Here is a 40,669-nt window from a genome sequence, read left to right on the forward strand (position 1 = left end):
CGGAGCGAGCGGCGGCGGAGCTCGGATACGCCAAAAACCGCACCTTCGCGATCAAGAACGCGATGAGCGACAGCGGCGGCTACACGGCCGGGCAGCTCGGAAAGATGCTGACGCTGCTCGCCGACGCGGACATGCGCCTCAAGAGCACGGGCGGGGACGACCGGGTCGTGCTCGAGGAAACGATTACCAAACTTTTTTTACTGACGGGGAAGCGAGCGGGATGATCAAGCTGAAGCAGGCGGTTGTCGTCGAGGGAAAATATGATAAGGCGAAGCTCTCGTCGCTCGTCGACGCGACGATCGTGACGACCGACGGGTTCGACGTCTTCCGCGACAGGGAAAAGCTCGCCTACATCCGCGCGCTCGCGGAGAAAAACGGCGTGATCATCCTGACCGATTCCGACGCGGCGGGCTTCCGCATCCGCGCGCACATCGCCGGCGCGGTCGCCCCCGAAAAGATCACCCACGTCTATATCCCGGACATTTTCGGTAAGGAGCGGCGCAAGGCGCAGCCCTCCGCCGAGGGCAAGCTCGGGGTGGAGGGGATGCCCTCCCGGGTGCTGCTCGACGCGCTGCGGCGCGCGGGCGTGGCCGTGGAGGGGGAGGAGGTCCCCGCCCCGGCGGAGCGGGCCGCGCCCGTCACCAAGGCGGACCTCGTCGAATGGGGGCTGTCCGGCGGGCCGGACAGCGCCGGCAGGCGGCGCCGCGTGCTCGCCGCGCTCGGACTGCCCGCGCGCATGAACGCCAACGCGATGCTTTCGGCAATCAACGCCCTCTACACCCGCGGGGAGTTCCTCGCCTTCCTGGAGACCCACTGACACCGCCCAAACCATCGAAAGGGGGTGCGCGGACGTGCATCTCGACAGCCTCTCCTTCCTCTACCTCTTTCTGCCGCTGGCGATCGCCGTCTGCCTCATCAGCCCCATGCGCTGGCGCCCGGCGGTCCTGCTCGCCTTTTCCGTCCTCTTCTACTGGTGGCGCGAGGGGGAGAACCTCCTCCTGCTGGCGGGCATCGTCCTGTTCGACTACCTGATGGGCCGCCTGCTCGAGCACGCCTCCAGGCTGCCCCGCCTGCGCCGGGGAATCATGATCTGCTCGGCGGCCAAGAGCGTTGCGATCTTCCTGCTCTACGGGGCGCTCGGCCCGGTCTACGGCGTGCATTTCCCGCTCGGGCTCGGGGTGGTGGCGCTCACCTCCTGCGGCTATGTGATCGACTGCTATTTCGGCTACACCTACGCCGAGCACAACCTGCCCGCGTTCGCGCTGATGAACCTCTTTTTCCCCCGGCTCTACGCCGGGCCGCTCGTCTACCACAACAAGCTCATGCCCCAGATCAAGGGGATGCGCATGACCCTGGAGCGGGCGGGGGAGGGCGGCAGGCTCTTCCTTGTCGGCCTCGGCAAAAAGGTGATCATCGGGGACGCGGTCTATGAGCTCTACCGCTCGCTGCGCGGGATGCCCGCCCTCAATATGACCGCGCTTTCGGTGTGGACGATGGTCGTGACGCTCGCCTTCTCGGTCTATTTCACCCTCTCCGGCTACTGCGACATGGCCAGGGGGATCGGGCTGATCTTCGGCGTGGAGCTGCCCGACAACTTCCACTACCCCTACCAGGCGACGAGCGTCAACGACTTCTTCGCCCGCTTCAACATCACCGTCAACCGCTACATCCGCCGCTATGTCTACATCAACCTCGGCGGCGCGCAGGGCAGCGTGCTTTCCGGCGTGTTCAACATCCTGCTTGTCACCATCCTCATGGGGCTGTGGTTCGGCATCAGCCTGAACCTGCTGCTCTGGGGCGCCTATTTCGCGGCGTTCGTCATCTTCGAGCGGTATTTCCTCAGCCGCTACATGGACGGGATTCCCACCCTCTTCCGGTGGCTGTACACCACCTTTGTCGTGCTCGTCTCCTTCGCGCTCTTTTCGGGCGGCACGCCGGGGCAGTCGCTCGGGTTCCTCAGGATGATGTTCGGCGTGGGGGGCTTCGCCACCCTAGAGAGCAGCAAGAGTGTGCTCTACCTGCTCGCCTCCCACTACCTCGTGCTGATTTTGGCGGCGGTCTCCTCGACGGGGCTGGTCGGCTGGCTCGCGGGACTGTGGAAGAGGCACCTGCCGCGCACCTATGGCGTCGCCTCGGCGGCCTTTACCGCCGCGCTGCTGGTTGTGACGACCGCCTACCTGCTGTAGCGGGCGGTGAAATTCATTCTGCGAAAGGGGGAAACCCGCGTGAGCAAAAAACTTTCGGGCGTCGTCTTTTTGGCGGCGGTCTTCGCGGTGCCGCTCTTTCTGCTGTTACGCGGGGGCGGGCGGCCGCTGTGGGACGCGGCGGCCGGGGACGCGGGGACGTTTGCGAAGCTCGAGCAGACGCTCGCGGGGCAGTTTCCCTCCTCCGACGCGCTGCGCCGCCTGCAGGTTTCCCTCAACTATATGGGGGGCGGCAAGGAGCAGAACGGCGTCTTTATCTCGGGCGGTTCGCTGACCCTTGACGTGCAGCCCAAGAGCCTGTCGGTCATCAACGACAACACGCTCGCGATGATTGATTTCGCGGACGACTACCAGATCCCCAGTTATGTGATGCTCATCCCGACCGCCTGCGCGGTCCAGCAGGGCAAGGTCCCCTACGACAGCATCGCGCCCCTCTATAACCAGCCGCAGCTGATCGACGACGTCTACCGCCGCGTCTCGGGACATGTCACGGCGATCAACGTCTACCCGACCCTCTTCAACCACCAGGACGAATACATCTACTACAACACCGACAACACCACGACGGGGCTGGGCGGCTTCTACATCTATACGGCGGTGGCCAAAAAGCTCGGCCTGCGTCCCCGCGCGCTCGAGGATTTTTCCATCGAGCACATCGACTACGACTATTACGGCGACCTCTATGCGCTCTCCCCCTACCGGGAGGTGTCGCCCGACCGGGTGTCGGTCTACAACTATAACTCCCAGTACCAGCGTAGCTACACCGTCACCCATTACAGCGCCGACGGGACCTCCCGCCGCTACTACACCCTCTACCCGAAATTCAAGAAGGAGCTCGGCGGCACGATGGACGTCCCGCTCGGCGGGCTTTCCCCTGTGATCGACATCGATATCGGCAACCCCTCCTACATCAACCGCCTGCTGATCTTCGGCGACGGTTCGGTGCAGAGCTACCTGCCCTTCCTGCTGATCTACTACGAGCAGGTGACCTTTGTGGACACCGCCACCGTCACGCCCGAGCTGCTCCAAGGCCTCAGGCTGGGCCGCTACAACCAGGTGCTTTTCGCCTTTTCGGTGGACAGCTACGTCTCCGCCGACCAGCTCTCCCTGCTCTCCGGGCTGCCCGCCCCGCCTGGCCGCCAGTCTTGACGAATCGCCCCGCTTGGGGTATGATAGGAAGGCGGAATTTGCCGCAGTGGCGGAATCGGCAGACGCAAGGGACTTAAAATCCCTCGGGGGCAACCCCGTGACAGTTCAAGTCTGTTCTGCGGCACCAGATTTGAGAATGCCCCGCCCCTCTCTTTTGGAGAGGGGCGGGGCATTCTGGCGCATTTCGCGCAGTTCCGTATCCGTCTTCTGCGGAATCGGGACAAAAAGCGGGTTTGGGGGAATATCCGTCCGCCCGGTCAAATTGCGGCGAAAAAGATTGCGCAGGCCGCCTCCCCCGTGATAGAATGGAAGCATCATGTGAACAGAGCAAACGGAGAAGCCGCCGGCATTTGCCCGCGGCTCGCTCCGTTGTGGAGCGGGGGGCGAGGAGATGGCCGTGCAAAAAACGATTTTGGTTGTGGAGGACAGCGAGATCAACCGGGCGACGCTCAGCGGAATTCTGTCGGCGGAGTATCGGGTTCTCGAGGCGGGAAACGGGCGGGAGGCGCTCGACCTTTTAAAGCGGCATGGGGAGGAGATCGCTCTGATCCTGCTGGACATCGTCATGCCCGTCATGGACGGCTACGCCTTCCTTTCGATCGTCAAGGAGCATCCCGACTATTCGTCCATCCCGGTCATCGTCACCACGCAGAGCGACAGCGAGGCCGACGAGGTGGCGGCCCTCTCCCACGGCGCGACGGATTTTGTGGCCAAGCCCTATAAGCCGCAGATCATCCTGCACCGCGCGGCCAGCATCATCAGCCTGCGTGAAACCGCCGCCATGATCAACCAGTTCCAATATGACCGGCTGACCGGCCTGTGCAGCAAGGAATTTTTCTACCAGCGGGTCCGGGAGGTCCTCCGGCAGAACCCTGCGCTGGAGTACGATATCATCTGTTCCGACATCGAAAACTTCAAGCTGATCAACGACGTCTTCGGCATCCCGGCGGGGGACCGCCTGCTGTGCGATATCGCGGCGCTCTACCGCACGGCCGTCGGGGACGTGGGAATCTGCGGAAGGCTCAATGCGGACCAGTTCGCCTGCCTGCTGGAGCGCCGGACGGATTACAGCGATGAAATGTTTGTCCGGATGAGCGGGGAACTGAACGCCCTCGCAAACGCCCGGAGGATTGTGATGAAATGGGGGATCTACCCGGTCGAGGACCGCGGCGTCCCGGTCGAGCAGATGTGCGACCGGGCCCTGCTGGCCGCGCGCAGCATCAAGGGGCAGTACGGCAAGCATTTCGCCGCCTATGACGACCAGCTGCGGGGCAGGCTGCTGCGGGAGCAGGCCATCATCGACAACATGGAGTCCGCCCTGGCGCAGGGGCAGTTCCAGGTCTACCTCCAGCCCAAGTACCGGATCAGGGACAGCCGGCTGGCGGGCGCCGAGGCGCTGGTGCGCTGGGCGCATCCCGAGTGGGGCCTGCAGTCCCCCGCGGAGTTCATCCCCCTCTTCGAGCGGAATGGATTTATCTCGAAGCTGGACCGGTTCGTCTGGGAACAGAGCTGTTCCCTTCTGCGCGGATGGGACGCCGCCGGCCTGCCGCCCATCCCGATCTCCGTCAACGTCTCCCGGGCGGACATCTACCAGGCGGACATCGCGGACGTCCTGCTGGAAACGGTCCGGAGATACGGCCTCGCGCCCGGGCGGCTCCATCTGGAGATCACGGAGAGCGCCTATACGGAGGATCCCAGCCAGATCATTGAAACGGTGGCCCGCCTGCGGGCGCTGGGCTTCGTCATTGAAATGGACGACTTCGGGAGCGGGTACTCCTCCCTCAACATGCTCAACCGGTTGCCGATCGACGTGCTGAAGCTGGACATGCGCTTTATCCAGAGCGAGACGGCGAAGCCCGTCGACCAGGGAATCCTGCGCTTTATCATGGATTTGGCGCGCTGGATGGAGCTGCATGTGGTGGCCGAGGGCGTGGAGACGCGGGAGCAGCTCGAACGCCTCCGGGAGATCGACTGCGACTATGTGCAGGGCTACTATTTTGTACGCCCGGTGCCCAGGGAAGAATTTGAAACGCTGCTCCGGGAAGAGGGCGCCGTCGTGGAGCGGGAGCCGGGCGCCAAACGCCTGCGTCCGGTTTTCCTGATCGCCGACGAGGACGCGTCCTACCGGAGCCGGGTGCGGGAGACCTTTGAAGACCTCTTCCAGATCGCGGAGGCCGGGACCGTGCGGGCCGTGCTCGACTGCGTCGCGGCGAACCGGGACAGGCTCGCCGCCGTGCTCCTCAGCGCCACGCTGCCGGAACCGGACGGCTTTTCGGCGCTGGAGGCCGTCAAGCGCAGCCGGGCTGTGTGGAGCACGCACGTCGTCATCACCGGGCCGCCGGACGCGCTGCTGGAGGAAAAGGCGCTGGAGCTGGGCGCGGAGGAGTATGTGGACAAGCCCCACACCTGCAAGAGCTTACGCAGGCAGGTGCTCCGGGCCATGGGGACCACCGCCTTCCGGGAGTGGAAGGACTCCCTGCAGGAGGAGGCCTGCCGGGACTACCAGACGGGCCTTTTGAACCGCCGGGGCTTCACCGCCGCCGTGGGCGCGCTGCGGGCGGAGGACCTGCCGCTGGCGGTCTGCATCTTCGATCTGGACGACCTCAAAAAGGCCAACGACACCTTCGGGCATATGGAGGGTGACCGGCTCATTGAGGAATTCGGCGCGCTTCTGCGCGCGCACACCCGCGAAAGCGACATCCTTTCCCGTTACGGCGGGGACGAATTTGTGGTGGTCATGAAGAGGATGCGCTCGGGGGAGGCGGCGCTGAAGAAGGGCGGGGAGATCTGCCGGGCGGCCCGGGAGCTCCGCGCCTCAAGGGGGACCGCGGCCTCCTGCACCGCGGGGATCGTTTTCAGCGGTTCGGAGGAGCCGATGACGGAACTGATCGCCCGGGCGGACCGGGCGCTCTACCGCGCGAAGGCAGGGGACAAGGGAAAATGCTGTCTGTGGAAAGAATGAGGGATAGGGAAGACCGGCCGTCCGCCGCCTGTGTGTGCCTTGGCGGCGGCTTGATTTTCCGGAATCGGGAGGGATAGACGATGGAGAATTTACGCGCGGCCTTCGAGGCATACGGCGCGGATTACGACGATACGATGCGGCGCTTTATGGGGAACGAGGCCATGTACCTGCGCGTGCTCGGCATGCTGCCCCGGGACGGCAGCGCGGAGAGGCTGGGCGGCGCGCTGGATGCGGGCGATCTGGACGGCGCGTTTGAAGCCGCCCACACGCTGAAGGGGGTCTCCGGAAATCTGGGGCTCGCCCCGCTTTACAAGGCGGTGTGCGCGCTCGTGGAGCCGCTGCGCCTGCGGGAGGAGCGGGACGACTACCCCGAACTGTACCGGGCCGTGCGGGGGGAATTCGAGCGGGCGGTCCTGTTTTTGGAAGCCCTGAAAGGAGCGCTGTCATGACGCGGGAGAGCCCCCTCTGCACGCCGGAGGTCCGGCAGCTGCAGGCCATCCTGGACAACGACCCGGCCGCCATCTTTGTCAGCGACGTGGAGAGCCGCCGGGTGCTCTACGCCAACCGGCAGGCGCGGGAGACGCTCCCGGCGCCTGCCGCCGGCGAGGTCTGCTGCTACCACATCGCGGGTTACCAGTCCGCCTGCCCCTTCTGCCACGCGGGCGGGATGAGCCGGGACAGCCTCCTGGTGCGCGAGTACCGCCACCCCTTCAATGGGCGCGTCTACCAGCTCAGTGGAAAGATCGTCGACTGGGGGGACAGGCCCGCGCACATCGAATACGTCAGGGACGTCACCGAGCAGCGGGCGGAGGCGGAGCGCGCCGACCGGCTGCAGGAGGGGCTGAAGGAGACCTTTACCAGCGTTCCCTGCGGGCTGTGCGTCTACCGGATCGAGTGGCCCAGGATCGTGCCGCTCTTCCACAACCCCGCCTTCTATGAGATCGTGGGCTACTCCGACGAGCATATCCGGTCGAGCCGGGAGAAGACCGACTATCTCGGCGTGCATCCGGAGGACGTCGGACTCCTGCGGGAAAAAATCGCCGCGGCGTACCGGGGAGACGGCAGCCTGCGGCACACCTACCGGCTGTGGAACGACCGGCGGGGGGAATACGTCTGGATCAACCTCGACGGCACGATCAAGACCCATGAGGACGGCTCCAGAATCCTCTACGCCATCTACACCGACGTCAGCGCGCGCAAGCGCCTGGAGGAAGAGCTGACGGCGGCCAACGTGAAGATGCAGGACATCGTCAACGCCATCCCCGGCGGGGTCGCCATCTACCGGGTGGCGGACATCTTTGAGACGGTTTATTTTTCCGACGGCGTGCCGGAATTGACCGGATACACCGTGGAGGAGTACCGGGAGCTGTCCAAGGGGGACGCGGCCGGGATGATCTATCCGGAGGACACCGCGATGGTGGTCTCAAAGGTCAGGGAAGCCCTGCGGAACCGGACGGTGGCGGACTTTGAATTCCGGAAGCTGCACCGGGACGGGCACATCGTCTGGGTGCACGCCCAGGCGAAGCAGGTGGGGGAGGAGCGCGGCCGCCCCCTGCTTCAGTGCGTGTTCCACAACATCACCGCGCTCAAGGAGACCCAGCTGGAGCTCGGCCACCTGGTCAACTCGATCCCGGGCGGGATCGCCGGTTACCGGGTGGAGGAGGGCCGGTTCGTCCCCGCCTACTTCTCCGCGGGTGTCCCCGCCCTCACGGGCCACACGCGGGAGGAGTACGGGGCGCTCGTCCGGCGGGACGCCTTTGACGCCGTCTACGAGGCGGACAGGCCCCGGGTCCTCTCCGCGGCGAGGGTTGCTTTGGAGAGCGGCAAAGTGCTCGACATCTCCTACCGGATGCGCCATAAAAACGGGTCCCTCGTCTGGCTGCACCTCAACGGCCGCCGGATGGGGCCGCTGTCGGAATCCAGCTGGTTCTACGGGGTCTTCACCGGTATGTCGGCGGAGGCGCAGCTCTTCCAGAGCATCGCGAACGAGACGGCGGACGGCATCTACGTCATCGACCGGAAAAACTACGACCTGCTCTACATCAACGAATCGCGGGAGCTCTTTGCGAAGAGCGGCGGCTGCGTCGGGCAGAAATGCTACGCCGCCCTGCACGGGAAGGACGCGCCCTGCGCGTTCTGCACGCTGCACAGCCACGCCCCGGACGGGAAGGCGCACGAGATGGCGCTGGAGGGGAACGGACGGTTTTACACCACCCGCTTCATGGAGACCGACTGGAACGGCATCCCGGCGTATGTGAAATACGTCCACGACGTGACCGGCGAGGTCCGCGTCCAGCGGGAAAAGGCGCGCCTGGAGCAGTATTTCCAGACGGTGGTCAAATACCTCCCGGGCGGCGTCGCCGTAATCCGCTACAAGCCCGACGGAGGCATGATCCCCGAATTTTTGTCGGACGGGTTTGCCGCCATGACCGGCATGACGCAGGAGGCGGCATGGGAGCTCTACCAGCGGGACGCCATGGCCGGGGTCCATCCGGACGACCAGGAGATGGTCGTCCGGCAGATGGCGGAGTTTATCGCCAGCGGGAAGAGCAGCTGCGAACTGATCTACCGGCTCGAAAAGGGCGGCGGCGGTTACGTCTGGGTGAAAAACACCCTCTCGATGCTCCAGAGCGAGGACGGGGAGCTGCGGATTTACGCGGGATACCACGACATGACCCGGGAGCGGGAGGAGCGGGAGGAGCTCAGGAGGCAGTTCAACGACCGGATCCTGCAGCACTACCGCACGCCCGGCCCCGACGCGCTGATCGTGGGCCACTGCAACGTCACGCGAAACCAAATCCTCGAGATCATCGACCACACCGATTCCGGCCTGCTGCGCACCTTCGGCGGCGAGCGGGAGGCCTTTTTCATGGGGCTCTCGAATCTGGTCGCCGACGAGGACGGGCGGCGGATTTTCAGGGAAGCCTACCTGAACGCGCCTTCCCTGGCGGCCTTTGAGCGGGGCGATACCGAGATCGTCCGGGATTTCTTTGTCAAGCTGCCGAAGGAGCGGCGCGGGCGCTATGTGCGGTTCAAGGTGAACCTGGTGGAGACCCCCGACACGGGGGATGTCACCGGTATCCTGACCGTGACGGACATCACGGAGCAGACCATCTCCGAACGCATCCTGCGCCGGCTGTCGCTGGCGGGCAGCGACCTCGTGGTCGACGTAGACATCCCCGAGGACCGCTACCGGGTCCTCAACGGGGAGATGGACGCGGGCGACATCCCGGCGCGGGAGGGCCGGCATTCCGACCGGATCGCCTACATGCTCCAAAAGCAGGTGGTGCCCAGGGACCGCGAACAGGTGGAAACCCTGCTGGACCCGGCCTATATCATGAAGCGGCTGCGGGTGGAGGACTCCTATTCCTTCCACTACGCCATCCTCGGGGAGCGGGGGGAGGTCCTCACCAAAAAGCTTACCGTTTCCGCCATCGACCTGCGGCTGGGACGGGTCTGCTTTGCGCGGGCGGACATCACCGATTCGGTGCGGGAGCAGCAGGGGCTGCTGAACGTCGCGGCCTATACCTTTGAGCTGCTGGGGCTCATCCAGGTCGTCAGCGGGCGCATGACGATGCACACCCGCCGGACGGTGCTGGAAAACCTGCCCCCCTTCGTCGTGGAGGACTACAGCGCTTCCATCGGGCTGGTCGCGGAATACTATAACCCCGGCGGCGGGACGGAGGAGCTGGAAAGCCAGCTCCGGCTGGAGACAATGCTCCGGCATCTGGAGGAGCAGCCCGCGGGCTACGACTTCGTCTTCCCGCACCGTTCGGAGGAGGGCCTGCGCTACAAGCAGATCACCGTCCTGTGGGGGGACGGGGAGCATAAGACGGTGTGCATGGTGCGCGCCGACGTGACCGATATGCTGGCGGAGGAACGCCGGTCCAAAAAGGCACTGGAGCAGGCGCTGGAGCTCGCGGAGGAGGCCAGCCGCGCCAAGAGCGACTTCCTCTCCTCCATGAGCCACGACATCCGCACGCCGATGAACGCGATCATGGGGATGACCGCGCTTGCCAGCGCCTATATCGACGATCCCGTGCGGGTCGCGGACTGCCTGCAGAAGATTTCCATCTCCTCCCGGCACCTGCTCAGCCTGATCAACGACATTTTGGACATGAGCAAGATCGAGCGCGGGAAGATCACGCTCAACCGGATGGAGATGTCCGTCCCCGGCCTGCTGGAGCAGCTCTCGACCATCATCGAGCCGCAGGCCCGGGCGGCGGGGCTCTCCTTCCGCGCGCACGCCGGGCAGGTCCGCCGGGAGCGGTTCTTCGGGGACGCCCTGCGCGTCAGCCAGATCCTGCTCAACCTGCTGAGCAACGCGGTCAAGTTCACCCCGGAGGGGGGAAGGGTGGAGCTTTTGGCGGAGGAGCTGCCCGCGGCGGGCGCGGACCGCGTCCGCTACCGCTTCACCGTGCGCGACACGGGGGTCGGGATGTCGGAGGAGTTCCTCACGACGATATTCGACCCCTTCGCCCGCGGCAGGGAGGCGACGCGCGTCGAGGGGACCGGCCTGGGGTTGAGCATCGCCAAGGGGCTGGTCGACCTGATGGGCGGCTCGATCTCGGTGGAGAGCCGTCCCGGCGGGGGCTCCGTCTTTACGGTGGAGCTTGAATGCGAGGCCGGCGGGGCCTTTGGGCCCCCCGCCGGGGAGGCGGGCGGGCCGCAGTCCGCGGTTCCCGCGGAGGAGGCGCCGTTCGCCGGCCGCCGCATCCTGGTGGCGGAGGACAATGAGATCAACGCGGAAATCCTCTGCGGCCTGCTGGAAATCTACGGGGCGGAAACGGTGGTCCGGACCGACGGCGCCAAGGCGGTGCGGGAGTTCCGAAACCAGCCGCCGGGCACCTACGACGCCGTCCTGATGGACATCCAGATGCCCGAGATGAACGGCTACGAGGCCGCCCGGGCGATCCGGGGGCTGGACCGTCCCGACGCGCGGACGGTGCCCATCATCGCCATGACGGCGAACGCCTTTTCGGAGGATGTGCAGGCGGCGCTCGCGGCCGGGATGACCGCCCACGTGGCGAAACCGATCGACACCGCCATCCTGCAAAGCACGCTGCGCCGTGCGCTGGAGGAGGCGGACGGTCCGCCCCGTGAGTGAAAAATCCGTGGGTGAAAAAAGAGGGGGCGCCTCGTGAGGCGCCCCCTCTTTTCAGTTACAAAAGCCAGTCCGCGGCCGTGCCCAAGCCCCCCGGCGCGGGGCGGGCGCGCTCACGCGTTCAGCTTTGCCGCGAAATCCGCCATGGCCTCTGAAATTTTGATCTGCTGCGGGCAGACCGCCTCGCAGCCGCGGCAGCCGAGGCAGGCCGACGGCCGTTTGTCCCCGGGCAGCGCGGACAGGGCCATCGGCGCGAGGAACCCTCCCTCCGTGAAGCAGTGTTCGTTGTAGAGCGCCAGCAGCGACGGGATATCCAGTCCCTGCGGGCAGTGGGAGGTGCAGTAGCGGCAGGCGGTGCAGGGCAGCGCGATTTTCCGGACCATCCCGTCCGCGACGGTGAGCAGGGCCTCCTTCTCGCGGTCGTCTAGGGGCTTTTCCGTTTCGAAGGTGCCGAGGTTTTCCGCAAGCTGCTCGAAATTGGACATGCCGGAGAGCACCACCGTAACGTGCGGGAGCGACTGCAAAAACCGGAACGCCCAGGCCGGGACGCCCTCCCCGGGGCGGAGCGCCCTCAGCTTCGCGGCGTCTTCGGCGGAGAGGGAGGCGAGCCGTCCCCCGCGCAGGGGCTCCATCACCCAGACGGGGATGCCGTATTCGTCGAGCAGGCCGACCTTCGCCTTCGCGTCCTGGAAGGTCCAGTCGAGATAGTTGAGCTGGATTTGGCAGAACTCCATCCGGTCGCCGCAGGCCTCTAGAAACCGCTTCATCACGCCGCGGCTTCCGTGGGCGGAAAAGCCCAGGTGCCGGATGCGCCCGGCCTCCTTCTGCCTGACCAGGTAGTCGAGGATGCCGTATTGCCCGTCCAGGTAGGCGTCGATGTTCATCTCGCAGACGTTGTGGAAGAGGTAAAAGTCGAAATAGCCGACGCGGCATTTTTTCAGCTGCGCCTCAAAGATCTCCTCCACCTTGTCCATATTGGAGAGGTCGTAGCCGGGGAATTTGTCCGCGAGGAAAAAGCTGTCCCTCGGGTAGCGGGAGAGCAGCTTGCCCATGACGAGCTCGGACTGCCCGCTGTGGTAGCCCCACGCGGTGTCGAAGTAGTTGATACCCCGCTCCATCGCGTAATCGACCATTTTTTCCGCCGCGGCCTCGTCGATCCTTGCGTCGTCCCCGTCGACGACGGGCAGGCGCATGGCGCCCAGCCCGAGCGCGGAGAGCTTTAGATCCTGAAAGTCTTTGTAGATCATGCAGGTTTCCTCATTTCCTTCCTCATTGCCTGGTTTGTGGGTTTTCGGGTTTTCCATGCGGTCCTGGTCCCGTTTCCCGCAGGGGAAAGGCCCGGCCTTATTAAAGGCTACACCATGGAGTGTACTCCAAGTCAAGTGAACAAATTGTGAATGGATTTTGTGGAGAGAGATGCAAAATGGGGGGTTGACTTGGAGTGGACTCCAAGTGTTACAATGGGCTCACAAACGACTGGCAGAAATGGGGAAACCGTGATGAACTACCGTGAACTTGGAAAAACCGGCCTGCGGGTCAGCGAGATCGGCCTGGGCTGCGAGGGCTTCGTCCTCCGGGACGACGCCTTTGCCGAAGAGCTCTTCCGGCTGGCCTTTGAGGGCGGAATCAACTGTATGGACCTCTACACCCCCAACCCCGACGTCCAGCGGCGGACGGGCAGGGCGATCCGGGACCGCCGGGAGGCGTTCGTCCTCCAGGCGCACCTGTGCGCCATCTGGGAGAACGGGCAGTACCGCGCGACCCGCAAAATCGAGGAGGTCCGCGCCGCGTTTGAAACGATGCTCTCCAACCTCGGCACGGATTACGTGGATGTCGGCATGATCCACTATGTCGATTCCCCCGCGCTGTGGCGGGAGATCGCGGAGGGGCCGGTGATGGCCTATGCGCGGGAGCTCAAAAAGGCGGGAAGGATCCGGCACATCGGCGTCAGCAGCCACAACCCCGAGGCCGCGCTCGCGGCGGTGGAGAGCGGGCTTGTCGAGGTGCTGATGTTCAGCGTCAACCCCTGCTACGACCTCCAGCCGCCGAACGAGGATGTGGAACAGCTGTGGGCCCCGGACAGCTACAGCGGCGGGCTCACCAACATGGACCCCACGCGGGAGCGGCTCTACGAAACCTGCCAGCGCATGGGGGTGGGGATCACCGTCATGAAGGCGTTCGGCGGCGGCGACCTGCTCAGCGGGGAGCTCTCCCCGGCGGGGAAGGCGCTTACGGCCGTCCAGTGCCTGCACTACGCCGCCACGCGCCCGGCGGTGGCCTCGGTCATGGTCGGCGCGCGCAGCCTGGACGACCTGCGCGCCTCCCTCGCCTACGAGACCGCATCCGACCGGGAGCGGGACTACGCCGCGGCGTTCGCCTCCTTCCCGCGGATCCGCTGGGAGGGCCACTGTATGTACTGCGGACACTGCGCGCCCTGCCCGAAGGGGATCGATGTGGCGACGGCGACCAAATTCCTCAACCTCGCGAAGGCGCAGGGCGGGGTGCCCGAGACGGTGCGGGAGCACTATGCCGCGCTCGCCCACAAGGCGGGGGAGTGCATTGCGTGCGGGGCGTGTGAAAAGCGCTGCCCGTTCGGGGTCTCCGCCGTCGAAAACATGAAGCAGGCGGCCGCCGTGTTTGGATATTGATGGGGGGAGAAGAGCCATGACGATCACGGAGGTCAGCAGGAAATACGGGATCAGCCCGGACACCCTGCGCTATTACGAGCGCATCGGGCTGCTTCCGCCGGTGCCCCGAAACAGAAGCGGCATCCGGGATTACGACGAGGCGTCCTGCGGCTGGGTCGAGCTGATGAAGTGCATGCGGGCGGCGGGGGTCCAGATCGAGGCGCTGATCGAATACGTGAACCTCTTCCAGCAGGGGGACGAAACGGTCGACGCCCGCGAGGAGCTGCTCAGGGAGCAGCGCAGGCAGCTTGCGGACCGGATGGCCGAAATGCAGCGGTCGCTCGACCGGCTGGACGAAAAGATCGACCGGTACGAAAAGGGCCTGATGACGGGGGCGCATCTCAAAAAGCAGGGCTGAATGAAGGCTCCGGCTTCCTTTTTGGAAACCGGAGCCTTTGCCCGCCCGCCGTTTTTTGGGCCCGGGCCCGGGCGGGCTTCGGGAAGCGGGTCTCATTTTGGCCGCAGGCAAACATTTCTCGGAAGAAAAAGGGAATATCAGGCTGCGCGCCGTTGACAAAATCCGCGAAAATCGGTAAAATTAATATTTATGGCGACGAAGTGCGACAGGCCGCTGTTTATTGGCTGAGAACGCCTGTTTTTGCTCCAGAAACAGGCGGGGCGCCTTCTTGCGGCCCCGCGGCGGCGGGGCTGGGCCGCCGAAACGGCCCGGATGATGACGCAAACAAATGAAGGAAGTGATACTGTGGGAAAATACATCCTGAAGAGGGTGGCGATGGCGGTGCTGACCATCTATCTGGTATCGACCATCACCTTTTTCCTGATGAACCTGGTGCCCGGCGGGCCGTTCCTGGCGGAGAAGGCGGTCAGTCCGCAGGCGCAGGCCGCGATGGAGGAGAAATACGGTCTGGACAAGCCCCTCTCGGTTCAGTATAAGAACTATATGCTCGGCCTGGTCAAGGGCGACCTCGGGCTCAGCGTCAAGCAGCGCGGGCGCACGGTGGCGCAGATCATCGCCACTAAGTTCCCCGTGTCTGCGCGCCTGGGCGGGCTTTCGATCCTGACGGCCGTCTGCGTGGGCATCCCGCTGGGAAGCATCGCGGCGTTCAACCGCGGCAAATGGGCGGACAACGTGGTGATTTTCATCGCCACCTGCGGCATCGCGGTGCCGAGCTTCGTCATCTGCACCCTGCTGCTCATGCTGTTCGGGCTCAAGCTCGGATGGCTGCCGACGGTGGGGCTCAACAGCGTGCTCCACTATATCATGCCGGTGACGGCGCTCGCCTTCTACCCGACGGCGTATATCGCGCGGCTCATGCGTTCGTCGATGCTCGACGTGCTCGGGCAGGACTACATGCGCGCCGCCCGCGCCAAGGGCCTCGGGCGGTTCAAATGCATCTTCAAGCACGCGCTGCGCAACGCGGTCCTACCGGTGGTGACCTACCTCGGCCCGCTGCTCGCCTATACGCTGACGGGCAGCTTCGTGGTGGAAAAAATCTTCACCATCCCCGGGCTGGGCAGCGAGTTCGTCGGCTCGATCACGGGGCGCGACTACCCGCTGATCATGGGGACGACCATCTTCCTGGCCGTGCTCATCGTCTCGATGAACGTGATCGTCGACATCGCCTATAAACTGATTGATCCGCGGATCAAGCTGAAGTAAGGGGGAAGATTGATGTCTGAACAGAATAAAAAATTCCCCACCTTCCAGCTGAACGTGGACGACTTCCTCCCGGCCGACGAGGCGGAGAAGGAAAGCCTGGTCACGATGCGGGAGAGCGTCGGGTTCTGGAAGGACGGCTTCCAGCGCCTTCTCAAGAACCGGGTGGCGATCGTCAGCTTTGTGGTCATCCTGGTCGTCATGGTCTTCTCCTTCATCGTTCCGAGCTTCTACCCCTACAGCTATGAGCACCAGATCCGCGGCGCGGAGAACCTCGCGCCCATGCAGTATTCGGACGGCGAGCTCGAGCAGATCGCGGCCGGGGAGAGCGTCTTCCCGCACGTCCTCGGCACCGACCATCTCGGGCGCGACTTCGCCGTGCGCGTGATGATGGGCAGCCGCATCTCCCTGCTGGTCGGCCTGATCGCCTCCGGGCTCATCCTGCTGATCGGCTCGATCTACGGGTCGGTCGCCGGCTTCTTCGGCGGCTGGGTTGACATCATCATGATGCGCATCGTCGACATCATCTACACGGTGCCGGACATCCTGATCATCATCCTGCTGGCGGTCACGCTGAAATATCCGCTGCAAAACCTCGCCGAGCAGCCGGGGTTCGGCTGGATCGCGGCGGTGGGCGTCAACCTGACGAGCATCTTCATCGTCTTCGCGCTGCTCTACTGGGTCGGCATGGCGCGCATCGTGCGCAGCCAGATTTTGCAGCTCAAGGAGCAGGAATACGTCACCGCCGCCCGCGCGCTCGGCGCGAGCAGCGGCAGGATCATCCGCAAGCACCTGCTCACCAACTGCATCGGCACCCTCATCGTCACCACCACCCTGCAGATTCCGTCGGCGATCTTCACCGAGAGCTTTCTGAGCTTCCTCGGCATCGGCGTCGCGGTGCCGATGCCGTCGCTCGGCTCGCTGGCCAACGACGCGCTCAACGGGCTGCAGTCCTATCCCTACCGGCTGCTTGCGCCGGCGCTGCTCATCAGCGTCATCATCCTCAGCTTCAACCTCCTCGGGGACGGCCTGCGGGACGCCTTCGATCCCAAGATGAAAGAATAGAAAGGAGAGGATTTTTATGGGAAACCTGCTGGATATCAAAGATGAACGCCTCTCCTTTTTCACCCCCGCGGGCGAGGTCAAGGCCCTGGGCGGCGTCTCCTTCTCGATGAAGGAGGGGGACGTGCTGGGCATCGTGGGCGAGTCGGGCTCGGGCAAGTCGGTCACCGCCTATTCGGTGATGGGACTGACCGCGCATCCGGGCCGCCTCATCGGCGGCTCGGTCGAGTTCAACGGCCACCGCATCGACCAGATGTCGGAAAAGGAGATGCGCAGGATCCGGGGCAACGAGGTGTCGATCATCTTCCAGGACCCGATGACGAGCCTCAACCCGGTCTATACGATCGGCAACCAGATCTGCGAGGTCATCCGCCTGCACACCAATAAGAGCAAGGCCGAGGCGCATGCGCGCGCCAAGGAGCTGCTGACGCTGGTGGGCATCAACGAGCCGGAAAAGCGCCTCAAGCAGTATCCGCACGAGCTTTCGGGGGGGATGCGCCAGCGCGTCATGATCGCGATCGCGCTCGCCTGCGAGCCCAAGCTGCTCATCGCAGACGAGCCGACCACCGCGCTGGACGTGACGATCCAGGCGCAGATCCTTGAGCTGATGATCGAGCTCCGGGAGAAGCTCGGCATGAGCATCATCATGATCACGCACGACCTGGGCATCGTCTCGAGGATGTGCGAAAAGATCGCCGTCATGTACGCCGGAAAGATCGTCGAGTACGGCACGGTGGACGAAATTTTCTACGAGACGAGCCATGAATACACCAAGGGCCTTTTGCGCAGCATCCCCAAGCTGACGAGCGAGGCGCACGAAAAGCTGGTGCCCATCGAGGGCACGCCGGTGGACATGCTCAACCCGCCGAAGGGCTGCCCCTTCGCGCCCCGCTGCGGCGCCTGCATGAAGGTCTGCCTGCGGGAGATGCCCCCCTACACCGACCTGAGCGATACCCATTACAGCGCCTGCTGGCTGATCCAGAAGCGGGAGTTTGAGAAAGCGTCGGGAGGGAGCGGGCAATGAACAAGCTGATTGAAGTGGAGCACCTGAAGCAGTATTTCCCCGTCGCGGGCGGCAAGCTCTTTGAAAACCGCGTGGTCAAGGCGGTCGACGACGTCTCCTTCTACATCGAGAAGGGGGAGACGCTCGGGCTGGTGGGCGAGTCGGGCTGCGGCAAGACGACCACCGGGCGCACCCTGCTGCGGCTCTACGAGCCGACGGGCGGGCGCATCGTCTACGACGGCAAGCCGATCTTTGACAGCGGCAATGTCCCGCTGACCGGCGAAAACGGCGAACCCAAACGGGACGCCGCCGGCAGGGTGGTCTGCGGGCCGAAGACGGCCGTGAACATGATGCCCTACCGGCGCAGGATGCAGATCGTCTTCCAGGACCCCTACGCGAGCCTCGACCCGCGCATGACGGTCGGGGACATCGTCGGCGAGGCGGTCGACATCCACAAGCTCTGCAAGACCAGGCAGGAGCGCCGCGACCGGATCATCGAGATGCTCCGGCGGGTCGGGCTCAACTCGGAGCACGCCAACCGCTATCCGCATGAGTTTTCGGGCGGGCAGCGGCAGCGCGTCGGCATCGCCCGCGCGCTCGCGGTCGACCCCGAGTTCATCGTCTGCGACGAGCCGATCTCCGCGCTCGACGTTTCGATCCAGGCGCAGGTCGTCAACATGTTCGAGGAGCTTCAGGAGCAGATGGGGCTGACCTATCTGTTCATCGCGCACGACCTGTCGGTCGTCAAGCACATCTCCAACCGCATCGGCGTCATGTATCTGGGCAAGCTGGTCGAGCTGGCGGACAGCAACGAGCTGACCTTCCACAGCGCGCACCCCTACACCCGCTCGCTCATCTCGGCGATCCCCGTCGCCGACCCCAGGCTGAGCCGCACCCGCCAGCGCATCGTGCTCGAAGGGGACGTGCCCAGCCCGGTGAACCCGCCCAGCGGCTGCCGCTTCCGCACCCGCTGCCCCTACGCGACCGAACGGTGCGCCGCGGAAGAGCCCGCCTTCCGCGAGGTGTCCCCCGGCCACTACGCGGCCTGCCACAATCTGGAACAGGTAAGATAGAGGAAAAAAGGTAAAAATAGGTTACAAACCGGAGACATGCCTTGCATGAACGGCCGGATGCGTGTATAATAAAAAATGATCTCATGCCGGCCGAAGGGCCGCGCGCACTCCCGGCGGCAACAGAATCGTTGACAAAAGCAGCGGATATCCGCTGCTTTTGATCGCTCGCAAAACGAGCGATCAATCCCCTTGTTTTCGCCGCGCGTCCGGGAAGGACGCCGCGGGAAACCGTCCGGGGCTGCAGCGCCTCCGGTATGAGGGCTCCGTACGCATGCCCACGGCATGCAAAATGAAGAGGAGGAAAAAAGCATGAAGAAACTGGCACTAGCCTTGGCAGTCGTGATGATTTTTTCACTGGCGTTCAGCGGCTGCGGACCCAAGACGGAGACTCCGTCAGCCCCCGGTGCGGACACCACCGGCGGCACCGAACTGGCGGTCTGCATCGGACCCGACCCCGAGACGATCGACCCGGCGCTCAACAGCGCGGTTGACGGCGCTTCCCTCATCGTCCACGGCTTCGAGGGCCTCATGACGCTCGACCAGGGCGGCGCGGTCGTCCCCGGACAGGCCGACACCTACGAGGTCTCCGACGACGGCCTCAACTGGACCTTCCATCTGCGCGACGGCCTCAAATGGAGCGACGGCCAGCCGCTGACCGCGGCCGACTTCGAGTGGTCGTGGAAGCGCGCCGTCTCCCCCGACACCGCCGCCCCCTACGGTGAGTTCTTCAACGTCATCGCGGGCTACGACGCTGCCGCCGCCGGCGATTTCGACGCGCTGCAGGTCAAGGCGGAGGATGACCAGACCCTCACCGTCACGCTGGCCGCTCCCTGCGGCTACTTCACCCAGCTGCTCGCCTTCCCGACCTACGTCCCCGTCCGCAGGGACATGATCGAGGCCAACGGCGAGGCTTGGGCCACCCAGGTTTCCAGCTATATCGGCAACGGCCCGTACAAGGTGGTCGAATGGACCCCCGGCGAGTACATCAAGTACGCGAAGAACGAAAACTACTGGAACTATGACGCGCTCGGCAGCGACACGATCAAGTTCGTGCTGATCGAGGACCCGAACGCGGTGCTCACCGCCTACCAGAGCGGCGAGATCGTCTGCGCGAAGGACCTGCCCTCCCAGGAGATCCCCGCCCTGCGCGAGACCGAGGACTTCCACCTCGACGACCTCATGGGCACCTACTATATCAGCCTGAACCTCAACCGCGAGCCGTTTGACAACCTGAAGCTCCGTCAGGCGCTGAGCCTCGCGATCGACCGCAACTACATGGCCAACACCGTCATGCAGGGCACCTACACCCCGGCGACCGCGTTCGTCGGCCCCGGTCTGCTCGACGCGGACGGCAAGACCGCCTTCATCGACAACAGCCCGATGTTTATCGACCCCAACGACTATGAGGGCAACCTCGAGAAGGCCAAGCAGCTCATGGTCGAGGCCGGCTATCCGAACGGCGAGGGCCTGCGTGAGATCGAGTACTTCACCAACCAGCAGGGCTACCACAAGCCGGTCGCCGAGGCGCTCCAGCAGATGTGGGCCGAGCTTGGCGTCAAGCTGAACGTGCAGGTCGCCGACTGGGCGGTCGTCACCGCCGACCGCCGCCAGGGCAACTACGACATCGCCCGCAACGGCTGGGTCTTCGACTACAACGACCCGTCGAGCATGCTCGACCTGTTCGTCACCACCAACGGCAACAACGACGGCAAGTACAGCAATCCCGAGTACGACAAGCTGATGGAGACCGCCCGCACCTCCGCCGACGCGAACGTCCGGTTCGAGTCGATGCACCAGGCGGAGCAGCTCCTGATGGACGAGGCCGGCGCGATTCCGGTTGCGTTCTACAGCGAGTTCTACCTGCTCAACCCGAAGGTCAAGGGCTTCTGGCATTCCCCGCTCGGCTACTTCTACTTCATGTACGCCACTGTCGAGTAATCCAAAGCGATTTTCCGCCGCGCGGCGCCTTGGGCGCCGCGCGGTTTTTTTGCGCCCGGGAGTTGCCAAATGCGGAAAAAGGTGCTATGCTATACGCGTTAAAAAAATAACGATAGTAAGGGGTGCCGGCAAGATGTATTACAGCTTTATCATGCTCAAGCCAGACGCGCTGGAGCGCGGGCTTGTGGAGGAGATCATGGACTACCTGCGGCGCGGCGGGGTGGAGATCGAGCGGCTCGGCTGCACCAAGGCGGACGAGGAGCTGCTTTCCAGGCACTACGCGCAGGTTTTCGCCGAGCTGGGGCCCGATTTCAAGCGCAAGATGCTCGACTACTTTAGGGATAAGTTTGTGCTGCCGATGGTCGTGCGCGGCGAGAGCCCCGACCTTGTGGCGGATATTCGCAGGATCGTCGGCGCGACCAACCCCGCCAAGGCGGACAGGGGCACCATCCGGGGCGATCTGGGGTGCGACTCCTACGAGAAGTGCGGCCGCGAAAACCGCAGCTGCCAGAACCTCATCCACGCGAGCGACAGCGCGGAAAACGCGCGGATCGAAACCGCGCTCTGGTTCGGCGGCGAGGTCGCGGCGCGGTACTTCTGAGGCCGGGGCCCGTCTTGATTTCGGCGGGCAAATCGACTATACTATAGGCGGGGAAACCGACCAAATTTTGTGAGGGACGGAGGGAGAAGATGAAAAACTACGTCATCACGATCGCCAGGCAGTACGGCAGCGGAGGCAAGACGATCGGCAGGATGCTCGCCAAGGAGCTGGGCATCGGCTACCACGACAAGGAGCTGCTCGTCCGCGCGTCGGTCGAAAGCGGCATCAGCGCCGAGCTCTTTGCGCAGGTGGATGAGAAGATCAAGAAGAAGCCGCTGATCAAGCCCGGGAAGCCGCTCTATACCGGGGAGGTGCTCCCGCCCGAGAGCCCCGATTTCACCTCCGTGCAGAACCTCCTGAACTACCAGGCGAAGGTCATCCGCGACCTCGCGCAGAAGGAGAGCTGCGTGATCGTCGGGCGCTGCGCGGATTTCATCCTGCGTGACCTGGACAACGTCCTGCGCATCTATGTGCACGCGCCGATCGACTACTGCGTCGAAAAGACGATCGAGCTCCACCCCGACTTCGACGAGGAGGAGGCGCGGCGTTTCATCCAGCGCACCGACAAGGGCCGCAGCGACTATTACCGCTGCTTTACCGGGAACGATTGGAAGAACGCCGACAATTACGACCTGTGCATCAACAGCGCGGTGCTCGGCTGGGACAAGTGTGTCGCGCTCGTGAAATCCTATCTCGACATCAAGCTCTCCTGAACAGCAAAGGCGTATCCGGCAGGATGCGGCCATTCGGTCGCATCCTGTTTTTATTTACATTTCATTCACAAATTAGGAAAATATATCCTAAAAAATGGAAATATAATTGCGAATTGGTTACAGAATCCGCAAAAAAGATTACAATTTGGTTACAAAATCCGTTGACTTTTTCCATGCGTCCGGGATATAATAAGGAAAAGAAGCCTGAAAAAGCATTTTTCGGAAAGGAAGCCCATCATGAAACGTCTGCTCTGCCTGCTGCTGGCGCTGCTGACGGCGCTTGCCGCCGGGACCGCCGTCGCCGGCGCCGCGTCGTCCGGCAACGGTTCGGTCGCGGTACAATTGAATCGCGGCGGCGAGGCGGAGCTTGTCGACGGGGACGGAAACACGATCGCAACGAGTGGGCCCACCAGCTGTGACGCGGGCAATTACACCTTTGACGTGGCCCCCGGCCAGACGGTCTACCTCTGCCTGGGCGAGAGCGGCTCGGCGGATACGACCGCGCTGTGGGACGTCTCCGCGGAGGCGATGGGCGCGGCCGCAACGGCCGACGAGCTGGCGGACGGCGGGCTCTTCCGCCTGAAGGCGGACAAAAGCGGCCCGGGCGGAAGCCTGCTGAAAATCAAGCAGTACGGCGAGAAATCGCTTGGGGACAGCCCCCGCAGCTCCTGGCTGCGGATCGAGATCGCGGAGAGCGAGGCGGTCGAGGAGCAGAAGGCGGTGGCCGACCTCACTTTTTCCGCGCGCAAGGAGAGCTCCACCTTCGAGACAGGGGACTACGCGCTGCTGCGGCTCACCCTGTGGATCGCGAGCGAGGAGGCGTCGGGCGGCGACGCGGATTTGGAAGCGGGGGACGGCGTCGTCTATAAGCCGGTCGCGAACGACAAGAACACCGCCGAGTGGGAGGGAATCGCCTCGGTCAGCTTTTCCGCGAGCGACGACGCGGACAAGTTTTATGCGAAGCTCTCCACCAAGGCCGATCCCGAAATCTACAAGCTCTACGGCGACCCGGCCGACGCGGACCTCTATTTCCGCGACTTCACCGGCGCGCTCGCGGCTGACTCCACCTCCCGTGCCACGCTGGTCCTCTATAACCCGTGGGAGGACGAGGACTACCAGCCAGACCCCGACAGCTGCCATATCTATCAGGTGGCGGCGGACAGCTCCCTCAGCGACATCACCGGTATCTTCACCTATCTTGCGCACGACGAGGACGGCAACGAGGTCAACGGCTGGCGCACCCGTACCCGTACCCTCGGCAGATATGTCATCTCCGACGTCGAGCTGGATCTTTCGGCGGCTCCCGGCCCGGCGCCCGAAATACCCGAGATCAGCGTGAACGCAAACCGGAAGGCCATCCCGAACACAGGCCTAGGGGAACTTTCGAGAAAGTTCCCCCAGGAACCCCTCAAAGCGTTTGGTTCAGGCGGGGCGCGCCGTTTCGCCGCACGTGCTGTCCGTGCCGCGGCCTTTTTGGGCCCCTCCACGGCCCCGCCTCACGGGTCGCGGATGTGGGGCGGACGTGCGGCAGGTCTGATAAAAGTCTTTGGGCGCTTTCTTCAGAAAGCGCAAAACGACCGCCCGGCTTGACGCCGGGCGGTTCGCTTTCCCGTTCTTCCGCAAGAAATCTTGCAAAGACGGTTGTCATATGGTACACTGATGGCACGGAGGGGCGACAGAAAAACAGGCCCCGGAATCCGTGACAGCGAGGGAGGACTGGACGATGAAAAAGATGTTGGCAGTGCTGATGGCGGCGGTGCTCGCGGGGAGTTTCGCGGGCGTGTGCGCGCTGGCGTACAGCATCACGACGGACACCCATCTCACCGGGGAGGTCTGCGACGCGGACGGCGATTCGGTCGTGGGAGATTACAATTTCTCTTTTGGCGACAAGGTGTCGGCCGACTTTGTGCCCGCGGGCAAAAAGATCTACATTGAAATCGGCGACGACACGGAATTCCACGGCGGCGCGGGAATGGTTTCGGCGGACGAGCTGGCTGACAGCGGCGAGTTCAACTTCCGCCTCGACCGGGATAAAAACGGCAGCCTGCTCGACTCCGTCAAGCTGGTGACCAAGAACCTCGACGGCAGCGGGCGGAAAAATTATATCGAAATCAAGCTCAAGGAAACCACCAAGACGGAGGAGCGCAAGGTCACCTTCGACGTGTATTTCAAGGCGCGCCATTCAGACGACGGCGGCCGTTGGGAGAGCGGCGACATCGCGAACACGCGGTTTGAGCTGTGGGTGGACAATCCCGTGGAGGACGGCGACTACGCCGATATCGAGGCGGGACAGAACGTCGTCTTCAACCCGATCTCCAACGAGCGCAACACGATCTCCTGGGGCGCGGACGACGATGTGGCCTGCCTCGAATTCGAGGCGGACGACGATTCGCGCAAATTTTACGCGAAGCTGTCCACCAAAATTGACCGCGACATCTACGAGGAGTACGGCGACCCGGTGAACGCGGAGCTCTTTTTCCGCACCTTTGTGGGGAGCCCGTCGATCGATTCGACCTCTCGCGCGACGCTGACCCTCTATAACCCGTGGAACGACTGTTACGACTGGTACAGCTCCCGTTACCGCGACGTGCGGCCGCGCGACGTGCACATCTACCTGGTGGACGGCGACGGCTACCTCGAGGATTTGACCGACCGGATGACCTACGCGGACGAGGACGATACCGAGGCGGGCATCGACGGGTGGAAAATCCGCGTGCGCTCGCTCGGCACCTATGTGATTTCCGACCGCGACCTCGAGCTTGACTGGGGAGAAATCGAAGAGGCCCCCCCGATCGAAAAGACGGAGGAGACCCCTCCCCCAGCGCCCAAGCCGGGACCGGCGCCCGCGCCGACCGGATCGCGCGACGCCGTCGGCGCCGCGGTTCTGCTTGCGGCGGCTTCCGCGACGGCATTCGCGCTTACGAAAAAACGCAGATAAGGATTCGCGCGCGTACGCGTATAGAAGAAAGACTGCAACATCGCCGGCGGCCGGAATCGGCCGCCGGCGATGTTGTTCCGCCGCGAGGGCAAAGGCATTTGCATTTTCGGCTTTCGGGAACCAAACGGCATTGCGCATTGGATTTTTCGCGTTTGCGCGCGGCAAATTTTGCCGCATCTCCAGTTTTGCGGCGGATATGCGCGGCGTCTGCATGGGATTGACAGAAATCCTGCATTCGCACTTCCATTTTGCATGACTAATATCTAGAAATTGCTGAAAAAATCAAAAAATTAAATTATTATATGCGAATTGATGTGCAATATGTACGATAATTATTACAATTTGGTAACAAAAACCTCTTGAAAAGTGCTTGATTCTCGGATATACTCAGTCTCGTTCCAAGCGGCTCGGATGTGCTGAGCCGGAGGATCGAAACTATTTTTCAGGAGGAACCCAATACCATGAAAAAAGTGCTTGCTATGATGCTTGCAGCCGCCACGACTCTGTCGATCGGCGTGACCGCTCTGGCTGACGACATCAACGTTCTGGAGGAGCCCACCGAGTCCTCTTCTTCCGAAGCTTCTTCGCCCGAGTCCTCTTCCAGCGAGGAGAGCTCCTCCGAGGAATCTTCTTCCGAAGCGTCCTCTTCCGAGGCTTCCTCGTCCGAGACCTCCTCTGACGCGACTTCTTCCGACGCGACTTCTTCCGACGTCGACACCGACGTTGACTTCAAGGATGCGACCGGCATTGCGATCGGCGCCGACGAAGACGGTGTTGTCCTGGGCGACGATATCCTCGAGCCCGGCACCGAGTACAAGTTCCCGGTTTCCATGATCGTTGGCGGCAAGTCCGTTAAGATCACCGACGAGAACATCAAGGAGTTCAAGTTCCGTTACTCCAAGGTCTCCACCAAGGGCATGAGCCGCTTTGAGATCGAAGAGTACAAGGGCCAGTACTACCTGTACGTCGAGTCCCGCGACACCATGACCACCAAGCCCGTCGACGTCAAGTACAACGTCAAGCTGACCCCGAAGTCCACCACCCTGCCCGTCTTCAGCCAGGAAGTCAAGTTCCAGTACGGCTATGAGGAGCTCGGCGGCGACTACATCGACAGCCTCGACAAGGGCGATTCCGTCGAAATCGACAACAACAACCCCGTCATCACCGCTTCCCAGTTCAACAAGATCGCCAAGATCAACGACTACAAAAACGTCACCCTCGCGGGCAACGGCTGGGAGTTCACCGTCAACGTGACCGATGAAACCACCAAGAACCTGGTCCACTCCAACGCGGGCATCAAGGAAATCCTTGCGAAGTTCCCGGATCAGGACTTCAAGTTCTTCACCTTCGGCGGCAAGCCGACCTTCGCTGGCACCGGTAAGCTCTCCCTCGATGTTGACGACATTGTCGACGACTTCGACAAGATGTACACCTACCGCTATGCGGACGGCAAGCTCTACCGCATCAACGCGACCTTCGACGCGGATGAGAACACCCTCTCCTTCCGCACCAACAAGCTGGACAACTTCCTCGTCACCAACGAGCTCATCAAGGATGGCACCGTCGTGACCGAGGTCGACAACGACAGCTCCAGCTCCGACAAGGAAGAGAACACCGACAAGAACAACCCGACCACCGGTGCCAACGACATGATCAATGTCGCTGTCATGGCTGCGATCGCCTCCCTGGCGGCTGCCGGCACCATGGTCACCAAGAAGCTCTCCAAGTAATTTTACAAAGAGGCTGATTAGAGCGGACGGGGACGGGCGTATGCCCGTCCCCGTTCCGTTTTTCCGGGCGGGCTTTACAAACCCGGCCGGATGGTGTATAATAAGCACCGCAAACAGAATAAGCCACGTAACGGGGGGCTGGCGCCAAGCCGGCTGAGATAGCGCGTATTGCCGCGTTGACCCGAAAACCTGATCTGGGTAATGCCAGCGTAGGAAGAGCGTTTCTCCTTTTACGCCGCAGGGATTATCTGTGGCGTTTTTGTTTGGGAAAAAACAAAATCCGAAAGGGGAAATCGCATTGAACACTGCTACAAGAAAGCTCACCCACAGCGCGATCATGATCGCGCTGGCGACCGTGCTGTCGATCTTCGCGGTCTACAAGCTGCCCAACGGCGGCTCGGTCACCTTCGCCTCGATGGCGCCCATCGTCGTCATCGCGCTGATGTACGATTTCGGCTGGGCGATGCTCACCGCCTTCGCCTACTCGATGGTCCAGATGCTGCTGGGCTTCTATCCGCCGCCGACGCAGGACTTTCTTTCCTTCGCCCTCGTCATCCTGCTCGACTATGTGATCGCGTTCAGCGTGCTCGGCCTTGCCGGCGTGATCGCCCGCCGATTTAAAAACCGGGTGGCCGGCGCCGCCGCCGCGACCTGTGCGGTCATCCTGCTGCGGCTCTGCTGCCACTTCCTGTCGGGGATCCTGATCTGGGCCCCCTACGCCCCGGAGGACATGCCGGTCTGGCTCTACTCGATCGGCTATAACAGCTCCTACATGATCCCCGAAATGATCGTAAGCGCCATTGCCGTTTCGCTGGTGGTGCGCTTTGTGAACCTTGACAAACTGGCGGCCCGCGCGCCGGCGCATGCACAGTGAGGAGGATGCTGGAAATGAAAATCACAACCCGGAAGCTGACCCACAGCGCCCTGATGCTCGCCTTGGCGCTGCTGCTGTCGATGATCAAATTTTACCATTTCCCCAACGGCGGGTCGATCACTGCCGCGAGCATGGCCCCGATCATCATCATCTCGCTCATGTACGATACCAGGTGGGCGATGCTCACCGCCTTCGCCTATTCGCTGCTCCAGATGCTCGAGGGCTTCTATCCGCCGCCGGTCCAGACCCTCGGCATGTTCGTCGCCCTCATCCTGCTCGACTATGTGGTCGCGTTCGGCGTCCTCGGCCTCGCGGGCCCCGTCGCCCGCCGCTTTAAAAAGAAGCCCCTCGGCGCGGCGGTCGGCTCGCTCGTCGTCGTCTTTTGCCGCTTCTTTTGCAGCTTCCTCTCCGGTATCATCGTCTGGGGCAGCTACGCCCCCGAGGGTACCCCCGTGTGGATTTATTCCCTCTCCGTCAACGGCCCCATCATGATCGGCGAGATGATCACCACCTCCGTCGTCGTCGCCCTCCTTGTCAAATTTATCGACTTCCAGAAGCTGGCCGGCAAAAGCTCGGCGGCCGCCTGAGAAGGACGGAAAAAAGAACCCCCCGGCGTCAGCCGGGGGGCTTTTTTTGCGCTTTCTGAAGAAAGCGCCCAAAGACTTTGATCAGGCCGGCCGACGCCCGCCCAAGCCACTCGACCCGTGAGGCGGGGACGTGGAGGGGCCAAAACGCAAACGAAATGGTTTGGAACCCCAAAGGGAACAATTTCCTTTGGTCACAGCTCCATCATCGTCCGCGCGCCCTTGCGGAAGGCGTACTTGAAGCAGTGCCACGAAAATTCATCATAGTAGGCGATGTAGTGATCGATCACATCGATCAGAAGCCCCCGCTGTTCCCCGTTCAGCGTTTCCTTGAGCGTTTTCTCCGCCTCGCACTCCTGCGGCCAGGAATTTCGGCGGCGTTTCCGGTATGCCGCCTTAAGAATGGACGCCATAAAAATCACCCCCGTCCCAAGCATACAGCAAAACGGACGGAGGCGGGCCGGATACACGGAAATTGTGTACGGATTCCCTCCGGCACGGGCGGCGCGTGCGGGAAATCGCCGCGCCTCGCCTGGGCCAAGGCATTGAGGGGTTTCAAGGGGGACGTTCTCAGTGTTGGTTCCTTCCGGCACGGGCGGCGTATGCGGTGAAGCGCCCGCGGCCCGCCTGAACCAAAAGCTTTGAGGGGTTCCAAGGGGAACTTTCTCGAAAGTTCCCCTTGGCTAGTTCCTCCGCAAGATCTTCCGGGCGTTGGCGAGCATCTGGCGGAAGTTGAGGGCGAGCAGGAGCAGGCAGAGCAGCGCCTCCGGCAGGATCCAGCCGGTCTCGAGGCTGAGGAGCACCCACGTCTGGCCCAGGAGGATGGCGAGGTTGAGCAGCAGCTTGAGGGGACTCCAGTGGAGCTTGATGAAGCGGCGGGTATCGACGATGCGCACGGCGAAGACGATGAGGTAGCTGGCGAAGGTGGCGAAGGTGCCGCCGTTGATGCCGAAGCGGGGGATGAGCAGGGCGTTGAGGACGACGTTCGCGCCCGCGCCGAGCGCGGTGGTGACGAGGGTGGCGACGCTCTTTTTTTCGGTCATGTAGATGCTGCCGAGGAAGGTGACGAAACAGGAGAAGGAGGTGGCCAGCAGCAGGAAGGGGGTATACTTCCACGACTCGAGGTATTCGCCGTGGGCGAGGATGTGGATGACAAGCTTGCTGAAGAGCAGCAGGCCCGAGGCGGCGGAAAAGATAAACGCCTGATAGGCGGAGAAGACGTTGCTGAAAAAGCGGGTGCGCCCGGGTCCGTCCTCGGTGAAGGCGGACATCTGCCAGGCGTCGGTAAAGATGCCGGAGAGCAGGTTGATGATCGTGGGGACCTTGTAGGCGATGGTGAGCAGGCCGTTTGCGTCCGAGCCGATGTAGTATTTGATAAAATAGGTGTCGGAGGCGTTGGTGACCCACCAGAAGACATTCGCGGGGATGAGGGGAATGGCGTAGCGCAGCATCGAGCCGAGCACCGACCAGTCGCAGCCCCGGAAGCGGATATACCGGCGCAGGCCCGCGATGGTGAAAAGAAAGACCGAGGAGAAAAAATCGGCTGCGATGGTGGCGAGCAGGTACCCGGTGAGGCCGAGGTGGAAGACCACCAGGAAGATGATGTTGAAGGTGATGACCATGACGGTGCTGAGCACCCCGTCGAAGGCGTAGAGCTTGATGAACTGCTTGGCGCGCACGAACTGCGCGCAGAGGGAACGCATGCAGGAGGTGAGCACATAGAGGTAGACGAGGGGCGCGCCGCCCTCGAGCATTTCGACGCGGGAGAGCAGCGGATAGAAGGCAAGCAGAAGCACATAGCCCGAAAAGATGGCGGTGAGCGCGCCGGTAAAGACGTCCCGTTTGTCGGTGGCGCGGTCGATGCCGAACCGGATGATCGCGTTGGACATGCCGATCGACGCGAGCGGGATGATCAGGTTGGCGGTCTGCGCGAGCAGGTTGGCGTCGCCCAATTCACCCGGCGCGAGCACGCGGGTATAGAAGGGGACCAGCAGAAAAACAAGCACCTTCGAGCTGAAGGTGCCGACAGCGAAGATCAGCGTGTTGGAGAGAAGCTTTTTATACTTGTCCAAACCGCCGTCCCCTTTCCGTTTATTTGACCAGCCGTCAGAAGAGATTCAAAAAGCCGAGCAGCCCATAGGACCCCACCGTCATGATGACCCCGGCGATCAGCACGCCCAGCGTGATCGACAGCAGCGCGGGGCGCATCCGCATCCCGAGCAGCGCGGCGATCGCCGCTCCCGACCAGGCCCCGGTGCCCGGCAGGGGGATGGCCACAAAGAGGCAGAGTCCGATCGATTCGTAGCGGGTGACCTTGTCCGACTTTGCCATAAGCCGGTTTTCCACGCGGGTGGAAAGCCCGGACAGCAGGCGCGTGGACTTGAGCCAGCGGAAGAGCGGCCTGCCGAACAGCACGATAAACGGGACGGGCAGCAGGTTGCCGACGACCGAGATGACAAAGACGGTCGGCCAGTCCATCCCGAAGAGCGCGCCGAGCGGGATGGAGCCGCGCAGCTCGATGAGCGGCACCATCGACACGATGAAAAGAGCCAGCTCGCGGCCCGCGCCCGACAGAAATTCAAATAGCTGCTGGGTAAGCTGCTGCATAAATCCTCCGACGCCCGGATAATCCCCGGATAAAAATACCATTGCAGAATCATATTATAATCAAATTATGTGCAAAAGACAATGGAATATTGTAAATTCGCGCGCCGCTCCGGAATTTCCGTGCAAAAAGACGAAGCCCCGGCCCGCGGAGCGGGCCGGGGCCGGGCCTGCCGGAAGCTTTCAATGGGGTCCAGAGGGAATCTCTTTCAAAAGGTTCCTCCTGGCAGCAGCCTCAAAGCGTTCTTCCACTTGATCATCTCGAGCTCCTCCCCGGTGAGGCCGAGGCGCTCGAGCATGCCGAGCTCGTTTTCGACGGTGTTCCAGGGGCAGTCGGTGCCGAAGAGCACGCGGTCCGCGCCCTTCCTGCGGATGAGGCGGAGATACTCGCCCGGCTCGAGGTAGACCGAGCTCATCGCCGTGTCGAAATAGACGTTGGGCAGATCGCAGAGAAAGGCGGAGGCGGGTTCGGTCTGGCCGAGCGCGCCCATGTGCGCGGCGATGAGGGTGAGTTTCGGGAAGGCGCGCGCGACCGCCGCGATCTGGTCGGCAGGCGCGAAATTTTCCCGGCTGACGGGGTCGCGCCCCGCGTGGAGGAGGAGCGGCAGGCCCGCCTCCTCGATCGCGGCGTAGATCGGGAAGAACGCCTCATCCCCGAAATAGCACTCCTGGTAGGCGGGGTGCAGCTTGACGCCGCAGAGGCCGGCGGCCTTGATTTCGGCGATTTCGGCGGCCGCGCCGGGGTCCTTCGGGTGGACGGCGCCGAAGCAGAGCATGTTCGGGTTGCGCGCCTGCACCTCGGCCGCAAAGCGGTTGACGGTCTTCTGCTGGCCGGGTTTGGTGGCGATGTGCAGCACGACGGCGCGGTCCACGCCCCACGCGGCCATCGCCTCGCGCGCGCCGCGCTCGGTGCCGTCGGTGTAGTAGGGGCTGTCGTAGGCGATGTGCGAGAGGCGCGGCAGCGTCTTTGCGGCGAGCGCGTCGGGGAAGATATGGGTGTGAAAGTCGATGAGCATGGCGGTTTCCCCCTATAAATCCGGATGGTTCCGGGAATCTTAGATAAGGCAGACTTTATTATACATCATCGCATTACCAATGTAAAGCGGATGCCCCCTCTTGACAAGTGGATGAAATCCGTATAGAATAACCACAGGATCACCCCCACCCCCTGGGGGTGTTGAAAGGATGAAAGCCATGAAGCAAAAGTTCGATGTGACGGGCATGACCTGCTCCGCCTGCTCGGCGCATGTGGAAAAGAGCGTTGCGAAGGTCCCGGGCGTCCGGTCGGTGACGGTCAACCTGCTCTCCAACAATATGGCGGTCGATTACGACGAGACGGCCTCGAGCGATGCCGCGGTCATCCGCGCGGTCGAGGAGGCCGGCTACGGCGCCTCGGTGCACGCGGGCGCGGCATCGGCCCGCCCGCAGGCGAAGGCGGCGCCCGCCGCCGACCCGGTGGCGGCGCAGATTGCCAATATGAAGCGGCGGCTGGTCGTCTCCTTCGTTTTCCTGATCCCGCTCTTCTACATCTCGATGGGGCATATGATGGGCCTGCCGCTGCCCCACTTTATGCACGGGACGGAAAACGCGCTCACCTTTGCGTTCACCCAGCTCCTGCTGACGCTGCCGATCGCGTACGTCAACCGCAAATACTATCAGGTGGGCTTCAAAACCCTCTTCAAGGGCGCGCCCAACATGGATTCGCTGATCGCGATCGGCTCGGCGGCGGCGATGGTCTACGGCGTCGTGGCGATCTACATGATCGGCTGGGGGCTCGGGCACGGAGACTCCGACATGGTGGAGCGGTATTCGATGGACCTCTACTTTGAGTCGGCGGGCATGATTTTGGCGCTCATCACGCTCGGCAAATTTCTCGAGACCCGTTCGAAGGGCAAGACGAGCGAGGCGATCACCAAGCTGATGGACCTCGCGCCCAAGACGGCGCTCGTCGAGCGGGAGGGCGCCGAAACTGAAATCCCGGTCGAGGAGGTCGCGGTGGGCGACCTGCTGATCGTGAAGCCGGGCGCAAGCATCCCGGTCGACGGGGAGATCACCGAGGGCGGCGCGGCGGTCGACGAGTCGGCGATCACCGGCGAGAGCATCCCGGTGGACAAGGGCCCGGGCGACCGGGTGATCGCGGCGACGATCAACCGCTCCGGTTACTTCAAATTCCGCGCCACCAAGGTGGGCGCGGACACCACCCTCGCGCAGATCGTCGCGCTCGTCGAGGACGCGGCCAACTCCAAGGCCCCCATCGCCAAGCTCGCCGACAAGGTGAGCGGCGTGTTCGTGCCGGTGGTCATCTGCATCGCCGTGATCGCCGCCGCAACTTGGCTGCTGCTCGGACACACGGTGGAGTTCGCGCTCTCGATCGGCATCGCGGTGCTCGTCATCTCCTGCCCCTGTGCGCTCGGCCTGGCCACCCCGGTGGCGATCATGGTCGGCACCGGCAAGGGCGCGGAAAACGGCATCCTCATCAAGTCGGCCGAGGCACTCGAGACCGCCCACACGATCAACACCGTCGTGCTCGACAAGACGGGCACGATCACCGAGGGAAGGCCGCGCGTCACCGACCTGCTGGCGGCGGACGGCATCTCCGAGACGGAGCTGCTGACAATCGCCGCCTCGGTGGAAAAGCAGTCGGAGCACCCGCTCTCCACCGCGATCGTCGAGGAGGCCGCGCGGAGGAACCTCCCGCTGCGCGCCGCGGCGGAGTTCGAGGCGGTCGCGGGGCAGGGTGTCGCGGCCACGGTGGATGGCGTCCGCTACCTCGCGGGGAACCGCAAAATGATGGACGAAAACCGCATCGCGCTCGGCGGCTTCACTGAAAAGGGCGAGGCCTTGTCAGAGGAGGGCAAGACCCCCCTCTACTTTGCCGGAGAGGGCAGGGCACTCGGCGTGGCGGCGGTGGCCGACACGGTCAAGCCGACCAGCCGCGCGGCGATCGAGGCGTTCGGGCAGATGGGGATCGATGTGGTGATGCTCACCGGCGACAACAGGCGCACCGCGGCCGCCATCCAGAAGCAGCTCGGCATCGGCCGCGTGGTGGCGGAGGTGCTCCCGCAGGACAAGGAGCGGGAGGTCGCCAAGCTGCAGGAGCAGGGCCGCAGGGTCGCGATGGTGGGCGACGGCATCAACGACGCGCCCGCCCTCACCCGCGCGGACGTGGGCATCGCGATCGGCGCGGGCACCGACGTGGCGATCGAATCGGCCGACGTGGTGCTCATGAAGAGCGACCTGCTCGACGCGGTGACGGCCATCGACCTGTCGCGCGCGGTCATCCGCAACATCAAGCAGAACCTCTTCTGGGCGTTCTTCTATAACTCGATCGGTATCCCGCTGGCGGCGGGCGTCTTCTTCTCGGTGCTCGGCTGGAAGCTGAACCCGATGTTCGGCGCCGCGGCCATGAGCTTAAGCTCGGTGTGCGTCGTCTCGAACGCCCTGCGCCTCAAGCTGTTCCGGCCGCGGAGGGCCGCGGCCTCAAATACAAATAGTAATCAGCAAGAAGAAATCAACTTGAAGGAGGAAACAATTCCCATGAAAAAGACGATGGTGATCGAAGGCATGAGCTGCGGACACTGCTCCGCGCGGGTGGAAAAGGCGCTGAACGCGCTTGACGGCGTGACGGCGAAGGTCGACCTCGAGGCCAAGACGGCTTCCATTGAGACGGAGGGCCGGGTGACGGACGAGCAGATGAAGGCCGCCGTCACCGACGCGGGCTACGACGTCCTGTCGCTCGACTGATGCGGGCGGACAGGGAACAGGTCGCCCGCCTGCTGCGCACGGCGCGCGGGCAGATCGACGGCATCCTCAGGATGGTGGAGGAGGACCGCTACTGCATCGATGTGTCCAACCAGATCATGGCTGCCGAGTCGATCCTCGGGCGGGCCAACCGGGAGGTGCTGCGCGCGCATCTTGAGGGGTGCGTGCGGGACGCGTGCGAAAACGGCGCGGCGGAGGAGAAGATCGAAGAGATCGCCGCGCTGCTCGACAAGCTGGTAAAATGACAAAACCCCCGCCCCGGGAACCGGGGCGGGGGTTTTTCCGCCTACCTGCGCAGCGCGTTCAGCAGCGCGCGCACATCGGGGAACTGCCAGGTCGGCTGCCGTCGACCAGCATTTCGTCGATGTCGAAGAGGAAGCGTTTTTGTCGTGAAGCATCTGCCGCGCTCCTTAGGGGATTGGCGGCGTTTGACAGCCGTCTGGGGCCATTATACCGCGGATGGGCGGATTTTCATAGTGGAGGCCATGCAACCCGCAAATCAAAAATATGGGCAGAAAATCAATTTTTTCCGGAAAAAACTTTGGAGGATTTTCCAAAGTTTTATGCAATTGAATGGAATGAATTGACAGGGCAGCACGGATGAAGTATGATTATTTGCGTAAACGACAACGGCGTCGTGGATTTTTTCCACGGCGCCGATTTTTTTGTCGTGCCCGCCGTGCTGTACAAAGAAATTTGAACATGGTATAATCAATGCATAAAATATATTAACCATGTAAATTAAAATTATATAAAATGTCGAAAATTGAAAGCGCGGTAATGGTGTGTGGTCCTAACGGGGCGTGTTGTGCGCTCCGACGGATAAATAAAAGAGAGAAAGAGGCGATGTTTTCATGGCGAGTGAGTCGAAACCGGTCCGCAGGGACGAAGGCAATGCGATCGCAAGGGTGGGCGCCTCCCTGACAAGATGGTCGATGAAGTACATGCCCGACCCGAGCATCTTTGCGGTCGTGCTGACCCTCATCGCGTTTGTCCTGGGCATTGTAGTCGCGCGGCAGACTCCGATGCAGATGGTCCAGAACTGGTATAAGGGCCTGTGGGAGCTGCTGGCCTTTGCAATGCAGATGTGCCTGATCATCATCACCGGATCCGCTGTCGCGGAAGCGCCCATCGCCAAGAGGGGCATCCGCAAGCTGGCCGGCCTTGCCAAGAGCGGCAAGCAGGCCGCCTGGCTGGTCACCTTCGTGTCCGTCCTGGCATCCTTCCTGCACTGGGGCCTCAGCCTCATCGTGGGCGCGCTGCTGGCCAAGGAGCTGGCCAAGGAGCTGCGCATCAAAAAGATCCCGTTCGAGTACGGCCTGATTGCGGCGGGCGCGTATGTCGGCCAGATGACCTGGCAGGGGATGCTCTCCTCCTCCATCGGCCTGCTCATCGCGACGCCGGGCCACTTCCTCGAGGACCAGATCGGCGTGATCCCGATTTCCCAGTACATGTTCAACCCGATGAATATCATCGTCACGATCGCGCTGCTCGTCCTGCCGCCGATCTTCGCCGGCATGCTGCACCCCAAGGAGGAGCACGTGAGCCCGCTCGAAAAGACCGCGATCGAAATGATCGAGCTGGAGAGTGAATCGGTCGACCAGCTTCCCGAGAACCCCTCCGTGGGCGACCGCCTCAACCACAGCCGCATTCTGGCCTACGCGCTGGCGCTGATGGGCGTGGTGTATATCGTCTACCACTTCGCGACCAAGGGCTTTGACCTCGACATCAACATGGTCAACGCCATCTTCCTCTTCGCCGGCATCATCATGCACGGCAACATCGCGAACTACATCCGCGCCGTCAAGAACGGCATCGGCGGCGTCAGCGGCATCGTTTTCCAGTTCCCGCTCTACGCGGGCATCATGGGCATGATCAAGTACTCCGGCCTCGTTGACATCCTCGCGACCGGGCTCGTATCGATCAGCACGCCCTTCACCTTCCCGCTGTGGACCTTCATCAGCGCCTCGATCGTCAACCTGTTCGTTCCGTCCGGCGGCGGCCAGTGGGCGGTTCAGGGCCCGATCGCGATCCAGTCGGCGATGATGATGAACGCCGATATCATCAAGACCGCGCTGGCGGTCGGCTACGGCAACACCTGGACCAACATGTTCCAGCCGTTCTGGGCGATCGCGCTGCTCGGCGTCACCGGCCTGAAGGCGAAGGACATCATGGGCTACACCACCGCCATCATGCTGATGAGCGGGCTGATCTTCATCCTGGGCGTCCTCTTCCTGCCTGTTTGACGCCCCTGACCTGAAAGGGGGAACCTGCTGTTATGCCTTTTGATTTTAAGGAAACCACAGTTGCCGCGGTGCACCGCGCGATGCTGGCGGGGGAAGTGACCTGCCGCGAGCTCGCGGAGTACTACCTCAAACGGATCGACGCGTACGACCAGAAGGGGCCCTGCCTCAACGCGATCATCCTCGTGAATCCCAGGGCGCTCGAGGAGGCCGACCGCCTCGATGCGGCGCTGAAAAACGGCGGGCTGACCGGCCCGCTGCACGGCATCCCTGTCATCCTCAAGGACAACGTCGACACGGCGGATATGCCGACCACCGCGGGCTCGGAGAGCCTGCGCGGCTTTACGCCCGACGAGGACGCTTTCATCACCAAACGCCTGCGGGAAGCGGGCGCGCTCATCCTCGCCAAATCCAACCTGCACGAGTTTGCCATCTGGGGCGAGACGATCAGCTCGATCCTCGGCCAGACCCTCAACCCCTACGACCTGACCCGGACGCCGGGCGGCTCGTCGGGCGGCACGGGCGCGGCGATCGCCTCCGACTTCGGCATCCTCGGCATCGGCACCGATACGATCAACTCGATCCGTTCGCCCTCCTCCGCCTGCTCCCTCGTGGGTATCCGCCCCACCATCGGGCTGGTGAGCCGCGGCGGGGTCGTGCCCTATTCCTTCACGCAGGACACCGCCGGCCCCATCTGCCGCACGGTGGAGGACGCCGTGGCCGTGCTCGACGTGATCGCGGGCTATGACCCGGGCGACGACGAGACCGCTTGGTGCGTCGACAAGCTCCAGCAGGGCAGCTATGCCGAATACCTCAAAAAGGACGGCATCCGCGGCAAGCGGATCGGCGTGCTCGAGAGCTTCTTCGGCAAGAAGGACGTGCACGAGGAGGTCAACCGCGTTGTGCGCGCGGCGATCGAGGTCCTGCGAGGGCAGGGCGCCGAGATCGTCCCCATCACCGAGGAAATCGATTCCGGCTGGCTCACCTCGAGCGTCAGCGTCCACCTCTACGACCTCAAGGACCACCTCAACATCTACCTGAACGCTCTGCCGCCGCGCGCCCCCGTCCATTCGGTGGAGGAGGTCATGGCGTCGGGCAAGTTCCACCCCGGCATCAGGGAGAACCTCGAGAAGGCGATGCAGCTCTCGACCGGCACGCCGGAATATAACCAGCGGCTGATCCTGCGCGCGCAGACCCAGACCAAGGTCATGAAGCTGATGGCCGACTACGAGCTGGACGCGATGGTCTATCCGCACCAGCAGCAGCTCGTCTGCAAGACGGGCGGCAGCCAGCAGCAGCGCAACGGCGTACTCTGCTCGGTGACCGGGTTCCCGTCGATCGCGGTGCCCGCGGGCTACAGCACTCCCGACCAAAACGCCCCCATCGGCGTGCCGGTCGGCATGGAGATCATCGGCCGCCCGTGGAGCGAGCCCACCCTCATCGAGATCGCCTACGGGTTCCAGCAGGCCGCGCCTCTGCGCAAATCCCCGCCGACGACCCCCGACCTCTAGTCTAGGAGATACGCAACGCCCCCTGCCCGGCGCGCCGGGCAGGGGGCGTTCTTTTCGTCACCGCAGCAGCGGCAGGCTGCCGGTGAGGCGGCTGACCTTTTTGGCGTCGCCGCAGATTGCCAGGCCGTAGTAGGAAAATTCCTCCGGGAAGGCCGCGGCGGCTCCGCTGACGTACTCGTCGTAGACGCGGCACCGCTGCGCCACGTCGGAGAAGTCGACGGCCAGCAGGCCGGAAAATTCCTCCGTGAAGAGCCGCTCGCGCAGGTCGCGGAGCAGCGCGCGGTCCCCCTTCAGGATGGGGATGGGGGAGCCGGTGATGCCGGCGTGGATCCGCCCGGCCGCGTCGGCCACGTCGGGGCCGACGATCTCGGGGAAGCGCTTCCCGAGCGTGATCCCGAGGATGGCCGCCGTGTTCGCGGCCACTCCCGCGGGCAGGGCCCCGTCGATCACAAGGACGCATTTTTGTCCGTTTCCAGACATGCCGGTTCGCCTCCTTTCCTTGGATTCCGTTCCGAGAGGACCAGCCCCGCCAGCGTCAGCAGGACGCCCGCCGCCGCGAGAGGGGTGATCCGCTCGCGCAGGACGATCACCGAGGTCGCGACGGTGATCACCGGCACGCAGTAGATATAGACGCTCGTCCTGACCGCGCCGAGCCGCCGGACCGCGAGGTTCCAGGTGACGAAGCAGAGGGCGGAGGCTCCAAGCCCGAGGTAGAGGATGTTCAAGAGGAGCCGGGGGTTTGCGAAGCGCGCGAAGCCCCAGCGGAAATCGGTGAAGAACAGGGCGGGGAGCATGAAGAGCAGCCCGTAAAAAAAGACGCGGCGGGTGGCCTGGACGGTGGGAAAGCCGAACGCGGCGATGCGGCGGGTGAGGACCGCGTAGACCGCCCACACGAGGGCCGCCAGCAGGGCGAGCAGGTCGCCGAGAGGATTGAGGCGCAGGACGGCGGCCCCGTTGAAGCTGATGAGCGCGACGCCCGCGAGCGCGACGGCAAAGCCGAGGAAGAACCCGCCCCGCAGCGGCTCGCCGTTCAGAAAGAAGTGGGCGAGCAGTGCGGTAAAGAAGGGCGCGACCGAAATGATGACGCCGACGTTGGAGGCGGGGGAGAAGGTCAGCGCGATGTTTTCCAGCAGGAAATAGAGAGTGACGCCCGTCAGGCCCGCGAAGAGGAAATACCGCTCCTGCTTCCAGCCGGCGGCGCGCAGGCGGCGGGGGCAGATCGCGGACAGGGCGAGAAAGCCGATGCAGAAGCGGAAGAAGAGGATTTCGACGGGGGCGAAGTCGCGGAGCAGCACCTTGGTCGAGATAAAGGTGGTGCCCCAGATCAGGATGGTCAGGGCCGCCGCGAGGTGGCCCTGGACGGTTTGCTTTGGCAAAACGGCTCCCTCATTTCTCACGGAAAATTTCCCGGTACTGGCCGGGCGTCAGGCCGATGAAGCGCTTAAAGGCGTTGGTGAAGTGGCTCTGGTCGGTAAAGCCGCTGGACATGGCGGCTTCGAGCGGCTGCGCGCCCCGTTCGAGCAGTTCCTTCGCCTTGTTGATGCGCACCGTCAGCAGGTACTGGTAGGGGGTGATGCCCCGTTCCCGCGTGAACGCCCTGAGCAGGACGAATTTGTTCATGTCCGCGGCCTTTGCCAGCTCGTCGAGGGAGACCGGCTCGGCGTAGTGCGCGTCCACAAAGGCGCGCACCCGCTGCACGCCGGCGTTTTCCGCCTCGGGCCGGCCGGCGGCCGGCTGGGCGTAGCGCTCTGTCACCCGCTCGATCAGGAAGAGGAACGCCTCCTCCTTGGCAAAGTCGGCGCTGCCCTCCATAATCATCTCGTGGACCTCCCGCAGGAGCAGGGCCTCCTCCGCCTGAGGCGCGACCGGCTCGGAAAATTCGGGCAGGCGGCGGCTTCCGGTGATCTCCTCCATGACCGATTCCATCACGGCCTCGGGGATGTTGAGGCAGCGGAAATCGAGCGCCCGCTCGTCCACCTGCTCGCATTCGTGGTTTTCGCGCGGGTTCAGCAGGAGCATATCCCCCGAAACGAGGATGTAGTCGCGGTTTTTACAGGAGAGGTGCCGCTTGCCGCTCTCGATAAACCCCACCACGTAGTGGTCGTGGAAGTGGTTGGGAAATTTCTGCATCAGGCCCTGGAACTGGTAGGCCTCGATCTTCAGCTCATTGTCGTAACAGACGCGGCGTTCCTCCGCCATGGCGATCCCTCCCGGTTTGAATCTGTCCCCTATCATAGCACCCGCGCCGGGATTTGTCTTGTATCAAATTGACGAAATCCCCGGTTTCGGCGCAGGAAAAAAGCGGCGGG

32 protein-coding genes, 1 tRNA gene, 1 pseudogene and 1 riboswitch are annotated in these 40,669 nt (G+C 63.3%); of the genes and pseudogenes, 26 read left to right on the plus strand and 8 right to left on the minus strand.

Annotated elements, in window-relative coordinates; genetic code table 11:
- The 8 genes and pseudogenes from RDM88_RS01735 to RDM88_RS01770 form a co-directional block, all read left to right on the plus strand.
- Positions 1–224 (plus strand): annotated as a pseudogene (locus RDM88_RS01735) (hypothetical protein); the annotation flags it as partial.
- The gene (locus RDM88_RS01740) at positions 221–817 is read left to right on the plus strand and encodes a DUF4093 domain-containing protein (protein ID WP_308752610.1); all 597 of its coding nucleotides are present in this window, start codon (positions 221–223) and stop codon (positions 815–817) included. The pseudogene RDM88_RS01735 and the gene RDM88_RS01740, both read left to right, overlap by 4 nt.
- A gap of 34 nt (positions 818–851) precedes the next feature.
- Positions 852–2,186, plus strand: a complete 1,335-nt coding sequence (locus tag RDM88_RS01745; protein WP_308752612.1) for an MBOAT family O-acyltransferase — start codon at positions 852–854, stop codon at positions 2,184–2,186.
- A 39-nt stretch (positions 2,187–2,225) separates the two neighbouring features.
- Entirely contained in the window at positions 2,226–3,353 is a 1,128-nt protein-coding gene (locus tag RDM88_RS01750) for a DHHW family protein (protein ID WP_308752614.1), read from the plus strand.
- Positions 3,354–3,393: 40 nt separating this feature from the next.
- Positions 3,394–3,480: transfer RNA gene (locus tag RDM88_RS01755), tRNA-Leu, on the plus strand.
- Positions 3,481–3,744: 264 nt separating this feature from the next.
- On the plus strand, positions 3,745–6,315 hold the full coding sequence (locus RDM88_RS01760) for an EAL domain-containing protein (protein ID WP_308752616.1): 2,571 nt from the start codon (positions 3,745–3,747) through the stop codon (positions 6,313–6,315).
- 80 nt (positions 6,316–6,395) lie between these two features.
- Positions 6,396–6,764, plus strand: a complete 369-nt coding sequence (locus RDM88_RS01765; protein ID WP_308752621.1) for an Hpt domain-containing protein — start codon at positions 6,396–6,398, stop codon at positions 6,762–6,764.
- Positions 6,761–11,422, plus strand: coding sequence for a PAS domain-containing protein (locus RDM88_RS01770; RefSeq protein WP_308752623.1), 4,662 nt, complete (start codon positions 6,761–6,763; stop codon positions 11,420–11,422). Before RDM88_RS01765 ends, RDM88_RS01770 begins: the two co-directional genes overlap by 4 nt.
- 110 nt (positions 11,423–11,532) lie before the next feature.
- Here the strand turns inward: RDM88_RS01770 and RDM88_RS01775 are convergent, their stop codons facing one another.
- Positions 11,533–12,666: an aldo/keto reductase gene (locus RDM88_RS01775; RefSeq protein WP_308752625.1), complete on the minus strand. Its 1,134-nt coding sequence runs from the start codon at positions 12,664–12,666 to the stop codon at positions 11,533–11,535.
- A 252-nt stretch (positions 12,667–12,918) separates the two neighbouring features.
- Between RDM88_RS01775 and RDM88_RS01780 the strand changes: the two genes are divergently transcribed.
- From RDM88_RS01780 to thiT (RDM88_RS01845), 14 genes are all read left to right on the plus strand, one after another.
- Positions 12,919–14,067, plus strand: a complete 1,149-nt coding sequence (locus tag RDM88_RS01780) for an aldo/keto reductase (RefSeq protein ID WP_308752627.1) — start codon at positions 12,919–12,921, stop codon at positions 14,065–14,067.
- A 16-nt stretch (positions 14,068–14,083) separates the two neighbouring features.
- The gene (locus tag RDM88_RS01785) at positions 14,084–14,464 is read left to right on the plus strand and encodes a MerR family transcriptional regulator (protein WP_308752629.1); all 381 of its coding nucleotides are present in this window, start codon (positions 14,084–14,086) and stop codon (positions 14,462–14,464) included.
- A 345-nt stretch (positions 14,465–14,809) separates the two neighbouring features.
- Positions 14,810–15,727, plus strand: a complete 918-nt coding sequence (locus tag RDM88_RS01790) for an ABC transporter permease (protein WP_308752631.1) — start codon at positions 14,810–14,812, stop codon at positions 15,725–15,727.
- Between the two features lie 12 nt (positions 15,728–15,739).
- Positions 15,740–16,789, plus strand: coding sequence for an ABC transporter permease (locus tag RDM88_RS01795; RefSeq protein ID WP_308752633.1), 1,050 nt, complete (start codon positions 15,740–15,742; stop codon positions 16,787–16,789).
- A 16-nt stretch (positions 16,790–16,805) separates the two neighbouring features.
- Complete coding sequence (locus tag RDM88_RS01800) at positions 16,806–17,810, plus strand: ABC transporter ATP-binding protein (protein ID WP_308752635.1); 1,005 nt, start codon at positions 16,806–16,808, stop codon at positions 17,808–17,810.
- On the plus strand, positions 17,807–18,862 hold the full coding sequence (locus tag RDM88_RS01805) for an ABC transporter ATP-binding protein (RefSeq protein WP_308752637.1): 1,056 nt from the start codon (positions 17,807–17,809) through the stop codon (positions 18,860–18,862). Before RDM88_RS01800 ends, RDM88_RS01805 begins: the two co-directional genes overlap by 4 nt.
- Before the next feature lie 309 nt (positions 18,863–19,171).
- Positions 19,172–20,800, plus strand: a complete 1,629-nt coding sequence (locus tag RDM88_RS01810) for a peptide ABC transporter substrate-binding protein (RefSeq protein ID WP_308752639.1) — start codon at positions 19,172–19,174, stop codon at positions 20,798–20,800.
- A 133-nt stretch (positions 20,801–20,933) separates the two neighbouring features.
- The gene (locus RDM88_RS01815; protein ID WP_308752641.1) at positions 20,934–21,401 is read left to right on the plus strand and encodes a nucleoside-diphosphate kinase; all 468 of its coding nucleotides are present in this window, start codon (positions 20,934–20,936) and stop codon (positions 21,399–21,401) included.
- Between the two features lie 89 nt (positions 21,402–21,490).
- Positions 21,491–22,114: a cytidylate kinase-like family protein gene (locus tag RDM88_RS01820; protein ID WP_308752643.1), complete on the plus strand. Its 624-nt coding sequence runs from the start codon at positions 21,491–21,493 to the stop codon at positions 22,112–22,114.
- 237 nt (positions 22,115–22,351) lie between these two features.
- On the plus strand, positions 22,352–23,704 hold the full coding sequence (locus RDM88_RS01825) for a hypothetical protein (protein ID WP_308752645.1): 1,353 nt from the start codon (positions 22,352–22,354) through the stop codon (positions 23,702–23,704).
- A gap of 133 nt (positions 23,705–23,837) precedes the next feature.
- A complete protein-coding gene (locus RDM88_RS01830; protein ID WP_308752647.1) occupies positions 23,838–25,052 on the plus strand; it encodes a hypothetical protein in 1,215 nt (404 codons plus the stop codon).
- Between the two features lie 461 nt (positions 25,053–25,513).
- Entirely contained in the window at positions 25,514–26,782 is a 1,269-nt protein-coding gene (locus tag RDM88_RS01835; protein WP_308752650.1) for a hypothetical protein, read from the plus strand.
- Between the two features lie 121 nt (positions 26,783–26,903).
- Positions 26,904–27,015, plus strand: a riboswitch (TPP riboswitch).
- A gap of 65 nt (positions 27,016–27,080) precedes the next feature.
- The gene (gene thiT / locus RDM88_RS01840; protein ID WP_308752652.1) at positions 27,081–27,656 is read left to right on the plus strand and encodes an energy-coupled thiamine transporter ThiT; all 576 of its coding nucleotides are present in this window, start codon (positions 27,081–27,083) and stop codon (positions 27,654–27,656) included.
- A 14-nt stretch (positions 27,657–27,670) separates the two neighbouring features.
- On the plus strand, positions 27,671–28,243 hold the full coding sequence (gene thiT, locus RDM88_RS01845; RefSeq protein WP_308752654.1) for an energy-coupled thiamine transporter ThiT: 573 nt from the start codon (positions 27,671–27,673) through the stop codon (positions 28,241–28,243).
- Between the two features lie 191 nt (positions 28,244–28,434).
- On the opposite strand, the gene RDM88_RS01850 is transcribed toward thiT (RDM88_RS01845), so the two are convergent.
- The 4 genes from RDM88_RS01850 to RDM88_RS01865 all read right to left on the minus strand — a co-directional run bounded on the left by RDM88_RS01850 (position 28,435) and on the right by RDM88_RS01865 (position 31,860).
- Entirely contained in the window at positions 28,435–28,653 is a 219-nt protein-coding gene (locus tag RDM88_RS01850) for a DUF6809 family protein (RefSeq protein ID WP_308752656.1), read from the minus strand.
- Positions 28,654–28,923: 270 nt separating this feature from the next.
- A complete protein-coding gene (locus tag RDM88_RS01855) occupies positions 28,924–30,312 on the minus strand; it encodes a polysaccharide biosynthesis C-terminal domain-containing protein (protein WP_308752658.1) in 1,389 nt (462 codons plus the stop codon).
- A gap of 34 nt (positions 30,313–30,346) precedes the next feature.
- On the minus strand, positions 30,347–30,847 hold the full coding sequence (locus RDM88_RS01860; protein ID WP_308752660.1) for a small multi-drug export protein: 501 nt from the start codon (positions 30,845–30,847) through the stop codon (positions 30,347–30,349).
- 206 nt (positions 30,848–31,053) lie between these two features.
- Entirely contained in the window at positions 31,054–31,860 is an 807-nt protein-coding gene (locus RDM88_RS01865) for an amidohydrolase family protein (protein WP_308752664.1), read from the minus strand.
- A gap of 178 nt (positions 31,861–32,038) precedes the next feature.
- Here RDM88_RS01865 and RDM88_RS01870 point away from each other — a divergent pair, with 178 nt between their 5' ends.
- The 4 genes from RDM88_RS01870 to RDM88_RS01885 all read left to right on the plus strand — a co-directional run bounded on the left by RDM88_RS01870 (position 32,039) and on the right by RDM88_RS01885 (position 38,360).
- Positions 32,039–34,588 (plus strand): heavy metal translocating P-type ATPase, encoded by a 2,550-nt coding sequence (locus RDM88_RS01870; protein ID WP_308752666.1) that lies wholly within the window; start codon positions 32,039–32,041, stop codon positions 34,586–34,588.
- Complete coding sequence (locus RDM88_RS01875) at positions 34,588–34,851, plus strand: metal-sensing transcriptional repressor (RefSeq protein WP_308752668.1); 264 nt, start codon at positions 34,588–34,590, stop codon at positions 34,849–34,851. Before RDM88_RS01870 ends, RDM88_RS01875 begins: the two co-directional genes overlap by 1 nt.
- Positions 34,852–35,460: 609 nt before the next feature.
- Entirely contained in the window at positions 35,461–36,852 is a 1,392-nt protein-coding gene (locus RDM88_RS01880) for a TIGR00366 family protein (protein ID WP_308752670.1), read from the plus strand.
- Between the two features lie 32 nt (positions 36,853–36,884).
- Positions 36,885–38,360: an amidase family protein gene (locus RDM88_RS01885; protein ID WP_308752672.1), complete on the plus strand. Its 1,476-nt coding sequence runs from the start codon at positions 36,885–36,887 to the stop codon at positions 38,358–38,360.
- 57 nt (positions 38,361–38,417) lie between these two features.
- On the opposite strand, the gene RDM88_RS01890 is transcribed toward RDM88_RS01885, so the two are convergent.
- Genes RDM88_RS01890 through RDM88_RS01900 form a run of 3 tightly spaced genes read right to left on the minus strand, consistent with a single transcriptional unit; the run spans position 38,418 to position 40,559 of the window.
- On the minus strand, positions 38,418–38,840 hold the full coding sequence (locus RDM88_RS01890) for a DUF2000 domain-containing protein (RefSeq protein ID WP_308752674.1): 423 nt from the start codon (positions 38,838–38,840) through the stop codon (positions 38,418–38,420).
- A complete protein-coding gene (locus RDM88_RS01895; RefSeq protein WP_308752676.1) occupies positions 38,807–39,736 on the minus strand; it encodes a DMT family transporter in 930 nt (309 codons plus the stop codon). The genes RDM88_RS01890 and RDM88_RS01895 overlap by 34 nt, the downstream gene beginning before the upstream one ends.
- A gap of 10 nt (positions 39,737–39,746) precedes the next feature.
- Positions 39,747–40,559, minus strand: coding sequence for an AraC family transcriptional regulator (locus RDM88_RS01900; protein WP_308752678.1), 813 nt, complete (start codon positions 40,557–40,559; stop codon positions 39,747–39,749).
- Positions 40,560–40,669 lie beyond the last annotated feature (110 nt).

This window comes from uncultured Anaerotruncus sp. (assembly GCF_902490045.1).
GTDB lineage: Bacteria > Bacillota > Clostridia > Oscillospirales > Ruminococcaceae > Anaerotruncus.

What these genes read in the sequence shown, in the direction of transcription:
- RDM88_RS01740 (WP_308752610.1), top strand. Translation starts at nt 221, where the DNA reads ATGATCAAGCTGAAGCAGGCGGTTGTCGTCGAGGGAAAATATGATAAG.
- RDM88_RS01760 (WP_308752616.1), top strand. Translation starts at nt 3,745, where the DNA reads ATGGCCGTGCAAAAAACGATTTTGGTTGTGGAGGACAGCGAGATCAAC.
- RDM88_RS01765 (WP_308752621.1), top strand. Translation starts at nt 6,396, where the DNA reads ATGGAGAATTTACGCGCGGCCTTCGAGGCATACGGCGCGGATTACGAC.
- RDM88_RS01770 (WP_308752623.1), top strand. Translation starts at nt 6,761, where the DNA reads ATGACGCGGGAGAGCCCCCTCTGCACGCCGGAGGTCCGGCAGCTGCAG.
- RDM88_RS01775 (WP_308752625.1), bottom strand. Translation starts at nt 12,666, where the DNA reads ATGATCTACAAAGACTTTCAGGATCTAAAGCTCTCCGCGCTCGGGCTG.
- RDM88_RS01780 (WP_308752627.1), top strand. Translation starts at nt 12,919, where the DNA reads ATGAACTACCGTGAACTTGGAAAAACCGGCCTGCGGGTCAGCGAGATC.
- RDM88_RS01785 (WP_308752629.1), top strand. Translation starts at nt 14,084, where the DNA reads ATGACGATCACGGAGGTCAGCAGGAAATACGGGATCAGCCCGGACACC.
- RDM88_RS01795 (WP_308752633.1), top strand. Translation starts at nt 15,740, where the DNA reads ATGTCTGAACAGAATAAAAAATTCCCCACCTTCCAGCTGAACGTGGAC.
- RDM88_RS01800 (WP_308752635.1), top strand. Translation starts at nt 16,806, where the DNA reads ATGGGAAACCTGCTGGATATCAAAGATGAACGCCTCTCCTTTTTCACC.
- RDM88_RS01805 (WP_308752637.1), top strand. Translation starts at nt 17,807, where the DNA reads ATGAACAAGCTGATTGAAGTGGAGCACCTGAAGCAGTATTTCCCCGTC.
- RDM88_RS01810 (WP_308752639.1), top strand. Translation starts at nt 19,172, where the DNA reads ATGAAGAAACTGGCACTAGCCTTGGCAGTCGTGATGATTTTTTCACTG.
- RDM88_RS01815 (WP_308752641.1), top strand. Translation starts at nt 20,934, where the DNA reads ATGTATTACAGCTTTATCATGCTCAAGCCAGACGCGCTGGAGCGCGGG.
- RDM88_RS01820 (WP_308752643.1), top strand. Translation starts at nt 21,491, where the DNA reads ATGAAAAACTACGTCATCACGATCGCCAGGCAGTACGGCAGCGGAGGC.
- RDM88_RS01825 (WP_308752645.1), top strand. Translation starts at nt 22,352, where the DNA reads ATGAAACGTCTGCTCTGCCTGCTGCTGGCGCTGCTGACGGCGCTTGCC.
- RDM88_RS01830 (WP_308752647.1), top strand. Translation starts at nt 23,838, where the DNA reads ATGAAAAAGATGTTGGCAGTGCTGATGGCGGCGGTGCTCGCGGGGAGT.
- RDM88_RS01835 (WP_308752650.1), top strand. Translation starts at nt 25,514, where the DNA reads ATGAAAAAAGTGCTTGCTATGATGCTTGCAGCCGCCACGACTCTGTCG.
- thiT (WP_308752654.1), top strand. Translation starts at nt 27,671, where the DNA reads ATGAAAATCACAACCCGGAAGCTGACCCACAGCGCCCTGATGCTCGCC.
- RDM88_RS01850 (WP_308752656.1), bottom strand. Translation starts at nt 28,653, where the DNA reads ATGGCGTCCATTCTTAAGGCGGCATACCGGAAACGCCGCCGAAATTCC.
- RDM88_RS01860 (WP_308752660.1), bottom strand. Translation starts at nt 30,847, where the DNA reads ATGCAGCAGCTTACCCAGCAGCTATTTGAATTTCTGTCGGGCGCGGGC.
- RDM88_RS01865 (WP_308752664.1), bottom strand. Translation starts at nt 31,860, where the DNA reads ATGCTCATCGACTTTCACACCCATATCTTCCCCGACGCGCTCGCCGCA.
- RDM88_RS01870 (WP_308752666.1), top strand. Translation starts at nt 32,039, where the DNA reads ATGAAGCAAAAGTTCGATGTGACGGGCATGACCTGCTCCGCCTGCTCG.
- RDM88_RS01875 (WP_308752668.1), top strand. Translation starts at nt 34,588, where the DNA reads ATGCGGGCGGACAGGGAACAGGTCGCCCGCCTGCTGCGCACGGCGCGC.
- RDM88_RS01880 (WP_308752670.1), top strand. Translation starts at nt 35,461, where the DNA reads ATGGCGAGTGAGTCGAAACCGGTCCGCAGGGACGAAGGCAATGCGATC.
- RDM88_RS01885 (WP_308752672.1), top strand. Translation starts at nt 36,885, where the DNA reads ATGCCTTTTGATTTTAAGGAAACCACAGTTGCCGCGGTGCACCGCGCG.
- RDM88_RS01890 (WP_308752674.1), bottom strand. Translation starts at nt 38,840, where the DNA reads ATGTCTGGAAACGGACAAAAATGCGTCCTTGTGATCGACGGGGCCCTG.
- RDM88_RS01900 (WP_308752678.1), bottom strand. Translation starts at nt 40,559, where the DNA reads ATGGCGGAGGAACGCCGCGTCTGTTACGACAATGAGCTGAAGATCGAG.